Genomic DNA, 55,932 nt, shown 5'->3' with positions numbered 1-55,932 from the left:
TTCGTGGATGTTGCGACCGATCGCCATCACCTCGCCGACCGACTTCATCGCCGTGCCGAGCGTGTTTGACGCACCCTTGAACTTCTCGAACGCGAACCGCGGGATCTTGGTGACGACATAATCGATCGTCGGCTCGAACGACGCGGGCGTGGCGCCCGTGATGTCGTTGGTGATTTCGTCGAGCGTATAGCCGACCGCCAGTTTCGCCGCGACCTTCGCGATCGGGAAGCCGGTCGCCTTCGACGCCAGCGCGGACGACCGCGAAACGCGCGGGTTCATCTCGATGACGACCAGCCGGCCGTCCTTCGGATTCACTGCGAACTGGACGTTCGAACCGCCTGTTTCGACACCGATTTCCCGCAGCACCGCGATCGATGCGTTGCGCATGATCTGGTATTCCTTGTCGGTCAGCGTCAGCGCCGGCGCGACCGTAATCGAGTCGCCGGTGTGGACGCCCATCGGATCGACATTCTCGATCGAGCAGATGATGATCGCGTTGTCGTTGCGATCGCGCACCACCTCCATCTCGTATTCTTTCCAGCCGAGCAGCGATTCCTCGATCAGCACCTCGGTGGTCGGCGACAGATCGAGCCCGTTGCGGACGATCGCGATGAACTCCTCGCGATTATACGCGATGCCGCCCCCTGAGCCGCCCATCGTGAAGCTCGGCCGGATGATCGACGGAAGCCCCGTCTTCTCAAGGCCTTCCAAGGCTTCTTCCACAGTATGTGCGATCGCCGAGCGCGCGCTTTCCAGCCCGATCCGGTCCATCGCGTCACGGAACTTCAGCCGGTCTTCCGCCATGTCGATCGCATCGGCATCCGCCCCGATCATCGTCACGCCGAACTTCTCCAGCGTACCGTCATGGAACAGCGCGAGCGCGGTGTTCAGCGCGGTCTGCCCGCCCATTGTCGGCAGGATCGCGTCTGGGCGCTCCTTCTCGATGATCTTGGCGACGATCGCGGGCGTGATCGGCTCGACATACGTCGCGTCGGCGAGCTCGGGATCGGTCATGATCGTGGCGGGGTTCGAATTGACGAGGACGATACGATAGCCCTCCTCCTTCAACGCCTTGATCGCCTGCGTGCCCGAATAATCGAACTCGCACGCCTGGCCGATGACGATGGGTCCTGCGCCGATGACGAGGATCGAGGAGATGTCGGTGCGTTTTGGCATGCTAATTCTTCTTCAGCGCGATGATGGCGACGATTAACGCGCCTATTGAAACAACCAGCGAAGCAATGGAAATTCGATCAGGCCGAGAGATCATCTTCAAACGACCTAGGATACTACGTTCATTAGCGACACGTCGCCCCCATTCAACGCAAGCACCTTTTGGCTCAACGCCTGCCTCTTCGGCGCTACTTATGTTTCTAGCAAGCCCAAGTTCATCCATGTCCTTAGCGATCTGATGAGCCCATCCCGATTTAAGTTCGATGTGAAATCGGGCACAAACGAGGGCGATACGCCATCGCCCGCCACCGGCAGCACTGAATTCACGCCCGATCACCTCGATGACCCGATCACGAGTATCAAGGTAGTCAGCCACGGCTTGCCTCAACTTCCCCCACAAACCGCTCGAACAAGTATAAGCTATCCTGCGGCCCCGGGCTCGCTTCCGGATGATATTGCACCGAGAACGCCGGCTTGTCGGTCAGTTCCAGCCCCGCATTCGATCCGTCGAACAGCGACACATGCGTCTCGCGGACGTTGGCCGGCAGGCTGTCGCGCTCGACCGCGAAGCCGTGGTTCATGCTGGTGATCTCCACGGCACCGTCGCTCAGGCGCTTGACCGGATGGTTGGCGCCGCGGTGGCCCTGGAACATCTTGGTCGTGGTCGCGCCGACTGCGAGGCCGAGCAACTGGTGGCCGAGGCAGATGCCGAACAGCGGCTTGCCCGTCTCCAGCAGCTGGCGGATCACCGGCACGGCGTAGTCGGCGGTCGCGGCGGGGTCGCCGGGGCCGTTCGACAGGAAGATGCCGTCGGGGTTTAGGGCCATCACGTCGTCGAAACTGGCGGTCGCGCTCACCACGGACACCTTCGCGCCGGCCGCGACGAGGTTGCGGAAGATGTTGCGCTTCGAACCGTAATCGATCGCGACGACGTGGGGGCGAGCCGCACTTGAGCCCCATCCCGCAAGCGGGAGGGGGTTGGGGGTGGGCTCGCGCTCACCTGCCGGGGGGACGGTGGAAGAGTGCTCGACCCCGCCGTCGTCCGTCGAGGAAGGCGCGAGCCCACCCCCGGCCCCTCCCGCCTGCGGGAGGGGGGAAGAAGAATATCCGAAGCCCAGCTTCCAAACCCCGCCGGGAGCATCCTCCCCCCAGCCATAATGCATGCTCGTCGACACGTCCTTGGCGAGGTCCATCCCCTCAAGCCCCGGCCAAGCCCGCGCCATCGCCAGCAACGCCGCCACGTCGAACTCGCCACTCGCCGAATGCGCGATCACCCCGTTAGGCGCGCCCGCCACCCGAATCCGCCGCGTCAGCGCGCGTGTGTCGACGCCCGACAACCCGATCCGCGCATGCCGCTTCATCCAGCCATCCAGCCCCTCGACCGCGCGAAAGCTCGACGGCTGCGTCACGTCCTCGCGGACGATGATACCGAGTGCATGCGGGTCGTCCGCCTCGACGTCGTCGGGGTTCGCGCCGACATTGCCGATGTGCGGAAACGTGAAGCAGATCATCTGGCCGGCGAACGACGGGTCGGTCAGCACCTCCTGATAGCCGGTCATCGCGGTGTGGAAGCACACTTCGCCGACCGCACTGCCCTCCGCGCCGAACCCGCGACCCCAGATCACGTCGCCATTGGCGAGGACGAGGACGCCGGTGGCGCCGGCTGGCTTTGCCACAGGCACGGGTGTTGGCAGGGCGTCGGCCATCAGGCTGGGCACTCTCTTTAGATTGTCGATGTCGCTAAGTGGTGTCCGCTAAGGCCGCCGCGCCGCAGCGTCAATCTGTTAAACATTCGGCGGACGCGCTATCTCGTCGGGCTATCCCGAACCGCCTGAAAGACCAGTACATGATTCGCGACGACATCAAGGCTGCGCAGCTGACCGCCATGAAGGCCGGCGACAAGCAGAGCCGCAACGCTATCTCGTTGATCCAGGCCGCGATCAAGAACCGCGACATCGAGGCGCGTGCCCCTCAGTCCAGAGATGGCAAGGCCCCCGAGAGCGACGACGCGCTGGTGATCGAAGTGCTCCAGAAGATGGTCAAGCAGCGCCGCGAGTCGATCGAGATGTTCTCGAAGGGCGGCCGCCAGGAGCTCGCCGATGCGGAGACGGCGGAGGTCGCGGTGATCGAACGCTTCCTGCCGCAGCAGATGAGCGAGGCGGAAACGAGCGCTGCGATCGAGGCGATCAAGGCGGAACTCGGCGCCACCGGCATGAAGGACATGGGCCGCGTGATGGCGGAGCTGAAAGCGCGCCACGCCAGCGAACTGGACATGAGCAAGGCAAGCGGCCTGGTGAAGGCAGCGCTGTCGTAAATGGATAAAGGCGGCCCCTTACTTCCTCCCCTCCCGCAAGCGGGAGGGGACCGAGGGGTGGGCCCGCGCCATCGACTGGACCGACCAACAGAGAGGGCGCGAGACCTCCGCAACGACACGACGAATGCCGAGCAGATGCTGTGGCGGCAACTAAAGGGCTCCAGGTTGCAGGATCTCAAGTTCAGCCGCCAGATGCCGATCGCCGGGTACTTCGCCGACTTCGTATGCCGATCGCACAAGCTGATCATCGAACTCGACGGCAGCCAGCACGTCGAAGCGGCAACCTATGACGACGCCCGCACGAAGCACCTCGAAGCCGCCGGCTACCACGTCATCCGTTTCTGGAACAACGACCTGACGTCCAACATGCCGGGCGTATTGGAGACCATTCTGACCGCTGCGATCGGTACCGAGCGCGTGCTCACCCCCCAGCCCCCTCCCGCAAGCGGGCGGGGGGGCTCTGTCGTGGGCGGGGCGAGTTAAGTGGCCCTAACCCCACAATTCCTCGACGAACTCCGCGCCCGCACCTCGCTCTCCGCGCTCGTCGGAAAAACCACCAAGCTCACCAAGGCCGGTCGCGAGCATAAGGGCTGCTGCCCGTTCCACAACGAGAAGACACCGTCGTTCTACGTCAACGACGACAAGGGCTTCTACCACTGCTTCGGCTGCTCCGCGCACGGCGACGCGATCAAGTGGATGACCGACCAGCGCGGCCTGCCCTTCATGGACGCGGTCAAGGAACTCGCCCAGGCCGCCGGGATGGACATGCCCGCGATGGACCGCCAGTCCGCCGCCAAGGCTGAGCGCGCCAAGGGCCTGCACGAGGTCATGGCCGACGCCGCCGACTGGTTCGTCGAGCAACTCAACGGCCTCCCCGGCACCGAAGCTCGCGCACTCCTCGACCGCCGCGGGATCAGGCCCGAAACGGCACGCGCGTTCGGCATGGGGTTCGCCCCCGACAGCCGCGGCAAGCTCAAGGCCGCGCTGAAGGACTACGGCGACCCGATGCTGGTGGAATCCGGCATGCTGATATCGGTCGAGGGCAAGGACCCCTACGACCGGTTCCGCGGCCGCCTGATGATCCCGATCCGCGACCCCCGCGGCCGGACGATCGCGTTCGGTGGCCGCGTGCTCGACGGCGGCGAGCCGAAGTACCTCAACTCCCCCGACACGCCGCTCTTCGACAAGGGCCGCACGCTCTACAATCTCGACAAGGCCGCCCCCGCCTCGCGCAAATCGGGCCGCGTGCTGGTCGTCGAGGGTTATATGGACGTCATCGCGCTCGCTCAGGCCGGCTTCGGCGAAGCGGTCGCCCCGCTCGGCACGGCACTCACCGAAGCGCAACTCGAACGACTGTGGCGAATGGTCGACGTGCCGTTGCTCTGCTTCGACGGCGACGGCGCCGGCCAGAAGGCGTCGCTCAGAGCCGCCCACCGCGCGCTCCCGATGCTCGCCCCCGGCCGCAGCCTCGCCTTCGTCACGCTCCCGCAAGGCCAGGACCCCGACGACCTCGTCCGCGCCGGCGGTCCCGGTGCGTTCGAGGCGTTGCTCAAAACCCCCGAACAGCTCGTCGACCGGCTCTGGGCATCCGAAGTCGCCGCCGAGGCACTCGACACCCCCGAACAGCGCGCCGGTCTCAAGCGCCGCCTCCACGAACTCGCAGAGGGCATCGCCGACCCGTCGGTGAAGCAGCAATATCATGCCGAGTTCAAGAACCGCTTCTACGAGCACTTCAAACCGGTGCGCGCGCCCTTCGTGCCCAGAGGCGAGCGACCGAAAGGCGGCTGGAAGCCGCCCGCCGCGCCCGTCACCGAAGACGCGAAGGCCTTCCTCGCCACCGGCATCGACCGCGTGCTCGCCAAGGCGGTGCTCGCCGGCCTGATCCGTCACCCGGTCGAGATCGCGCGCCACATGGAGGTGCTCGGCTCCCTCCAAATGATCGACGGCGCGCTCGGTCGTTTGTTCGAGGCCGTCGTAGATGTTGCACTTGAGGACCAGAAGCTTGATAGCGGGCGCTTGCTCACCATATTGGCGAGGTCCGGTTTCAATTCAGTCGCGAGTGACCTGTTGAGAGCCGATACGATGCCCTACTCGTTCACGCAGACCACGGCCGATCCAGCCCGCGTCCGTGCCGACCTCGACGAGGCGATCGCGATCATGGTCGCGCGGCCTGAGGTAGACGCGGCATTGAAGCAGGCGACCGCGGCGATGCAGACGCACTTCACCGAAGAGGCGTTCGAACGACAAGTGGCTATGGTAAGAGAGAAACAGGCGTTGGAAGTCCGACTTGCAAATCTTGTACAGTCGAACGAAGACGCCCGAGCGTTGGGTACCGAGGGCGATTGATGGCTAAGGCGAACATGGCGGAACCCGCCGAGACGAACGAAACCGGCGATGCGCCGCTGATCGACATGAACGATGCGTCGATCAAGAAGGTCATCGCGCGCGCCAAGAAGCGCGGCTACATCACCTATGAGCAGCTCAACGAAGCGCTGCCGCAGGGCGAGATGTCGTCCGACCAGATCGAGGACATCAGCGCCGCGTTGAGCGAGATGGGCATCAACATCGTCGAGAACGACGAAGCCGGCGAGGACGGCGAGACCGAGCGCCCGCCAAGGACGACGAGGACGAGCCGGAGGCCGCCGACGCGGATGCCGACACAGGCCCCGCGATCGAGAAGAAGAAAGAGACGATCGATCGCACCGACGATCCGGTCCGCATGTACCTGCGCGAGATGGGCGCGGTCGAGCTGCTCAGCCGCGAGGGCGAGATCGCGATCGCCAAGCGGATCGAGGCGGGTCGCGACACGATGATCCTGGGTCTCTGCGAATCGCCGATCACCTTCAACGCGATCATCGACTGGTCGACCGCGCTGAACGAGGGCACGATGCAGCTGCGCGAGATCATGGATCTCGACGCGATGCTGTCGAAGGACCCTGCCCCCGAAGCGATGGCCGAGGACGGCGAAGCCGACGACGGCGAGATCAGCGAAAAGAACGCCGGCCCTTCGTTCAAGGAAGAGGCCGAACCCGAAGAGCCGTCCGCCGACGAGGACGAGGACGGCGAGCGCCGCACCCCGCGCGCCTCGGACGACGAGGAGGAGGACAACACCCTCAGCCTCGCGCAGATGGAAGAGCAGCTCAAGCCGATCGCGCTTGAGCGGTTCGCCAGCATCACCGCGCTCTACAAGAAGTTCAGCAAGATCCAGCAGAGCCGCGTCGACGCGATGGGCATCGGCGGCGATTTCTCCGCGGCCGACGAGCGCAAATACCAGAAGCTGCGCGAGGAACTCACGGCCGAGGTCGAGAGCGTCCAGTTCCACAACGCCAAGATCGAATATCTGGTCGATCAGCTCTATGCCTATAACCGTCGCCTGACCGCGCTGGGCGGCCAGATGCTGCGCCTCGCCGAGCGCCACAAGGTGCCGCGCAAGGACTTCCTCGATCGCTATATCGGTCACGAGATCGACGAGAACTGGCTGGCGACGGTCAACAAGGTCGACAAGAAGTGGACTGCGTTCGTCGCCAACGAGGGCGAGGCAGTCGAGCGCATCCGCGCCGAGATCGCCGACATCACGCAGCAGACCGGCATGGCGCTCACCGAGTTTCGCCGGATCGTCAACATGGTCCAGAAGGGCGAGCGCGAGGCGCGCATCGCCAAGAAGGAGATGGTCGAGGCGAACCTGCGGCTGGTGATCTCGATCGCCAAGAAATACACGAACCGCGGCCTTCAGTTCCTGGATCTCATCCAGGAGGGCAATATCGGCCTGATGAAGGCGGTCGACAAGTTCGAGTATCGCCGCGGCTACAAGTTCAGCACCTATGCGACGTGGTGGATCCGCCAGGCGATCACCCGCTCGATCGCGGACCAGGCGCGGACCATCCGCATCCCGGTCCACATGATCGAGACGATCAACAAGCTGGTCCGCACCAGCCGCCAGTTCCTCCACGAGCAGGGCCGCGAGCCGACTCCGGAGGAGATGGCCGAGCGCCTCTCCATGCCGCTGGAGAAGGTGCGCAAGGTGATGAAGATCGCCAAGGAGCCGATCAGCCTCGAAACGCCGATCGGCGACGAAGAGGATTCGCATCTCGGCGACTTCATCGAGGACAAGAACGCGATCATCCCAGTGGACGCCGCGATCCAGGCGAACCTCAAGGAGACGGTCACGCGGGTGCTCGCCTCGCTGACGCCGCGTGAGGAACGCGTGCTGCGCATGCGCTTCGGCATCGGCATGAACACCGATCACACGCTGGAGGAAGTCGGCCAGCAGTTCTCGGTCACCCGCGAGCGCATCCGCCAGATCGAGGCAAAGGCGCTGCGGAAGCTGAAGCATCCGTCGCGGTCGCGGAAGATGCGAAGCTTCCTCGACCAGTAGGGGTTTGAGGTTACTAGTTTAACGAACGGGCCGCGGTGGAAACATCGCGGCCTTTTTGATGCCTTATGTCCGTTACCTGACTTTATGGCAGAGAAAGGTGAAAAGACTGACTCGCCAAGGTTAAGTACCGTCGCTAGCATCGATGAATGGAATTGCCCGATCTGGTCGCGGCCAGAAAAGACATCGAAGGATTTCCCGGGTGGTCCGAGCCGGAACCAGACACTGGGGGTATGTGGTTTATTGCCCCACTCTCTATTGCTGGAGTTATCCAAGAAGCGTTTACGCTTCACGGATTAGCATTGAAGCACATACCCGATCGCAACGTTGTGTTTGAGCTGAAGGTATCCGGGCCAAAGGGCCGAAAGATATCAATTGCACGGTTCGAATGGCGCTCAGCACGTGAGGGGCACACTAACTCACGACGAAAGGGCTCGCCGGTATCTGGGATGCGAGTCAACGCTACGCACTACCACTCATTTGATCTTAATTGGCTAAGTTCAAAGCACCGCATGAGAAGCGGAAATTTGCCCCAAGCTGCGAGTTTTGAACCAGAACCTGATAGTTTTGAGTCACTTACGACAGAAATTGGTAAACTGTTCAGAATCAATAACATGCATGTTGTCCCGCCTCCCAAGTGGGAGTACGATATGTTTCGTCATGGCTAGCATACCTGTTCTAGATTCCACCGTTCGAAAGGCGGTTGAGGAGGCGGTTTCGGACCTCGTCCGGGTTTCCGCATGGGGGGACTATGCTTACGTTTCTCTTCCGATTTTTATGCCTTCTGGGGCGCCCGCAACCGTCCGCATCCGACTCTCGCAAGGTGGCTTCCATGTCGACGATGGGGGGTATGCTTATCGGGAATTGGAATCCGCTGGCGCCGAACGCTCCTTCCCTAAAGCAGCCGCTTCGGCGGCAAAAGCGGAGGAACTCGAAACCGATCGGCGGCGGATATTCGTTGAGACGGGCGAGACGGAACTGATGCGCGCGATTTGCGATGTTGCGTTGGCTTCAAGAAATGTCGTTGCAGACGTTTATAGCCGCCTCGTCGACGACGACATCGCAGTGATTGAAGATTATCTTCAAGCCCGGCTGACTAGCATCTTCGGAACCGCGATCGTTGAGTCCGGCGAGGGAATTACGGGCGCATCTTCGAAAAAGTGGGATATGTCGGCCGCCGTACATCTATCTTCGGGCTTGGTAATTTTCCAAGCCGTCTCGAACAACGCCAATTCGGTCAATAAGGCTAGCACAGCGTTCCACGATTTCCGCGAGCTGCCCAACCCGCCCGTTCGGGTTGCAGTGGTAAAAGACAAGGCAGAGATGGGGCTAGGCCTTAATATTTTGTCACAGGCCGGTCGCGTAATTCAAGGCGACCAAAGCGACGAAACCTATGTAAGGGCCGCATCGTAAAGCGGTGCCACTGACAGATAAATGACAGAACTGCGCGTTGGCTGGGCTGCGTCGGTGGTTGTACGATAGCGAGTAAGTTAAGTCGCTCGACCTCTCTATCGGCATCCGTCTAAAGCCCCGCCATGCCCCGCATTATCCTGTTCAACAAACCGTACGACGTGCTCAGCCAGTTCACCAACGTGAACAGTCCGACCCCCCGCGCGACGCTGTCGCAGTTCATCGATGTGCCGGACGTCTATCCGGCGGGGCGGCTCGACCGGGATAGCGAAGGGCTGTTGCTGCTGACCGACGACGGCCGCCTCCAGGCGCGGATCGCGGACCCGAAGTTCAAGCTGCCGAAAACCTATCTCGTGCAGGTCGAGGGCGATGCCGATCCCGCCGCGCTCGACCGGTTGCGACAGGGCGTCGTGCTGAAGGACGGCCCTGCCCGCGCCGACGTCGAGCGGATCGACGCGCCCGACCTCTGGCCGCGCGTGCCGCCGATCCGGGTCCGCGCGAGCATCCCCGATTGCTGGCTGAAGATAACGATCCGCGAAGGCCGCAACCGGCAAGTCCGCCGCATGACCGCCGCGATCGACCACCCGACGCTGCGACTGGTCCGGTGGAGCATCGGCGACTGGACGCTGGCGGATCTGGCGCCGGGGACATGGCGCGACGCCTGACGGGCGGTTGAGGCGGCGTACCGCGTACTTCAACGCGCACAGTCGGTGTCCATTTACGGATACCGCCCCGCCCCAAACCGTCATTCCCGCGGAGATGGGAGCCAATATCGGCTGTCCTCGCGATACGCATCGCGACGCGTCGGGTCGGAAGACAGAAGGGATTGTTCACGCAAAGGCGCAAAGGCGCGAAGAGAAGGCAGGGCAGGCCGAGCCAAGAGGCCACTTCTCTTCGCGCCTTTGCGCCTTCGCGTGATCCAATCTTCTCCCGCGCCGCTTCACGAGCCCCCGAGGATATGGATCCCCGCCTGCGCGGGGATGACGACGCATTGCAGGACGCGGAATGCGTTTGGGTGAAAGGCATAACTCCCTCCCCTTCAGGGGAGGGTCGGGGCGGGGCAGTGCCCCAAACGGCGCTCAGCGTGGCAAGCTCCCGCCCTCCAACGAACGGCCACCCCAATCGCCAAGCAAAGCGTGTTCCCCCGCGAAGGCGGGGACCCAGACTGGACTCCCGCCTTCGCGGGAGAACAAGGACGCGGAGGTCGACCTGTGCAGGAACGCGCGTCCCTGTCCGACCGGACAACCACCTCCCACGCCTCGAAGAACGGAAGAGCGCCCACACCACGGCCACCGCTGGCCAAAATGCTAATCAACTGTCCTACAAGCCACGAGAAGCGCACCATCGCCGGATGCCTACGAACGCCCCTTTCACCGCGACACCGCCCCCACACCCCTACGCCACCGCCGCGACGAAAATGCTTCCCAGCGTCTATACTTCCTATACTTCCGCACTGCAGCATAAACGCACGTTGAGCAGAAACCACAGCACTTCCAGCCACTTGCCGCCCCAACCAGCCCCCACCCCACGCACAACGAAAAAGGGCGCGGGGACCATCGCCCCCGCGCCCTTCTCCAACTCTAGCAGGAACCGATTACTCAGCGGCTGCGGTGCCCTTGGCAGGGCGCATGTCGCGACGCTCGGCGATACGTGCTGCCTTGCCGGTGCGGCCACGCAGGTAATACAGCTTGGCGCGACGCACGGCGCCCTTGCGGACGACTTCGATCGAATCGACGTTCGGCGAGTAGAGCGGGAAGACGCGCTCGACGCCCTCGCCGAAGCTCATCTTACGCACGGTGAAGTTCGAGCCCATGCCCTTGTTCGAGCGCGCGATGCACACGCCCTCATAGTTCTGAATACGCGTGCGCTCGCCTTCGACGACCTTCACGCCGACCTTCAGCGTATCGCCAGGGCGGAAATCGGGGATCGTCTTGTTGGCCAGGAACTTCGCGATGTTCTCGGCTTCGATCGTCTGCAACAGGTTCATGTCTCGTCCTCGTGTCGCTGCGCGCCAGAGGGCGACTGGACCCGAGCACCCTCATGGCGCTCCCAAAGGTCCGGTCGCCGTGACCGTGTATCGATCTCCGCACGGCGTTTGCGCCATGCCGCGATCTTCGCATGATCCCCCGATCGCAGCACCTGCGGGATCGTGCGCCCTTCCCATATCTGAGGTCGGGTATAGTGCGGATATTCGAGCAGCCCCGTTTCGAAGCTCTCGTCATCCCCACTAGAAGCCGCGCCCATTACGCCGGGCAGCAGCCGAATGCAAGCATCGAGCAGCACCAGCGCCCCCATCTCGCCGCCCGAAAGGATGTAGTCGCCGATCGAGACTTCCTCGATCTCCCGCGCCTCGAACAGCCGCTCGTCGAAGCCCTCGAACCGCCCGCAGAGAATGGTGACGCCGGGGCCCTTGGCCAGCTCGCGGACCCGCTCCTGGGTCAGCGGCCTGCCCCGAGGAGTCATCGCCAGCACCGGACGCCCGTCCGCCACGCTGTCGACAGCCGCGGCGACGACATCGGCGCGCAGCACCATCCCGGCACCGCCCCCCGCCGGCGTATGATCAACCGAACGATGCTTGTCGGTAGCGAAGTCCCGGATCTGCACCGGCTCGCAAGACCACCGCCCCTCGCCTAGCGCACGCCCGGCGAGCGACGTCCCCAGCGGGCCGGGAAACATCTCCGGATACAGCGTCAATATCGTGGCAGCGAAAGTCACAGCGTCTCGATCCGAAGGCAGGGTTTGCGCCGTCACCTATACGGATCGGCGTGGCGGAACAATTACGCTCGCGAAACGCTCGCGGCCAATGGACGATTGCATCATCATCGGCGCGGGGCCGGCAGGGCTGACCGCGGCGATCTATCTCGCACGGTTTCACCTCTCGATCCGGCTGTTCGATTGCGGCAGCAGCCGCGCGGCGCTGATCCCCTGCACGCACAACCACGCCGGCTATCCCGAAGGTATCCGCGGCACCGATCTGCTCGCCTTGATGCTCGCTCAAGCGGAGAAATATGGTGCGGTGCGTGAGGGTGTCCGGGTCGATGCGATCGAGGTCGACGACGACGGCTTCACCGTGCGGCTCGGCGATCGGCGGGCCCGCGCGCGGAGCGTCCTGCTCGCCACCGGGGTCGTCAACAACCGCCCGAACATCCCCGATGCCGTTCATGACGAGGCGTTGGAGGCGGGACTGTTCCGCTACTGCCCGATCTGCGACGGCTACGAAGTCACCGACAAGCGCGTCGGCGTCATCGGCACCGGCGACCACGGCATGCGCGAAGCCCTGTTCCTCCGCGGCTACACGAAGGACGTGACGCTCATCGCTCCCAAGGGTGGCCACGACCTCGACCCAAAATGCGAGGCTGCCCTAGACGAAGCCGGGATCGTGCGCGTCGGCGGCCCCTGCGGCAACTACGCGATCGAAGAGGGCAAGCTCGCCCTCGATACGGTCGAGGGGAGGATGGCGTTCGACAGCGTCTACCCTGCGCTAGGCTCGGTGATCCGCTCGGAACTCGCCGTAGCTGCCGGTGCAAGCGCGTCCGAGGACGGGTGCCTGGAGGTCGACTCGCACCAACGCACCTCGATCCCCGGCCTGTTCGCAGCTGGCGATGTAGTGAAAGGCCTCGACCAGATCAGCCACGCAATGGGCGAAGCCGGCGTCGCCGCCACCACTATCCGCAACATGCTCGCCGAACAGCGGCCTTTGCGGAGATAGACAGATTGTTTCCCCGCGAAGGCGGGGACCCAGACTGGACTCCCGCCTTCGCGGGAGAACAAGACTTATTCGGCCGCGAACGAGGCCTCTACGACGAGCCGTTCCGCATCCCACTCCGGTACAGCTTCGACCCGCATCGGGACCATGAAGCGTTTGCCGGGCTTGCCGTCCACCGGAAGGCGTTCGATCTCGATCACATCGCCCGCACCGAAATTGTCGATCGCGACGACACGGCCAATTGCCTCGCCATCCGTCGACACGACGTCGAGCCCGATCACATCGGTGTGATAATATTCGCCGTCTTCGAGCGGCGGCAGCGAAGCCCGAGGCACGGTCAATTCGGTCCCGCGCATCGCCTCGGCAGCATTGCGATCGGCGACCTCCGCGAACCGCGCGATCATGCCGTTGTTGCCGCTGCGCGCAGACTTCAGCGACAGCGCGCCATCATTGAAGCTCTTATAGCTTCCAAAATTATCGGCGAAGACCTTCAGCCGCACTTCGCCACCGATGCCGTGGGCACCAATGACGACGGCAAGCGTCACCTCATCCTTGCGCGGAGCCGCCTTCTCAGCCTTCTGCAGAACCGGGGTCGCGACCGGGGGTGTCGTCGGAACCTTCGGCGGGGTCGTGGGCGGAGACGCCTTGGTTGGTGGCATCTTCGATGTCCTCGGGTGCGGGGGCTGTGCGGGGGTCGGATTCGGGGGCCATAATGCGCTCCTGTTCGGGGTTGCCGATGAAGAACGCACGAACGGCCGATCGGGTGCGAAGCGCGTCCGCTACCCAATCCGTCATCCTGGGCTCGACCCAGGATCCAGGGTCACGAACGCTGCCGTCCCTGGCTCTGGATCCCAGCTTTCACTGGGATGACGGGGTTGGAGAAATAACAAAACAAGGGCGGCCGAGGTTTCCCGGCCGCCCCCAAATCTTACGAAGCGCTCGTAGCGTCTTCGACTTCGGCAGCGACGACCTGCTCGGTCTCTTCGTTGCTGCCAGTCGCAGGTGCAGCCTTTGCAGCCGCTTCGGCCTCCGCAGCTTCAGCCGCCTTGGTCGCACGCTCTTCAGCGCGCTCGGTGGCCTTCTCGCCGGGCTTGCCCTTGTTCGGGTTGTTGCGCGCCGAACGCTCGAGCACACCAGCCTGGTCGAGGAAGCGCGCGACGCGGTCGGTCGGCTGCGCGCCTACGCTCAGCCAATGCTTCGCACGATCGGCGTCGAGCTGCACGCGCTGCTCGTTGTCCTTGGCGAGGAGCGGGTTGTAGTTGCCGATCTTCTCGATGAAGCGGCCATCACGCGGGCTACGCGCGTCGGCAACGACGATCTTGTAATAGGGACGCTTCTTGGAGCCACCGCGCGCGAGGCGAATGTTGATTGCCATGATATTTTCCTTCGTTTTCTAGATACATTCCCCAGCGCGAGCCGAGGTGTCGTGGTTGGATAAGGAGGTTATTTCTTCTTCAGAAAATCGTCGAAACCGGCCGGCATCTGCGGCATCTTGGGGCCACCAAGCCCCGGCAGACCGCCGCCACCGCCCGGCAGGCCACCAGCGCCGGCTTTGTTGAGCATGTCGCCCATCTGCGGTCCGCCGATCGCATTGCCGATCCCACCGAGACCGCCACCCATGCCGCCCTTGCCGAGCATCGCCATCATGCCCTTCATGCCGCCCATCTTCTTGATCTTCTTCATGGCGGTCGACATTTCGAGGTGCATCTTGAGCAGCTTGTTGACCTCCTGAACGGTCGTCCCGGAGCCCTTGGCGATGCGGATCTTGCGCTTGGCGTTGATCAGTTCGGGCTTGTTGCGCTCCTTGATCGTCATCGATCCGATCATCGCGTCCATGTGCACGAGCACCTTTTCGCCACCGACCGACGCGACCGCGCCCTGCGCCTTCTTCATGCCGGGGATCATCCCCGCCAGTGCGCCGAGCCCGCCCATCCGCTGCATCTGCGCCAGCTGGGCGCGCAGGTCGTTCATGTCGAACTGACCCTTGGCCATCTTGGCAGCCATCCGCTCGGCGTCTTCCTGCTGGATAGACTCCGCGGCGCGCTCGACCAGGCTGACGACGTCGCCCATGCCGAGGATACGGCCGGCGACGCGCTCCGGGTGGAACGCCTCGAGCGCATCGAGCTTCTCGCCGGTGCCAGCAAACTTGATCGGCTTGCCGGTGACCGCGCGCATCGACAGCGCCGCGCCGCCGCGCGCATCGCCGTCCATGCGGGTCAGCACGATACCCGTCAGCGGCACCTGGTCGGAGAAGTTCTGCGCCACGTTGACCGCGTCCTGGCCGGTCAGGGAGTCGACGACGAGCAGGATCTCGGCAGGCTTCGCGACGTCGGCGACCGCCTTCATCTCGTCCATCAACGCCTGGTCGACATGGAGTCGACCCGCGGTGTCGAGCATCAGGACGTCATAGCCCTGCAGCTTGGCCGCCTGCATCGCGCGACGGGCGATATCGACCGGCTGCTGACCCTGCACGATCGGCAGCGTCGCGACGTCGATCTGCGTGCCGAGCGTCGCCAGCTGCTCCTGCGCGTTCGGGCGATTGACGTCGAGCGACGCCATCAGCACCTTTTTCCGCTCGCGAGCGCCCTGGCCGAAATTGGCCTGCCCCGCCGCCAGCCGCTTGGCGATCTTGGCGGTGGTGGTCGTCTTGCCGGAGCCCTGGAGGCCGACCATCATGATGACGGCCGGCGGGGTAACGCCCAGCTCCAGCTCGGAAGCCTCGGAACCGAGCATCTCGACCAGCGCATCGCTGACGATCTTGACGACCTGCTGCCCCGGCGTGACCGAGCGCAGGACATTCTGACCGATCGCCTTCTCGGTCGCCTTGTCGACGAACTCACGCGCGACGGGCAACGCTACGTCGGCTTCGAGCAACGCGACGCGCACCTCGCGCATCGCCGAACGCACGTCCGCTTCGGTCAGCGCACCCCGGCCGCGAAGGCGGTCGAAGACGCCGCCAAGTCGATCGCTCAGGCTTTCGAACATCGAAATACTCCCTATCACCGTCACCAAACGCAAAAGCGCCGGCGGGCGAAACCTCGCCGGCCAGCGTGCATCCTTGGATGCTCGTCATATGCGCTCCGTAACGGAACGTGATGGGCCACCTACTGGAACGCCGCGGCGGATGCAAGATATGTCGCGGATTGGACGATCAGGCGACACCCACTCGTCGCTCCTTTGTCAGCTACCGTAACCCGGTACTCTGCAACCAATCGCACCTGCGCCTCGCCCCGTCTCGCTTATACAGCTTCTTAAGATATCTTACACGGATCGCGGGGCACACTGCCGGCCAATCAGAAGACCGAACAGGCCAACCCCATGACCGTGAAGTCGGTAGCGACGCGTTCGCTCCGTAACATCAGTCGGGAATTCATGACCGGTGCCGTCACGGGCGCCGCACTGCTTCTGTTCGTCGGCACCGCGGGCACCGCTATCGTCAAGGCGCTGGCACAGTGGCACGGTAGCGATGAGGTGATCGATCACGCCTTGATCGCGGCACTGCTATTGAACGCGGCGCTGATCCTGTTCGGCTGGTTCCGATACCGGGCGTTATCGGAAGAGTTGAGCGACCTGACCGACGCCGGCCGCCATGCCCACGCGCTTGCGCAGCGTGATCCGCTCACCGGCTTCCTCAATCGCCGCAGCCTTTCCGACGACGGCGCGCCCCTGTTTTCCAGCGCCCGCCGTCGCGGCAAGGTGATGGCCATGCTGACGATCGACATCGATCACTTCAAGAGTGTCAACGATCTGCACGGCTATGCAGTCGGCGACCTGTTGCTCGCTCACGTCGCGGAGACGATCGCGGCGATCGCGCCCGGCACCAGCCTTCTCGCGCGCCTGGGAGCCGATGAATTCGCCTGCACCTTCGTCTTCGACTCTCCGCGCAAGAACGTCGCCGACCGGATCGCCGAGCGCATGGTCGCAGGCCTTGCGTTGCCGTTCCGCACCAACGGCGTCGACATCCACACCAGCGTCTCGATCGGCATCGCCCTGTCCGATCGCGATTGCACCTCGATCGACGCACTGCTGCGCAACGCCGACATCGCGCTCCACGCTGCCAAGACCGCCGGACGCAGCCGTCACGCGTGGTTCGACACGTCGATGGAGCGATCGCTGCAACTGCGCGGCGAACTCGAAGCAGGTCTCCGCAGTGCGATCCCAGCGCAGGAGGTCGTTCCGTATTTCGAGCAGCAGGTCGACCTGACCACCGGCCTCATCACCGGTTTCGAGGTGCTGGCGCGCTGGGAACACCCGACGCGCGGCACGATCGCGCCCGACGTCTTCATTCCCATCGCCGAGCAAACCGGACTGATCGGAGAGCTCTCGCTGTCGATCATGCGCCAGGCATTCGCCGCGGCGCGGGACTGGGACGCGGCACTCAGCCTGTCGGTCAATGTCTCGCCGCTGCAACTGCGCGACGCGTGGCTCGCGCAGAAAATCATCAAGACGCTAGTCGAGACGGGCTTCCCCGCCAGCCGGCTTGAAATCGAGATTACCGAAAGTGCGCTGCTCGACAACCTCCCGCTCGCGCAGTCGATCGTCGGCAGCCTGAAGAACCAGGGCATACGCATCGCCCTGGACGACTTTGGCACCGGCTATTCGAGTTTAGCGCATCTGAGGGCACTGCCGTTTGACCGGATCAAGATCGACAAGAGCTTCGTCTCATCGATCCTCGACAATCCGGAGAGCATGGCGATCGTGAATACGATCGTGCGGCTGGGGGACAGCCTCAACCTGCCGACGACCGCGGAAGGAATCGAGGACGCCGCGATCGAGGAACGCCTGCGTGCGATCGGATGCGCGAAAGGCCAGGGGTATCTGTACGGGCGACCGCTCGGCACGGCACAGGTCCGGCGCTTGCTGGCGGAAAAGCGACTGCTGGCACAGCGCCCCGACCGCGATGCGCCGCCACCGCGAGGGATTGCGCCTCGATTGGCGAGCTAAGGTCCACCAAACGCGCATCCCCTAAATTCCTGTTCTCCCGCGAAGGCGGGAGCTCAGGACCAAGCAGCGCTCCGTTTGATACCCTGGGCTCCTGCGTTCGCAGGAGAACGGCGGTGGACAGCCGGGCATTTCCCACAGACCACAAACCGCAAAGCGTGGACTTCCCCCCCCGCCCCTCCTAAATCGCGCCCCATGTCACCCGCCCCCGCGCCAGAGGTCATCAGCCTCGGCTGCCGCCTCAACATCGCCGAAAGCGAGACCATCCGCGCGCTCGTCGCCGGGCGGGACATGGTCGTGGTCAACAGCTGCGCCGTCACCAACGCCGCCGTGAAAGCCACACGGGTTGCCATCCGCCGGGCCAGGCGCGACCGCCCCGAGGCACAGATCGTCGTCACCGGATGCGCCGCACAGATCGACCCCGCCAGCTTCGCCGCCATGCCCGAAGTCGACCGCGTCGTCGGCAACGCGGACAAGCTGACCGCACAAGCGTGGCAGACCGAGGCCCCGGTCGTCGTCTCCGACATCATGCAGGTCCGCGAGACCGCGCCGCATCTCGCCGCCAGCTTCTCCGCCCACGCCCGCGCCTTCGTCGAGGTCCAGAACGGCTGCGACCATCGCTGCACCTTCTGCGCGATCCCGTTCGGCCGCGGCCCGAGCCGCTCGGTTCCCGCCGGCGCGATCGTCGACCGGATCGCCGGGCTGGTCGATTCAGGCCACCGCGAGATCGTCCTCACCGGCGTCGACCTCACCAGTTACGGTCCCGACCTTCCCGGTACGCCAACGCTAGGCCAGCTCGTCGAGCGCATCCTGCACCACGTGCCAAAGCTCGAACGCCTGCGCCTATCCTCGCTCGATGGCATAGAGATCGACGACCGGCTGTTCGCCCTGCTGACCGGCGAGCCGCGGATCATGCCGCACGTCCACCTCTCGCTTCAGGCCGGCGACGACATGATCCTCAAGCGCATGAAGCGCCGCCATTCGCGCGACGAAAGCGTCACGCTGGTCGAACGCCTGAAGACCGCCCGGCCCGACATCGCGATCGGCGCGGACCTGATCGCCGGCTTCCCGACCGAAGACGCGGCGATGTTCGCCAACACGCTCGCGCTGATCGACGACTGCCACATCGTCCACCCGCACATCTTCCCCTATTCGCCCCGCGCCGGCACCCCCGCCGCGCGCATGCCGCAAGTCGAGCCGGAAGTCCGCCGTCACAGGGCCGCGCTCCTACGCGAGGCTGGCGAGGCAGCGCGCGCGCGGTGGCTGCAAACCTTGGTCGGCACGTCACAGGACTTACTCGTCGAACGCCCCGGCGACCGCGGCCATATCGGCAATTTCGCCGAAGTGGCACTGGACGAACCCGCGATACCCGGCGACATCGTCCGCATCACGATCACCGGCGTCACGAGCGACCGCCTTAGCGCAACACGAGAACCATCATGAGCACCACCCCAACCTGGCACGACAAGCTGATCGGCGGCTTCAAGCGCACCTCCGACCGGCTCGTCGGCAACCTCGCCGGCCTCGGCGGCGCGCGGCTCGACAACGCGACGCTCGACGACATCGAGGAAGCTCTGATCGCCTCCGATCTCGGACCCGAGACCGCCGGCCGCATCCGCCACCGCCTCGCCGAAGGCAGCTTCGAGCGCAACATGGAGGAGCTCGGCATCCGCGTTATCGTCGCCGAGGAGGTCGAGAAGGTCCTCGCCACTGTCGCCAAGCCGATCGAGATCGACGCCTTCCCGCGCCCGCAGGTGATCCTCGTCATCGGCGTCAACGGCTCGGGCAAGACCACCACCATCGCCAAGCTCGCGCATCTGCTGATGGAGCAGGATTACGGCGTGATGCTGGCGGCGGGCGACACCTTCCGCGCCGCCGCGATCGGCCAGCTCCGCACCTGGGCCGAGCGCGTCGGCGTGCCCATCGTGACCGGCCCCGAAGGCGGGGACGCGGCGGGCGTGGTGTGGGACGCGGTCAAGAAGGCGACCGAGACCGGCATCGACGTGCTGATCGTCGACACCGCCGGCCGCCTCCAGAACAAGCGCGAACTGATGGACGAACTGGCGAAAATTCGCCGCGTCCTCGGCCGCATCAATCCCGAGAGCCCGCACGACATCGTCCTGGTGCTCGACGCCACCACCGGCCAGAACGCGCTCCAGCAGATCGAGGTCTTCAAGGAAGTCGCGGGCGTCACCGGCCTGGTGATGACCAAGCTCGACGGTACCGCACGCGGCGGCGTTCTCGTGGCCGCTGCAGAGAAATACGGCCTGCCGATCCACGCGATCGGGATCGGCGAGGGCATGACCGACCTGCGGCCCTTCGATGCTAACGAGGTCAGCCGGATCATCGCGGGCGTTGAGAGCGTTCGGAAGTAACGCCACTCCATTGGCCCTGCCCCTCTTTTTCCGTTCGTCCTGAGCGTAGTCGAAGGACCGGCCCGTTTGTGGCATGTCCTTCGACTACGCTCAGGACGAACGGTATTCTGGATTGATCTCGTGACCCCCACCAAGCCCCCCCTATCCCCCGGCCTCCGCATGGCGGTCGACTATGGCCCGCTCGCGATTTTCTTCGCGGTGAATTTCCTCACGCCTGGGCTGCCGATCGTCCGCGTCGTCGCCGCCACCACCGCGTTCATCATCGCCACGGTCGCGGCGATGATCGTGTCGAAGGTTAAAACCGGCCACATCTCGCCGATGCTGTGGCTGTCGGGCGCGCTGATCGTGGTGTTCGGCGGGCTGACGATCTACTTCCACGACCAGCGCTTCATCCAGATGAAGCCGACGATCATCTACGCGATGTTCGCCGCCATCCTGACCTTCGGCCTCGTCACCGGCCGCCCGCTGCTCCAGTCGCTGCTCGGCACTGCCTATCCCGGCCTGTCCGCCGATGGCTGGCGCAAGCTGACGCGCAACTGGGCGGTGTTCTTCGTGTTCATGGCGGTGCTGAACGAAGCGGTGTGGCGCAACACGACCTGGGATTTCTGGGTCGGTTTCAAGCTCTGGGGTGCGATCCCGCTGACGTTGCTGTTCGCATTCGCCAACATCCCGATGCTGCTGAAGCACGGATTGCAAACGGGCGACAAAGCCGTGACCGACCTGCCGCCCGAAGGGTAATCTCTGCTCCCCTCCCGCCTGCGGGAGGGGTTGGGGGAGGGGCGTACCGCACTAACCGGACGCCAGTACGTACGTCGCGCCCTCCCCTAGCCCCTCCCGCAAGCGGGAGGGGAATGCGGCCTCAGCCAACAACCTTCGCGTAGCGCTCGCCGACGACGTCCCAGTTCACGATGTCCCACCAGGCCTTCAGATACCCCGGACGATCGTTCTTGTACGTCAGGTAATAGGCGTGCTCCCACACGTCGTTACCGAGCAGCGGCGTGCCGGGCTCCTTGGCGTCGTCCATCAGCGGGTTGTCCTGGTTCGGCGTGCTAGTGACCTTCAGCTTGCCGCTGTCATCGGCGATCAGCCATGCCCAGCCCGAGCCGAACTGCCCCGCACCCTTGGTGTTGAACTCTTCCTTCAGCTTGTCGAGGCTGCCGAAATCGCGATCGATCGCCTCGGCCAGCTTGCCCGACGGTGCCTGGCCGCTCTTCGCCGCCATCGTCTTCCAGAAGAAGTCGTGGTTCCAGAATCCACCACCATTGTTGCGGACCAGCGGCGGCTGCGACGAGATCATGCCGAGGATATCCTCGATCGACTTGCCCTGCAGCGCCGAATCCTTCTCGACGCCTTCGTTCAGCTTCGCCGTGTACGCCGCGTGATGCTTGTCGTGATGAAACTTCATCGTCTCCTGGTCGATCACCGGCTCGAGCGCATCATAGGCGTAAGGCAGCGGTGGGAGTTCGAAAGCCATGGGGTTTCTCCTTTATGGGGTCGGACGTGAAACGCCCGCGCGCCTCAAATGGTCCCCAGAAACTCGTTACGCAAGCGTGCCTGTCGTCGTTGAGCCAGTCCGTCAGGCGGCGGTCTTGCCGTATTCCTGCCGCGTCACCGGGTGGCTCGACGAGAGCCCCCCATCGACCGCGATCGCCTGGCCGTTGACATAACTCGCGTCGTCGGAGGCGAGGAACAGCGCGACCTTCGCCAATTCGTCAGGCTGCGCGCCGCGGTGGAGCGGGTTGAGGCGGCCGACGCGGTCCATCTTGTTCGCCTCGCGCGCATAGTCGAAGACAGGCTTGGTCATGCCGGTCTCGGTCAGGCCGGGGCAGATCGCGTTGACGCGGACGTTCGAGCCGGTGAGCTGTTGCGCGGAGACAGCGGCGAGGTTGATGACGCCGGCCTTCGACGCGGAATACGCGGGCGAGCCGGCGCCCGAGCGGATGCCGGCGACGCTCGCGGTGAGGACGATCGCGCCCTTGCCGCGTTCGGCGATCCGCGGCGCGGCGTGCTTGATCGCGAGGAACGGGCCGATCAGGTTGACGCGCAGCACCTCGGTGATGAGCGCGACGTCGGTGTCGAACAGGTTCGCCATGCCGCCCGAGATACCCGCATTGGCGAACATCACGTCGAGCCCGCCGAAACTCTCGCACGCCAGCGCGACCATGCGGATCACGTCCTCCTCCAGCCCCGCGTCGATACGGACCGCCTTGGCGGTGCCGCCTGCCTCGGCGATCAAGTGGGCGGTTTCGTCCGCGCCTTCGGTCTTGTCAGCGACGATGACCTTGCCCCCTTCGCTCGCGAACAGGAGCGCGGCGGCGCGGCCGATGCCGGAGCCTGCGCCGGTGACGATGATCGACTTGTTCTCGAAACGCATGGGGTTCCCTTCCGGTTAGATCGTGACGCCGCCGTCGATGACCATCGTCTGGCCGGTCATGAACGCGCTGGCCTGAGAGGCGAGGAAGACGACCGCGCCGGCAATCTCCTCGGGCTCGCCGATCCGACGAAGCGGGACGCGCGTGTTCGCCGCCTCGATACGGTCGGGATCCTCCCACAGCGCCCGCGCGAAGTCGGTCTTGATCAGGCCCGGCGCGATGCAGTTCACGCGGACGTTGGACGGCCCGAACTCGACCGCGAGATTGCGCGCGAGCTGCATGTCGGCGGCCTTGCTGATGCAGTAGGCGCCGATGACGGGCGAGCCGCGCAGGCCGCCGATCGACGAGATGATGATTATGCTGCCGCTGCGGCGCTCCAGCATCTCGGGCGCGACCATCTGGATCAGCCAGTGGTTGGAGACGATGTTGTTGTCGAGGATCTTCCGGAACTGGTCGTCGGCGATGCCGGCCTGCGGGCCATAATAGGGGTTCGAAGCGGCGTTGCAGACAAGGACGTCGATCCGGCCGAACTCGGCGCGGGTCTGGTCGACGAGGTGTTGCAGGGCTGCCTTGTCGGAAATGCTTGCGGCGATCGCGATCGCGGTACCGTCGCCATGCCTGGCGTTGAGTTCCGCCGCCACGGTGTCGCAAGCGTCCTGCTTGCGGCTGGAGATCACGATCTTCGCGCCGTGCTCGGCGAGTTCGCGCGCGGAGGCCAGGCCAATCCCTCGCGAGGATCCGGTGACGATGGCGACTTGTCCCGTCAGGTCGAACTGCGACATCTTTTTCTGCTCCCCTCCCGCTTGCGGGAGGGGTCGGGGGAGGGCCCGATCTTTCCGCAACGTTTCAAACGGAGGCCAGGTCAGCCCCTCCCCTAACCCCTCCCGCAAGCGGGAGGGGAATCAGGCCCCCGCTTTCACCGCGAACCCCCAGGCCGCGTCCGCGAGCCCGTGGATCTTCGCCACCGCCTTCTCCGCCTGCGCACTCGATGCAGTGCCATCGACGATCCGCTTCTTGATACCCTGGACGATGCCGGTCAGGCGGAAGAGGTTGTAGGCGAAATACCAATTGAGATCGGGGACGCCGTCGCGGCCGGTCGCAGCGCAATAGCGATCTACAACCTGCTCGATCGTCGGAATGCCCGTCTCCGGCCCGGTCATACCGAGCACGCCCGACCGGCCTTCGGGTTCGGTCACCCAGCTCATCAGCAGATACGAGAAGTCCGCCAGCGGATCGCCCAGCGTCGATAATTCCCAATCGAGGACGGCGATAACCTTCGGCTCGGACGGCGCGAAGATCATGTTGTCGATACGATAGTCGCCGTGAACGATCGACGTCCGCGTCTGCTCGGGGAGCGTTCTCGGCAACCACTCGATGAGGCGTTCGACCGACTCCATGTGCTCGGTCTCGGCGGCGCGGTATTGCTTGGTCCAGCGGCCGACCTGGCGCTCGAAATAATTGCCGGGCTTGCCGTACTCCCCGAGCCCTCCCGCCGCATAATCGGTGTTGTGGAGCGCGGCGAGCGTGTCGACCATCGCCTCGTAATGCGCAGTCCGCTCGGCCGGTGTCGCGCCGGGCATCGCGCCGTCCCAGATCGTCCGGCCCTCGACCATCTCCATGACGTAGAATGCCGAGCCGATCACCGTCGCGTCTTCGCAAAGACCGTAGGGTTGCGGCACCGGGAAGCCCGTCGGGTGCAGCCCGGCGATGACGCGATATTCGCGATCGACTGCGTGTGCGCTCGGCAGGATCGGGCCGAACGGTTTCCGCCGCAGGACGTAGGCGCGGTTCGGGGTGTCCAGACGGTAGGTAGGATTCGACTGACCGCCAGCGAACTTCGCGTAGGTTAGCTGCCCGGCATAGCCCGGCACGTTGGCGGTCATCCAAGTCCCAAGCGCGCCAAGGTCGAGCTTGTCGCGCTCGCCGACTTCGATCGTGCCGACCATGCTGGTGGCTGCGTCGCTCGTCACGAGAAGGTGATCACGCTGCGGGTGGTGTCACCGCGACGAAGTTCGTCGAACGCGTCGTTGATGCGCTCCAGCGGCATCCGGTCGGCGATGATCGTGTCGAGATCGAGCAGCCCGCGCATGTAGAAATCGACCAGCCGCGGGATGTCGACCGGGAAGCGGTTCGATCCCATGAAGCCGCCCTGCAACCGCTTGCCCGACAGCAGGTCCATCGCCGACAGCCCGACCTTCTCGCCGAGCGGCATCATGCCGAGGATAGTCGCGGTGCCGCCGCGCCGCAGGACCTTCACCGCGGTGGCCGCCGACTGCGTACGCCCGACCGCCTCGATCGCGTGATGCACGCCGCCCTTGGTAATCGCGACGACCTCGTCGGCGGCGGTGTCGGACAGCGCATCGATGCTGTGCGTCGCGCCGAGCTTCTCCGCCATCGCGCGCTTTGCAGGTACCGGATCGAGCGCGATGATCTTCCCCGCGCCCGCGATTTTCGCTGCGTTCACCGCCGCCAGCCCGATCCCCCCGCAACCGACAACGCAGACCGTCTCGCCCGGCGTCACGTCGGTGGTGTTGAACACCGCCCCCGCCCCCGTCGTGATCGCGCAGCCGAGCAGAGCCGCGCGGTCCATCGGCATGTCGCGGTCGATCGCGACGCAGGCGTGTTCATGGACCAGCATCATCTCGGCATAGGCGCTGAGGTTCAGCATCTGCGCGATCGGCCGGTCACCGAGCATGAGACGTGGTGCGGCGCCTTTGGGACGGCGCACGCTGGCGTCGATGCACAGCGACATCCGCCCGGTGACGCAGAACTCGCATTGGCCGCAGAAGGCCGAGAGACACGTGACGACATGGTCGCCGACCTTCACACCGCGTACTTCGTCACCGATCGCCTCGACCACGCCGCAGGCCTCGTGCCCCGGGATCGTCGGCATCGCATGCGGATAGGCGCCGTCGACGAAATGCAGGTCGGAGCGGCACACGCCGACCGCCATTGTGCGGATCAGAACCTCGTGGGCCGTCGGCTTCGAGACGGTCACGTCCTCGATGCTGAGCGGGGTGTTGGCTTCGAAAAGGACTGCGGCTTTCATATTTAGTCAGGCTCCGAAAATGGCGGACGCACAATCAAAATTTCGTTCGTCCTGAGCGCAGTCGAAGGACATTGCCCCGAGCGAGCCGGTCCTTCGACTTCGCTCAGGACGAACGGGGGGACGGGTTTAAACGGGTGGATTTACCGGCTCACCCCGACGTCCCCGCTCGACACGCCACCCTTGCGGAAGTCCCCGTATTTCCCGAACTCGTTACGCGCGATAGAGCGGTTGTGGACCTCGTCCGGGCCATCCGCGAAGCGCAACGTCCGCATCGCCGCCCAGTCATGCGCCAACCGGAAATCGCCAGAGACGCCACCGCCGCCATGCGCCTGAATCGCATCGTCCAGGATGCGCAACGCCATGTTCGGCGCGGCGACCTTGATCATCGAGATCTCGATCTGCGCGGACTTGTTGCCGGCCTTGTCCATCATGTCCGCAGCCTTGAGGCAGAGCAATCGCGTCATCTCGATGTCGATCCGCGCGGTCGCGATCCGCTCCTCCCAGACCGAGAAGTCGGCGATCCGCTTGCCGAACGCGACGCGGTCGAGCAGCCGCCGCGCCATCGCCTCGATCGCGGTCTCGGCCACACCGATGGTGCGCATGCAGTGATGGATACGGCCCGGCCCGAGCCGCCCCTGCGCGATCTCGAACCCGCGCCCCTCGCCGAGCAGCACGTTCTCGACCGGCACGCGAACATTCTCGAGCACCACCTCGCCATGCCCGTGCGGTGCGTGATCATAGCCGTACACCGAGAGCATCCGCTTGATCGTCACGCCAGGCGTATCCATCGGCACGAGGATCTGGCTCTGCTGCTGGTGCCGCGAGCCTTCAAACGACGTCTTGCCCATCACGATAGCGATCTTGCAGCGCGGATCGCCCACGCCGCTCGACCACCATTTGGTGCCGTTGATGACGTAGTGGTCGCCATCGCGGACCATCGACGTCTCGATGTTGGTCGCATCCGACGACGCCACCGCGGGCTCGGTCATCAGGAACGCCGAGCGGATCTCGCCGCGCATCAACGGCCCGAGCCACCGGTCCTTCTGGTCGCGAGTGCCATAGCGGTGAAACACCTCCATGTTGCCGGTATCGGGCGCCGAGCAGTTGAAACACTCGCTCGCCCAGCTGACCTTGCCCATCTCCTCCGCGCATAACGCATATTCGAGATTGGTGAGCTGGGTGCCTTCGAACTCGAACGAATCGTCGACATGCGTCTGGCCCGAATGCGGCGGCATGAAGAAATTCCAGAGGCCCGCGGCCTTGGCCTTCTCCTTCATCTCCTCGATCACCGGAATCACCTTCCAGCGCTCACCCTCATGTGCCTGCTGGTCGTAATCGGCCTGTCGCGGGCGGATATTCTGGTCGATGAAATCGCGGACCCGATCCCGGAAATACGTCTCTCGTTCGCTCAGCGTAAAATCCATGCGGGCTCTCCGTTCGTCATCGCTTTTGTGGCGGGTTAGACCATACCGCGTATTCGGTAAAGCGTGCGCGGGGCCCCGGAAAGCATGTTTTCAAGTCCGCCCTGAAAGCGCCTAAAAAGCACTGTATCTTCAAATCGAAGCTGTTAGGGTGTTTCGATGAAGGTTCCGGCAGAGGTGAGCGACGAGAGCGAACAGGGGACCAAGCGCTTCCGTGCGAAGCGTGACGCGATCCTCGCCGCGGCGGCAGAAGCGATCAACGAACAGAGTGCCAAGGGCATGACGTTCGCGGACGTGGCGCGGCGCGTCGGGCTCAATACGACCAGCGTTACCTATTATTTCAAGCGCAAGGAAGACCTCGCCGCCGCCGCGTTCGAGAACACGCTCGAATCCCTGATCGCGATGCTCGACGTAGCGGCGGAAGAAGCGACGCCAGAGGAACGCGTGCGGCGTTATCTCGCGCTCAACATGGACCGGCTCGGGCGGATTCAGCGCGGCGAGGAGAAGGCGTTCGCGGTCCTCTCCGATCTGCGTGCGACCGAGGAGCCGATGCGTGGCCGGCTGATGGCGGGCTGGCGCGAGGTGTTCCGCCGGACGCGCCTGTTGTGGGGGCCGACCTCGTCGCGTGCGCAGACCGATCTCAACGGTGCACGCGCACACGTGTTGCTCGAGAACACGTTCTGGCTGCCGATCTGGCTCACCCGCTACGAGCCCGATCAATACGGTCGCGTCGAGGAACGGCTGATGGACGTGTTCGCGCACGGCATCGCGGGCAAGGACACCAGATGGTCGCCTACCCTGCTCGATCTGAGCCATGACGAGGCGGAGCCGGGCCGCGAGGCGTTCCTGCTGGCGGCGACGCGCCTGATCAACGAACTCGGCTACCGCGGCGCATCTGTGCAGAAGATCGCATCCGAACTGAACGTCACCAAGGGCAGTTTCTACCACCATCTCGATGCGAAGGACGATCTCGTCATCGCGTGCTATCGTCGCAGCTTCGACACCATCGCCGATGCGCAGAGCCGCGGCGAGGCCGAGGGCGGGAGCTATTGGCACAAGCTGTCGAGCACCGTCGCGACCTTGCTCGACGTGCAGTTCGCCGAGCGTGGCCCGCTGCTGCGTACCACCGCACTCAGCGGCCTGCCGGTCGGCGTGCGCAACGCGATGGTCGATCGCTCAAACGGCATCGCGCGACGCTATGCCGGCATGATGATGGACGGGATCGGCGAAGGCTCCATCCGCGCGGTCGACGCGCTGATCGCGGCGCAGGCGCTGATGGCGCTCCAGAACGCGGCGTTCGACATGCGGAAATGGGCGTCGACGATGCCGCGCGAACGGGCGATCGCGATGTACGCCTCGACGTTGATGTACGGGCTGTTCGACGATCGGATGGCGAAGGCCTGACCGTTCTGCCCGGACTGGTCGACGTTCGCAGCCGGAACGGTTTGGTTACGCCGCGTTAACCGCTGACGGCTGATGCCCGGCTTCCACGGAGGCGGCACGCAGACCATCCCGACCGATCTTGCGACGGGTATCATCGAGGTCGGTGCGCCCGGCTTCTGGATGATGCGGTGTTCGACGATCGAGCGACGGCGCTGGCATGGATGATGGAAGATGGGCCTAACGGATAGCCTAGCTAAACCGTACCTCGTCAATCATCCCGCGGCCACGTAGTGATCGTCAACACCTCCCCCCACCCCGTCATCCTGACGAAAGTCAGGACCCAGGATTGCAAGGGGCGGCGTTCGTAACTCTGGGTCCTGACTTTCGTCAGGATGACGGAGGAAGGCGTAAGTCACCTGGCCAAATCTTCGTCCCGCTTCAGCAGAACCCCCGCGCGCCAATAATGGAACAGCGCCCACGGCGTCATCAGCACGATGATCACCAGCGCATAGCGCAACGAATCCTCGCCGAATCCCGGCTTCAACAGATCGCTCAGCCACCCCACCAGCGTCGGCCCGAGCCCGAGCCCGACCAGGTTGATCACCAGCAGCGTGATCGCCGCCCACATCGCGCGGATCTGCAACGGCGCGAGATGCTGGATCAGCGCAAAGCTCGGCCCGAGATACGAATTGGCGAAGATCAGCGAGACGAAATAGCTGCCGATCGCGAGTCCCGGCGCGTCGATCAGGTAGAAGGCGAGCGCGAACGGCAGCGATAGCCCCTTCATCCCCAGCACGACCCAAGCCTGCACATGCAGCCCGTGGCGCTTCGCCAGGACGTCCGCGATCTTGCCGCCCGCAAGCGCCGAGACCGCACCGAACAACGCCCCCGGCAACGCGACATAACGCGAGATATCGAGCATCGACACGCCCAGCGAGCGCTGCATGTAGCTCGGCCCCCAGCCGGTCAGCGCATAGCCGATCATCGAGGTGAGCGTGACGCCGACCACCAGATGCCGCGCCGGCGCGCTCGCCCACATCGATGCGAAGCCTTGCGCGACGCTCGGCATCGGCTTCACCTCGGTCGCGCGGGCGGCATCGGACAGGCCGCGGCGAGGCTCGACCATGAACAAGCGGACGAGGACCGCGAGCGCGATCCCCGGCAGGCCCACCGTCATCATCGCGATCCGCCAGCCGTACGAATGCGCGACGACGCCGCCGATCAGCGTACCGAAGCCCGCGCCCAGCACCACGCCGAGCGAATACACCGCCATCGCACTTGCGCGCTTCTCGGGCGGGTACAGGTCGGCGATGATCGAATGGCTGGGCGGGCTCGACCCCGCCTCGCCGATGCCGACGCCGATCCGGAAGAGCATCAGCTGCGTGAAATTCTGCGCGAGCCCGCACAGCGCGGTCATCGCACTCCAGATCGTCAGGCTGGCGGCGATGATGTTGCGGCGGCTGGTGCGATCCGCCAGTCGCGCGACCGGAATGCCGAGCGTCGCATAGAAGATCGCGAACACGAGTCCCGACAGCAGCCCAAGCTGCGTATCGGTCAACAACAGGTCCGCCTTGATCCGCTCGAGCAGGATCGCGAGGATCTGGCGGTCCATGTAGCTGAAGAAATAGGTGAACGTGAGCAGCGCGAGCGTCAGGCCCCGTCGCTTCATCGCCAAGGCATCGGCGATCTCGGGATGGGACTGATACGCGACGGCCATCGGCAATACCTCGAAGTCGAAACAGACCTTACGCTAAGGCAATCGAGGCGTACCAGACAAGCTAAAGCTGAGCTTTGCGCCGACTTGCGACAAACCGAGCACCCAAGCGCGACAAGCTGAATTAGCGCGGAGAGGCAAAGTATTGGGTTTTGCAGGTAGCCGTGGGTTTCGTGAGAAGGACGGCGGAAGATGCGTCCTCATTCGGGCCGCTCTTCCGCCTTATCCCCTCTCCAACGTCGTAGCCGGGCTCGTCCCCACATCGTCGAGGGAGCGGAGCATCCGGGCAATCTGAATACCGGGTATGCGGCTCCCCTCGCATAGATTCCCGCTGTTGCAAAGCGACTTTTTCTTACTAGTTTCCATCAGGCAAGAATCCTGGCTCTGCGCGTTGCTTGTGGTCGACGGCCCCCTGCCCCATTTGCGAAGCGACGCAATCGCTGGAGCATTCCGATGATCGACCTGTTTTACTGGCCCACGCCGAACGGCCACAAGATCACGCTGTTCCTGGAAGAAGCGGGGCTGGACTACACGATCAAGCCCATCAACATCGGCAAGGGCGAACAGTTCGCTCCCGAGTTTCTGAAGATCGCGCCGAACAACCGGATGCCCGCGATCGTCGATCACGCACCCACCGATGGCGGCGAGCCGATCTCGATCTTCGAATCGGGCGCGATCCTCTTGTATCTGGCAGAAAAGACCGGGCAGTTTGGTGGTAGCGATTTGCGCGGTCGGACGGACGTGACGCAGTGGCTGATGTGGCAGATGGGCGGGCTTGGCCCGATGCTCGGGCAGAACCACCATTTCAACCGCTATGCGCCCGAGAAGATTCCGTACGCGATCGACCGGTACGTGAAGGAAACCAACCGGTTGTACGGCGTGCTCGATCGCCGGCTCGAGGGGCGGGACTTCATCGCGGGCGACTATTCGATCGCGGACATGGCAGCCTATCCCTGGATCGTGCCGTACGAGGCACAGGGCCAGCGCCTCGAAGATTTTCCCAATTTGAAGCGCTGGTTCGAAACGATCGCGGCGCGGCCGGCGACGATCGCTGCGTATGAGAAGGGCAAGGCGGTCAACGATAGCAGCGTACCGATGACGGACGAGGCGAAGAAGATGCTGTTCGGGCAGTCTGCGGCTGCCCGATAAGGGCGCGGCAAATCGCCCCCTCCGTTCGGCGTGACGGCAACGTGAACGCAAGTTTGCCCTCTTAAACACTACCCCGGCGAAGGCCGGGGCCCAGTTGGGGGCCGCTGCTTAACTTAAGGCAGCGCTTCGTCACGAGAGCCATTCCCTCTAAGCCCCAGCCTCCGCCGGGGTGGCACTTTCACTGTCCACATGGATCGGTTTAGCTCGTGGCATCGGTTTGAAAATTCGACGTTCGCGGACGCGGCGGCATCGACCCAGATCTTGGACACGAGGACACGCGCCAAGCTCTTCGTCCTCGTCACCAGCGACCCCTTCGATGCGATGTGGACGGCCGACGATCCCATGCCGAAAACGCCCGCGACACTCGCCACCTTTATGGCCGCCCCCATCGGGCTCGCGCGCAACGCCGGGGCGCAGGCGCGGACCATCTGGAACGGGCGATCGTGTTGAGCCGGTAGATGTCGATAAAGTCCTCGACGTCGAGCGCATCGCGATCCTCGTGCGCGCTAATCCCTGGGCGGCCCCCGTCACACGGCGCGGCACCTCGCAAGGCATCGCTCATGCCTGCGCACTCGGGCGAGCCGACGCGCGAGCGTGCCAAGCCTTCAGGTGCGTCAGATCGTCCGGCACCGCGATGCCGACGAACTTCGCGAAGTCGATCGTCGTCAGCAGGACGATGTCGGCGATCGTGTGGCGCTCGCCGTCGAGCCAGTCGCGACCGTCGAGCGCATGATCGAACTCCGTCATCGCCGCCAGCACGCGCGGGCGCTGGCTTGCGCCGAATTCGGTATATTGCGGCTGGACGATCCGCGCGGTCCAGGGATGCGTGTGCAGCCAGACCATAGAGAGGGGCGTCATCAGCCGCAGTTCGATCCGCCGGGTCCACATGTCGATCTCGGCGATGTTGTGCGCGCCGTGGCCGAACAGCGGGGGCTCGGGATGCAGCACCTCGAAATAGCGACAGATCGCGACGCTTTCGGTCAGCACGCGACCGTCGTCGAACGCGAGCGCGGGAGTCTGGCCGAGCGCATTGACCGACAGGAACGAGGCCGACTTGTGTTCGGCCTTGGGGATCGAGATCTGCGCCATCGGCACGCGGACATGCTTTTCGGCGAGGAAGATACGGACGCGACGCGGGTTGGGCGCTGGCAGCGCGCTATCGTAGAACAGCAAATCCGCTTCTCCTCGATTTCGGTTTTCGAATATACCGTATGGCATCGCCGGACGCATTCGCCTAGCGATGCCCGGATGACGACTGCCGCAGACATGCTCACCACGGGCTTCGCCACGCTGCCCGATCTGATCCACGCGCATGCGCTCGAACGGGGGGATCGCGCCGCGGTTGCCGATGCGCAGGGCAGCATCGACTATCGGACGCTCGATGGAATGATGGACCGGATCGCTGCGGCGTTGCAGCGCGACGGGGTGACACCACGGACTGCGGTGGCCATCGTTGCGGCGCCGACGACCGACTATGCTGCCGCTTTCCTTGGTGCGGTACGTGCGGGGTGTGTCGCGACCCCGATCGCGCCATCCGCTACGCCGGCGGCGATCGCAGCTATGATTGCGGATAGCGGCGCGCCGATCGTGTTCCTCGATGCGGAGAATGCTCGGGCGCTGGAGGGGCAAACGCTTTCAGCCCGTCCCATCTTGTTCTCCCGCGAAGGTGGGAGCCCCCACTGGGCCCCCGCCTTCGCGGAGGAACAAGCTTATCAGGCTTTCGAGGACTGGCTCGCTCCAGAAGGCTCAAGGCCAGCCGCCGTCGCGATCGCTCCCCAAGACCCGTTCAACATCATCTACTCATCGGGCACGACCGGCACGCCCAAGGGCATCGTCCAGAGCCATGCGATGCGCTGGGCCCACATTTCGCGCAACACCGCCGCCGGGTTCGACACCGCCGTCACGATGATCGCCACCCCGCTATATTCGAACACCACATTGGTCAGCTTCCTGCCGACGCTCGGCTGGGGTGGCACCGTCGTACTGATGGGGAAGTTCGAGGCGCGCGCGTATCTCGAACTCGCCGAGCGGTACCGCGCAACGCACACGATGCTGGTACCGGTCCAGTATCAGCGGATCATGGCGCTGCCCGATTTCGATGACTTCGACCTGTCGGCTTTCCGCTTCAAGACGAGTACCAGCGCGCCCTTCTCCGCCGCGCTGAAGGCCGACGTGGTCGCGCGCTGGCCGGGTGTGCTGGTCGAATTCTACGGCATGACCGAGGGCGGCGCGAGTTGCGCGTTGAACGCGACAGCCAACCCGACCAAGCTCCACACCGTCGGCCAGCCGATGCCGGGCCACGAAATCCGCCTGATCGACGATGACGGTGTCGAGGTCGCGCCAGGGGAAATGGGCGAAGTCGTCGGTCGCAGCCCGGCGATGATGAACGGCTATCACGGCCGCGCGGATGCGACGCGCGATGCCGAATGGTATGACGCGGACGGCAATCGCTACATCCGCCACGGCGACGTCGGGCGGTTCGACGAGGACGGGTTCCTCACGCTGATGGACCGGAAGAAGGACCTGATCATCTCGGGCGGGTTCAACATCTATCCGTCCGACCTGGAGTCGGTGTTGGCGCAGCATCCGGCGGTGGCGGACTGCGCGGTGATCGGCGTACCGTCGGAGGCCTGGGGCGAGACGCCGGTCGGCTTCTACGTCCCGCGTAATGGCACGACCGAAGATGCGCCTTCGATCCTGGCGTGGGCGAACGCGCAACTTGGCAAGACGCAGCGACTATCGGCGCTCAACGTCGCCGAGGAACTGCCACGCAGCGCGATTGGCAAAGTCCTGAAGCGCGAACTCCGTGATCGGCTCAGCGCATCCCCGCCATCCCCACCCGCTCCGTCATCCTGACGAAAGTCAGGATCCAGAGCCACGAATGAACCGGCGCTTGGCTCTGGATCCTGGGTCGAGCCCAGGATGACGAGACATGAAAGGACCCCAAATGACCAGCCTCAAACAGGCGATAGATGCGCTTGTACGGACCGAAGATAGCTTACGCGGGACGGTGCCGGAGAACTGGCTGCAGGGCCGAACGGCGTATGGCGGGTTCTCCGCCGCACTCGCGCTACATGCCGCGCAGCAGTCCGACATCGACCTGCCGCCCCTGCGGTCCGCGCAGGTGTCGTTCATCGGGCCGCTGTCGGGCGACATCACGATCCGCGCGAGCCGGTTGCGGCGCGGGCGCAACGCCGCGTTCGTCCAGGCGGATGTCGAAAGCGAGGCCGGGCTCGGCCTACGCGCGACCTTCGTATTCATGAGCGCGGTTGCGTCGCGGGTCGATCACCAGACCGGCGGCGGCGCGCCGGACTTTCCGATGCCGCAGCCCGATACGCAGACGTTCCGCGGCCATAGCGCGGTCGCGTTCTCGCGCAATTTCGACCTGCTCGACCGCCGCGACGACAGCGTCGGGCCGGCGGAATGGCTCCGCTGGGCCCGGCTGGTCGACCGTGACGGGCTCGATCCGATGGTCGAACTGATGGCCGTCGCGGATTGCCTGCCGCCTGCCGCGCTGAAGCTGCTCGGCGGGCCGGCGCCGCTCAGTTCGATGACGTGGCTGCTCAACATTCTCGGCCCGCAGCCGGTAACGCGCGACGGCTGGTGGCTGCTTCGTGCAACGACCGACTATACGAAGGACGGCAGTTCGAGCCAGCAGATGGCGATCTGGAACGCCGACGGCACGCCGATCGCCGAACAGATGCAGAGCGTCGCGATCTTCGCCTGACGCCGACGAGGGGGCGTCCGCGCCCGACATATCTTGCGACACATTGGCGACACGGCGGCAAAAGCCTGCGACAACCAGGGTTTAGACCGGCGTCATTCGTTGGGAATTCGTCCCACACAGCCGGAGTCCGACATGCGCAAGACCGTCCTCACCCTGTTGCTCGCCGCCAGCGCGATCACGTCCGCTGCCAGCGCGCAGACCGCCCCCGCCCCCGGCCCCGCAATGCCCCGTCCGCCGATGCGGCAGGACGCGAACCGCGACGGCGTCATCACGCGCGCCGAAGCGATCGCGCAGGCCGACGCCCGGTTCGCGCAGATGGATACCGATCGCGACGGCCGGGTGACGGGCGGCGAGATGCGCGCCTATCGTGCCGCGCTGCACGACCGGATGGTCGCGAGCGGTCGCGATGGTCCCGTGCCGTCGCCGGGCAGGCGCAAGCATGATGGCATGGGTCGTGGAATGGCCTCCAACGGCGACGGCAGCGTGACGCGCGAGGCGTTCACGGCTCGCGCGCTCAAGCGGTTCGACCGGATGGACGCCAATCACGACGGCACGATCGACGCAACCGAGCGCGCTAATGCCGCCGAGATGCGCCACGTCGACCGGCGCGAACGCCGCGACGGCGTGACCGCGCCCGCACCTACGCCTGCTCGATAACTAGGAAACGGGGAGGCAGCGGGTGAACCCCGGTGCTTCCCCTGGACAGCCGCCATGCTAGACACTGCCCCGATGGGAGATATGCCGCATTTGCTGCTCGTCGACGACGAGCGCTCGATCCGCGAGCCGTTGGCCGTGTACCTCACCAAGCAGGGGTTCCGCGTCACGCAGGCGGGCGATGCCGAGGCGGCGAGGACGCGGCTGACGGCGTATGCGATCGATCTCGTCATCCTCGACATCATGATGCCGGGCGAGGACGGCCTGTCGCTCTGCCGCCACATCGCCGCGACGAGCGACGTGCCGGTGATCCTGCTGACCGCGCGCGCGGAGGAGACGGACCGGATCGTCGGGCTGGAGATGGGGGCGGACGATTACGTCGTGAAGCCGTTCTCGCCGCGCGAACTGGCAACGCGGGTCAAGGTGGTTCTGCGGCGCGCGACTGCGGGTGGTTCACGGCAACATGCGCCGGAGAGCAGTTCGTACGGGTTCGCCGGTTGGGTGCTGAAATCTGGCGAGCGTGCGCTGATCGACCGCGAGGGTGTGTCGGTGCCGCTGTCGACCGGCGAGTATAATCTGCTGCTCGCGCTCGTGACGCGTCCGCGCCAGGTGCTGACGCGCGACCAGTTGCTCGACCTGACGCAGGGGCGCGAGGCGGCGGCGTTCGACCGTGCGATCGACAACCAGATCAGCCGGCTGCGACGGAAGATTGAGGCGGATGCGAAGACACCCGAACTGATCAAGACGGTGTGGGGCGGCGGCTATACACTGGCGGCGGAAGTCACGCGGTTGTGACGCGGTTCCGGCCGTGGCCGCGCAGTCTCGCCGGCCAGATGGCGCTGCTGATCGCGCTCGCGCTGTTGGTGGCGCAGGTCATCAATTTCGGGCTAGTCCTGCGCGATCGTGTCGAGTTCCGCCTGTCCCAGGCGACCCGGCCCGTCGCGATCCGGATCGCCGACGCGCTCGACCGGGAAGCGCATGCCGGCCGACCACTCACAGCGGATCGCGGGAGGGTCCGCCGTCTCGCGCAGAATCCCATTCCGCCGGGCGCGTATGAACGCCACCCCGAGGTCGCCGAGGAATTGCGACGGCAACTCGCCGATCAGGGCGTGACGGTGGGTGTGATCGATACCGGGCTTAGACCGTCCTCGGACCAGGATGCGGAAGCGGAACATGACGACCGCCGCCGCGCCGGTATCCACCGCCGCGACCCCGACGGCGCCACGCTGTTGATCGCCGTCCAACAACCGGGTCGTGGCTGGCTGACGGTGACGGCGCCCTGGCCGCAACCGGGATGGCGCTTGCTGATCGCGCTGCTCACCCAGACCGCGATCCTCTACATCATCGTGCTGCTTCCCGTGCTGTGGATCGTCCGCCGGCTGTCGCGACCGCTCCGCGATCTCCGCGTCGCAGCAGAGTCCTTTCGTCCAGGCGAGCCCGGTACGCCGATGCGCGCGGACGGGCCCGACGACGTCGCGGCGCTGATCACCGCGTTCAACGCGCTGCGGCTGCGCGTGACGGGCATGCTCGACGAGAAGGACCGGATGCTGGGCGCGATCGGCCATGATCTGCGCACGCCGCTGGCGGCTTTGCGCGTGCGGATCGAGTCGGTCGAGGACGATACCGACCGCGCGAAGATGATCGACACGGTGGCGGAGATGAACCGCACGCTCGACGACATCCTGTCGCTGGCGAGGCTCGGGCGACCGAGCGAGCCGCTGACCGATGTCGATCTGGCGGCGCTGGTTGACGCGGTGGTCGAGGATTTTCGCGATATCGGCAGCGACGTCAGCTTCGTCGAGACGGAGCGGCTGCGGATGCATCTGCGCCCGTCGCTGATCCGCCGCGCGGTCCGCAACCTGATCGAGAACGCGATCAAATACGGCGTGTCGGCGGAGGTACGCGTCGAAGCGGACCCGCGCTGCGTCGCGATCGTCGTGGCGGATCAGGGGCCAGGAATTCCGGAGGACCGGATGGGCGACGTGTTCGACGCGTTCACCCGGCTGGAGAGTTCGCGCAACCGCGAGACCGGCGGCATCGGCCTTGGTCTCGCCCTCGCGCGCGCGATCGTGCGTGAAGCCGGCGGCGAAATCCGCCTGATCAACCGAGCGGCCGGCGGCCTCGACGCGATCATAGAGTTGCCGCGGTAGTTCTTCCTGCTCCCTCTCCCCTCCGGGGAGAGGGTCGGGGTGAGGGGCAGCCAAGCAGCGCATCGCCTGGAACAGCCCCTCACCCCAGCCACTCCCCGCGGGGGGAAAGGGAGCAGCGCGCGCCTAGTCCTCCAGGATCTGGCTGTGCGTCCGCGTGTCCTTCATGCGGAGGTACACAATCAGCGACACGCCGATCATCGCGGTCACATACCAATAGAACCCACGCTCCATGCCCTCGTTCTTCAGCCACAGTGCGACATACTCCGCGGTCCCGCCGAACATCGTGTTCGCCAGTGCGTAGGGCAAAGCCACGCCCAGCGCGCGGACATGCGCGGGGAACAGCTCAGCCTTCACCACCGCGTTGATCGCGGTGTAGCCGGTCACGATGAACAGCGATCCGACCACCAGACCGAACGCCAGATAGGGGTTGGTCGCGGTTTCGAGCACGGTGAAGATCGGCACCGTGAAGAGGACGCCGGCGATGCCGAAGCCGACCATCAGCGGTTTCCGCCCGATCCGATCCGACAATGCCCCGGCCGCCGGCTGGAACGCTGCGTACAACGCCAGCGCCGCGGTCATGATCAGCGTCGCGGATTCACGGCTGAACCCGCTCGTGTTGACCAAGAACTTCTGCATGTACGTGGTGTACGCATAGAAGGCGAGCGTACCGCCCGCGGTCAGCAGCAGCACGGTGAACGCCTCGCGCGGGTATTTGCTGAACAACAGCCACCCGCTCGATTTCGGCGCGCCGTCCGACTTGGCGTTCTGATAGCTCTCGGTCTCGAGCAGCCCACGACGGATGCGGAACACGACCAGCGCCAGCACGCCGCCGATCGCGAACGGAATGCGCCAGCCCCACGCGTCGAGCTGTGCCGTATCCAGCGTCGACTGCAACAGCAGCAGCACGCCGAGCGCCAGCAATTGCCCCGCGATCAGCGTGACGTACTGGAAGCTGGAAAAGAAGCCGCGTCGCGACTTGCCTGCCATCTCCGACAGATACACCGCGCTAGCGCCGTACTCGCCGCCGACGCTGAGCCCCTGCATCAGTCGTGCGAGGATCAACAACGCCGGCGCGATCCAGCCGATCGTCGCAAAGCCCGGCGTGATCGCGATCAGGAACGAGCCTGCGCACATCAGCGTCACCGACAGCGTCAGGCCCGATTTGCGCCCGTGGCGATCGGCATAGATGCCCATCACCCACGCGCCGATCGGCCGCATCAGGAAGCCGACCGCGAACACCGCGGCGACGCTCATCAACTGCGCGGTCGAGTTGCCCTTCGGGAAGAACACCGGCGCGAAATACAGCCCGAATGCCGAATAGACGTACCAGTCGAACCACTCGACGAGGTTGCCTGCCGACCCGCCAAGGATCGATTTGAGGCGGTGGTTCTTCTCCGGCGCGATTGTGCTGCTCGCCATCACTTGGTCCCCTGCGTTGCAAAGCCGCGCTTCTTCAGCAGCGCGTTCACATCGGGATCGCGGCCGCGGAATGCGCGATACGCCTCGGCGCGATCGGTCTCGTTACCCGTCGACAACAGGACCTTGGCGAACTTGTCCGCGGTCGCCTTGTCCCACGGACTGCCCGCCTCTTCGAATGCCGCGAACGTGTCCGCGTCCATCGTTTCGGACCAGAGGTAGCTGTAATAGCCCGCCGAATAGCTGTCCGACGCGAACAGATGCTGGAACTGCGGCACGCGGTGACGCATCACGAGCTGCTTCGGCATCCCGATCTCGGCGAGCGTCGCGGCCTCGAACTTGTCGGGATCGATCACGCCGTCGGGCACGGTGTGAATCTTCATGTCGACGATCGCCGACGACAGATACTCCGTGGTCGCAAAGCCCTGGTTGAAGGTGCGCGACTTCTCGATCTTGTCGAGCAGGTCCTGCGGCATCGCCGCCTTGGTCTGGTAATGCCGCGCATATTTGTCGAGCACGTCGCGGGTGAGTAGCCAATGCTCGTTCACCTGGCTCGGATATTCCACGAAGTCGCGCGGCGTGCCGGCGAGCCCCGGATAATAGACGTTCTGGAGCATCGCATGGATCGCATGGCCGAACTCGTGGAACAGCGTCTGCGCATCGTCGAGGCTGATCAGGATCGGCTCACCGGGCGCGCCCTTGGCAAAATTATTGTTGTTCGACGACAGCACGAGCTGCGCCGGGGCAAGGCCCCGCTGACCACGATACGTGTTCGCCCACGCGCCCGAACGCTTGCCGGTCCGCGCGAAATCGTCGCGATAGAACAGCCCGACATCCTTGCCGGTCTTGTCCGTCACGCTCCACACGCGCATGTTCGGCTCGAACACGGGAACGGTGCCGGTGATCTCCTTGAAGTTCAGCCCGTAAAGCCGGTTGGCGGCGTACAGCGAACCCTGGATGATGTTGCCAAGCTCGAAATACGGCTTCAGCTGCGCCTGATCGAGGTCGTACCGCGCCTTGCGGACCTTCTCCTGGTAGAAGCGATAATCCCACGGCTCGATCGTCAGCGAGGTGCCGGCGACCTTCTGCATGTCCGCGACTTCCTCGGCGACACGCCCCTTCGCAGCGGGCCAGACGCGCATCATCAGGTCCATCGCCGCGGCGGGCGTCTTCGCCATCGTGTCCTGCATCCGCCAGTCGGCATGCGTCTTGAACCCGAGCAGATGCGCACGGTCGGCGCGCAGCTTGACGATCTGCGCGATCGTCGCGTTCGTGTCGTTCGCATCGCCGTTATCGCCGCGGTTGACGAACGCACGCCACACCTTCTCGCGCAGCGCACGGTCGGTGGCGTAGGTCAGCACCGGATCGACCGCCGACCGCGTGTTGACGATCGCGAAGCCAGCCAGCTTCCGCTCGGCCGCCGCGGCCTTGGCGACCGCCTTCACGCTGTCGGGAAGCCCGGCGAGTTGCGCCTCGTCAGTGACCGAGATCGCCTTGCTCTCGTCCGCGAGCAGCTTCTCACCGAACGTCGAGAACGCGGTCGCGAGCTGCTGATTATACTGCGAAAGCTGCGTCTTCTGCGCATCGTTCAGCTTGGCACCCTGCCGCACATAGCTGTCATAGATCCGCGTCACGAGCCGGATCTGCTGCGCGTTCAGCCCGCTCGAATTGCGCGTATCGTAGATCGCCTGGATCCGCGCAAACAGCGGCTCGTCGAACGTGATCGCGTCCGATGCCGCGGAGAATTTCGGCGACCATTCGCGGTCGAGCTTCTGGTACGCGGGCGTGTTCATGTTGCCGGTCATCACGCCGAACAGCGTCATCACCTGGCCGTAACGCTTGCCGGCCAGTTGCATCGGCACGATCGTGTTGGCGAATGTCGGCTTGGCCGGATTGTCGGCGATCTTGCGATAGTCGGCGGTCCGCTCGGCCAGCGTCGTCTCGAACGCCTGCGGGAACAGCTCGGGGCGAACCTTGTCCCAGGGCGGCACGCCGCCCATCGGGCCAGTCCAGTCGGCGAGCAAAGGGTTACTGGCAGGCGTCGTAGCCGGACTGGTCCGAGCGCCCGTCTGCGCGATGACGGAGGTAGACGCCATCAGCGCGACGGCACTGGCAGCGAGGTATAGAAATTGCACATGGATCTCCCGGTCGACGTTCCGGGTAGCATAGAGATAAAGTTACGTAGCGGAACCCGTATGGCTCATTTGGCCCCGGCCCTTCGCCGTGGAATTCCCGTCGAATTCCGTTTCCGGTCAATCCAAAGGCAATTCGTCGGTCGCTTGCGTAGCCGCCAGTGCCGCCGCCGCGATCAGCCGGCGACCCGTTTCCGCAGCCGCCTCCGGCGTCATCGCGATGGCCAGGCCGTCGGCCCCGTCCAGCGTCACGACGCCATTCTCCGCTGCTGCAACGCCCGGTATCGTTTCCGGCTTCAACATCATCGCACTCCAGACCCGGTCCGGTCGGCGACCCGCAGCAGTCAGTCGCCCCTGTAACCGTACAGATATTGTGGTTCGAACTCCGCAACGGCTGCCAGCGCTTTATGATCCAGAATATTTACCTCGCCGGCCTTGAACGTCAGGAGATTTTTCTCGCGGAGCGCCCTCAGCACGCGGTTGACGTGGACCCCGGTCAGCCCGCTCGCCTCGGCCAGGTCGGGCTGTGTCATCGGCAGCATATAGCGCCCATCGGCCGCCATCCCGACCATCTCCAGCCGCGCATTCAGTTCGCAGAACAGATGCGCGATGCGGCCTTCCGCGCCTAGACGCCCCAGCCGGAATATCCATTCGCGGTGCATTGCCGCGTCGAGCAGCGTGCTGAACCACAGTTTCTGCGTGAGGTGCGGATAACGCTCGGTGATCGACTGCAGCGTGCGGTGTTCGAAGCAGGCGATCTTCACGGGTCCGAGCGTCGCAATATCGTGATCGAGCCGCTTCATCGGAAACGCGTGCAGGTCGACGAAATCGCCGGGCACGTGCACCGCGACCAGCTGACGCTGGCCCTCGCGGTCGTCCATGTAGCGGCACACGAAACCTTCGAGCAACAGCGTGCTCGTATCGATCAGGTCGCCCGCACGGACGATCTGCTTGCGCGCAGGCACCTGACGAACGGATTCGATACCGTCCTCCAGAACCTGCTTTTCTTCGCTGCTGAGCTCATGGCGGCCTCGCCCCATGAGGAATTTTTCCGAGATCATCGACGCCCCTTCTTCGGCTGCTCCCGTACCGCCACGCCGGCAAAAAGAACAGATCGGGATTCGTACTGATACGTATCAAAGGTTGTACCATGAGCGAAACATTGCTGCGGTTCGCGGGTTCCCCCCCGACCATGTATCAGCCAGTTTTCCAAAATGATCATCCCTTGGCGCGCAAGTTCATCGAGAACGTGCAGGCTCCACAGTTCCCCTGCGTCGGCGCAAAATCCGCGCTTGCCAAGGGACAGATGGATATCCTCGTCGCGCGCGACGTGCGATCCGCTTGGGATGACATGCGAATTTCTCCGGCACTCGGCGAGACAGTCCGGAAATACCGCGAGGATCGTGCGATCTTTCGGACGCTTATCATTCTCTTCGAAGCGCCTGCTTTGCTGTCGGAGGAAGAGTTCGAAGCCCATCTTTGGGCGCGTGCTCAATCACTTAGCGACAAGGACGAGTGGCTCGGCTACCGTCCCGATCCGTCGGTGAGCAGTGATCCCGACGATCCGCATTTCTCGCTGAGCTTTGCGGGCGAGGCGTTTTTCGTGGTTGGCCTGCATCCAAACGCTAGCCGTCCCGCGCGAAAATTTGAATCGCCGGCAATGGTGTTCAACCTACATGACCAGTTCGAGGTGCTGCGCGACCAACAACGCTACGACAAGCTGCGCTCGTCGATCCTGGCGCGGGATCTTGAATATGCCGGCTCGATGAACCCGATGCTGGCGCGTCACGGCGAATCGAGCGAAGCGCGACAATATAGCGGGCGCGTCGTCGACGAGTCCTGGAAATGCCCTTTCAAGCGAGGCGAAGCCCGTGGCTGACATCAAGACGATCCCGCCGCGTTCGGGTGCTGGGTTCACGCTCGACAAGGGGCAGACGCTGACCGTGATCGATCCCGAGGGGCGGCAGGTTTCGGATCTCCTCGCCTACAACCGGGCGGACGTGCGGGAGGCGATTTCGTCGGGGCGGACACTCGATTACGCAAGCCGGTTGTATCTCACGACTGGCGACCTGCTCTATTCGAACCGCAGCAACGTGATGCTGGAGATCGTTTCGGACGATGTCGGCCGGCACGACTTTCTGCTGACGCCGTGCTCGAAGGAAACCTTCGCGATCATCTATGGCGACACCGATCCGCATCGCGGCTGCTTCGGCAACCTCGCGGAGGCGCTCGAGCCTTGGGGCGTGGAGCCGGACCAGATTCCGGTCGCGTTCAACTGCTTCATGAACGTGCCGATCAACGGCGAGACCGGGACGTTCACGGTCGAGCCTCCGCTGAGCAAGGCTGGCGATACGATCGTGTTCCGCGCGGCGATGGACCTGGTGATCGGCATGACTGCATGCTCGGCGCTCCAATCGAACGGGGGCTCGTTCAAGCCGATCCAGTACCGGATCGACTGAACCGCTCAACGGCGCTGGTAGAAGATGTGCGACTCCACGGTCGCAACCTTGACGAGCGAGCCGCGCCAGTACGGCACCAGCCAGTCGGTATGGTAATGGGTCGCGCGCCCCACTGGCGTATAGACGTAGCCGTTCATCGCTCGGCGCGCGGCGCGTCTTGCTTGGTCCCATCCGTCGTGTTCGGGACGGCGGGTCTGTGATCCGTCGCAGGTGAACGAGAATTGACATCCCGTCTTGCGGTTTGAACCTTGGTAGACGACTCCGCACACGGTCTTGGGGAAGCCGCGGGCACTGACCCGATTGAGCACCACTTGAATGACGGCGCGCTGCGCGTCGCGGTCGCTGCCGGCCTCGTAGAGCGCGGCAGTCGCGAGGCACTCGGTCGCCTGGAGGCGCGAGGCAGGCCCGCCACGAAAGCGGAACGGTGCCGCCCGTTTGCGTTTGTCCGTTACGATCGGAACCAGCGCGTTGGAGACCCGAGCCTGAGCCATAGTCAACCGCGGCTTGCGATCAGTTGTAGTAGTTTCGGTTGGCCAAGGCAGATCGGTCAGCGATCCGAAGATCGCGGCAAACGCTACCACGGCGCCGAGCAGGAGAAGCCAATGCTCGGACGATGGCCTCAGCCCGGATCCGTTGCGCCGTCGCGATGAAGCATATCGGGCCGGTCGCTTCGCCATCCCGCGTCCTTACCGGCGAAATTTTCGCAAGGAAACGATCCACGTGCCCCTCCCCCGGAGGGTCGAAGCGTGATCGTCGTAAAGAGATGGTGCCCCTGGCCGGAATCGAACCAGCATGCCTTGCGGCAACCGATTTTGAGTCGGTCGCGTCTACCAATTTCGCCACAGGGGCAGCGGCGGGTTGGCTAGACGAAGCTTTCGTCCGCCGCAAGCGGGTTTAGTTGCGCCTTTAGTTGCGGGGCGGCTGGCGGCGGTAACTTAGCGCCTCGGCGATGTGAATGCGGGTGACGGTATCGCTGCCGGCGAGATCGGCGATGGTACGGGCCACGCGCAGGATGCGGGTGTAGCCGCGCGCGGTCAGCCGCATCGCTTCGGCAGCTTGGGCGAGCAGTTTACGGCCAGCTTCGTCAGGCGTGGCTACCGCGTCGAGCAATGCCCCATCCGCCTCCGCATTCGTGCGCACCGGGTGGTCGCGGTATCGGTCGGTCTGGATCGCGCGGGCGATGGCGACGCGCGCGGAAACCTCTGCCGAGCCTTCGGTCGGCGGCGGGAGGATCAGGTCGGCGGCGCTGACCGCCTGAACGTCGATATGCAGGTCGATCCGATCGAGTAGCGGACCGGATACCTTGGCCTGATAGTCTGCTGCACATTTCGGGGCGCGCGCGCAGGCGAGGCTCGCGTCACCGAGATGCCCGCACCGACATGGGTTCATCGCTGCAATCAACTGTACGCGAGCAGGAAAGGTGACGTGTGCGTTTGCTCGCGCGACGCTGACCGTGCCGGTTTCAAGCGGTTGGCGGAGCGAATCGAGGACGGCACGCTGGAACTCCGGGAGTTCGTCGAGGAACAGCACGCCGAGATGCGCAAGGCTGACCTCCCCCGGCTTGACCTTCAAACCACCGCCGGTGAGCGCCGCCATCGATGCGGAGTGATGCGGCGCCCGAAAAGGCCGCGTGCGGGTCAGGCGACCGCCGGAGAGCGTGCCGGCGACCGACTGGACCATCGAGACCTCAAGCGCCTCGGCCGGGTCGAGCGGCGGCAGGATGCCGGGCAGGCACGACGCCATCAGCGACTTGCCCGAGCCGGGCGGGCCTACCATCAGCAGGTTGTGCGATCCGGCGGCGGCGATCTCCAGCGCGCGTTTCGCCGTTTCCTGCCCTTTGACCTGTCGCAGGTCAGGACCGTGATCGGCCGTATCGGCGATTCCCGGCTTAGGTGGGCTGAGCAGGCCGTGTCCCTTGAAGTGGTTCAGCAACGACAGCAGGTCCGGCGCGGCGATCACCTCGATCTCGCCGGCCCACGCCGCTTCGGACCCTTGCGCGGCGGGGCAGACGAGCCCCTTCCCCGCTTCCGATGCGTGCAATGCCGCGAGCAACACACCCGGCGACGCGGTAATCCGTGCGTCGAGCCCGAGTTCGCCGACGATCACGTAATCCGCCAGTGCCTCGGCATCGACCACGCCCATCGCCGCCAGCAGCGCCAGCGCGATGGGTAGATCGAAATGCGATCCTTCTTTCGGGAGATCGGCGGGCGACAGGTTCACCGCGATGCGTTTCGGCGGCAGCGACAGCCCCATGCCCGCGATAGCACCGCGCACCCGTTCGCGACTTTCGCCGACCGCCTTGTCCGCCAGCCCGACGACGTTGAACGCGGGAAGTCCTGGAATCAGTTGGACTTGCACCTCGACGGCGCGCGCTTCCAGCCCGAGATACGCCACCGTCGCCACGATCGCCGCCATGCCCGCTCCCCCGCGACACGACGTCACGCCTTATTCATACCCGAATTGCCATGTCTGCAAGTGTGGGCGGCAGCTCGCCGTCTTGCGAACCTAATACACCGGACCCACATGCCTTCCGTGAATCCAGTCCGCTCCCCCGTTCTCCGCTTCGGCCAGTTGGTGCTCGGGATGCTGTTGATTCTCAGTGCACCGCTGCTTGCCCCTCTGCCGGGGCCGGCAGGCATCTTCCTGTTCGCCGGCGGGATGGTACTCGTGTTGCGCAATTCGCGGTGGGCGCGGCTGAAATGGGCGCGGCTGAAGCGGCGCTGGCCGCGGACCGGGCATTTCGTCGATCGGATGATGCGGCGGCAGAGCGCGATGCGGCGGCACGAGCGGGCAAAGGCGTCGAAAAGCGCGGCTGCCGAGGCCGGTGCGAATTGACTTACCGCCGCCCTTTCCGTAAGCGCCCAGCCATCAAGGCCGTCCCCGTGGCGGCCGTTTTCTATTTGATGACCTAGGGAATGACCAATGAAGCGGACCTTTCAGCCGAGCAACCTGGTACGCGCACGCCGTCACGGCTTCCGCGCACGGATGGCGACGGTCGGCGGCCGGGCAGTGATCCACGCACGCCGCGCCCGCGGTCGCAAGAAGCTGTCGGCCTAACCGTATTAAGTAAGCGCCGCGATTTTCTCGCGGCGAATGCGGGGAAGCGCGCACCGATGCCGGGATTCGTCCTGCTCATGCGCGCCCGCGATGACGGTGATGACACGATGCGAATCGGCTTCACCGTCACCAAGAAGATCGGCAACGCCGTCGTCCGGAACCGCATGAAACGGCGGTTGCGGGCGTTAGCGCGCGAGCTGCTGGCGGAACGCGGCGTTGCCGGGGCTGATCATGTGTTGATCGGGCGGAACGGCGGGGTCGAGCGGGACTACGCCTTGTTGCGGACCGAGCTTGGCAAGGCGTTCCGAAAGGTTACGCCGCAGGCTGCTGACACGCCAGCAGGTAAGGTTGCCACTCCCGCGAACACCACCACCCCGGCGAAGGCCGGGGCCCAGGTGGGAAAGCGCCCGTGATGCAGCACCGCCCTTCGTTAGCTACGTCCCCCAACTGGGCTCCGGCCTCCGCCGGGGTGGTACCTAGGTTTGGGTGGCGCTGTGCCGAATGGGCGATCGCCCCCCGCTCCTTGTTCTCCCGCGAAGGCGGGAGCCCAGTCTGGATCCCCGCCTTCGCGGGGAGACAATATTGGGGCGTGCTGGCCTCGGCTGCATCATGCTAGCCCGCCTCCTCATCCTCATCGCCCGCGCATGGCAACTCGGCCCTTCCCTCGTCCTGCCGTCGAGCTGCCGCTACGATCCTTCGTGTTCAGCCTATGCAATAGAGGCCGTTGGGCGCTATGGCGCGCTCAAGGGGGGCTGGTTGGCGGCGAAGCGTATCGCGCGTTGCCATCCGTGGGGCGGGTACGGACCTGACCCGGTCCCCGACCACGACCCAGACATCGACAAGAAATTGAAAGACGCCGCCCTGTGAAAGACGACAAGCAGAATTTCGTGCTGTTCGCGGTGATCGCGGCGCTGATCCTGTTCGGCTGGCCGCTGATCCAGGGCAAGTTCTTCCCGACCGCGAATCCACCGGTCACGAAGATCGAAGGCGGCAAGACCAAGCCGGTCGCGAACCCCGCTGCCGATCCGGCCGCGGACGGCGCCGCCGCCATTGGCGACCGCAACGCGGTGATCGCCAGCACCCCTCGCATCCGTATCGAGACGCCCCGCGTGTCCGGTTCGATCAACCTCAAGGGCGCGCGGATCGACGATCTCGTACTCAAGGGCTATGACGAGACCGTCGCGAAGAACTCGCCGCCGATCCGCCTGCTCTCGCCCGCCGGTGCGCCCGACGCCTATTTCGCAAGCTTCGGCTGGCGCGCGCAGGGCCTCGCACCGCCTGCTGCCGACGCCGTCTGGACCCCGTCGGGCGCGACCACGCTGACGCCGACCACGCCGGTCACGCTCGACGCGGCCAACGCCACCGGGCAGCGTTTCCGCATCCAGATAGCGGTCGACCAGGATTACATGTTCACGGTCCGCCAGACCGTCCTCAACGCCGGCACCGCGCCCGTCCCCGTCGCCACCTATGGCCTCGTCAACCGGGTCGGCATCTCGAAGGATCCGTCGTCGATGACGATCCATGTCGGGCCGATGTCGGTCGACAATGGCGGCGCGCATTACCGCCCCGATTACAAGGACATCGACGAGGCCACGCAGAAGTTCACCACGACCGGCGGCTGGCTCGGCTTTACCGACAAATACTGGCTGACCGCGCTCGTCCCCGATCAGGGCCAGGCGTTCGACGGCCAGTTCCGCGCTGGTGCCAACAAGGCGTACCAGGCCGACTACGCGCTCCAGCCCAAGCAGGTCGCGCCCGGCCAGTCGATCACGCAGGTCTCGCGCTTCTTCGCCGGTGCGAAGGAAGTCCGCCTGCTCGATCGCTACACCGATCAGGCTGGCGGCGTCGCCAAGCTGGATTACGCGATCGACTGGGGCTGGTTCCGCATCGTCGAGAAGCCGATCTTCTATTATCTCGACTGGCTGTTCCGCATGGTCGGCAACTTCGGCGTCGCGATCATCCTGCTGACGGTGACGATCCGCGGCCTGCTGTTCCCGATCGCGCAGCGCCAGTTCAAGTCGATGGCCGCGATGCGCGCCGTCCAGCCGAAGATGAAGCTGCTGCAGGAGAAGTATAAGGACGACAAGGTCCGCATGCAGCAGGAGGTGATGGCGCTGTACAAGGCGGAGAAGGTCAATCCGCTCGCCGGTTGCGCCCCTACGCTGCTCCAGATCCCGATCATGTACGCGCTCTACAAGGTGCTGATGCTGACGATCGAAATGCGTCACCAGCCGTTCGTGGCGTGGATCAAGGATCTGTCCGCGCCCGATCCGCTGACGCCGCTCAACCTGTTCGGCCTGCTGCCGTTCACGCCGCCGCACATGATCGCGATCGGTGTCGTGCCTATCATCCTGGGCATCAGCATGTACTTCCAGTTCAAGCTGAACCCGACGCCGATGGACGACACGCAGAAGCAGGTCTTCAAGCTGCTGCCATGGGTCCTGATGTTCGTGATGGCGCCGTTCGCGGTCGGCCTCCAGGTGTACTGGATCACGTCGAACGTCCTGACGATCATCCAGCAGAAGCTGCTCTACGCCCGCCATCCGGGCCTGAAAGTGCCGGTGACCAAGTGAACGACGTTCCCAACTTAGGTCCGGACCTCGAGCAGACGGACGCGCCGTTCACGCCCGAGATGCTGGAGCATGCGCGAAAGCTGTTCGCCGGGCATGTCGGCTTCCTGAAGTCCGCGCCGACGCTCGAATTCCTGCCCGATGCGTCGGTGCCGGAAGTGGCGTTTGCGGGCCGCTCGAACGTCGGCAAGTCGTCGTTGTTGAACGCGCTGACCGGGCGCAACTCGATGGCACGCACGTCGAACACGCCGGGCCGTACGCAGGAGCTGAACTTTTTCGACGTCGGCGCGCCGCTCGCGTTCCGCCTCGTCGACATGCCCGGCTACGGGTTCGCCAAGGCGCCCAAGGACGTCGTCAAGAAATGGCGCTTCCTGATCAACGACTTCCTGCGCGGCCGTGACGTGCTGAAGCGCGCGCTCGTGCTGATCGATTCGCGCCACGGCATCAAGGACGTCGACCGCGAGATCCTCGAGATGCTCGACAAGGCCGCCGTTAGCTACCGCATGGTCCTGACCAAGGCGGATAAGATCAAGGCGTCCGAACTGGTCGAAGTCACCGAGCGCACCGCGATCGAGGCACGCAAGCGTCCGGCGGCACATCCGGATATCCTCGTCACATCGAGCGAATACGGCATGGGCATTCCCGAACTCCGCGCGGCCGTGGTCGAAGCGGTCAGCTAGCCAAAACGACGGTCGGTTGGCGGGGTAGCTGGAGATCTACCGGACCCGCCTCTGCCGTGGGCATGCGTTTGATATGACCGCGGAAATCGCAGCGCTCCACTAAATTTGTCGACATTCGATCGATCGGTGATTTGCCGCTGGCATAGTCCGGCGAATTTCGTAGCCTCCGGTAAACGGGGGAGATTACGCGATGCGGACACGGTTCGGGGCGATGCTGGCGATAGTTGCGATGGTGTCGGGCTGCGGCGGCGGCGATGGCGGCTCGAATTCGACGGGGGGCAGCACCGCGGCGGCACCGACGCCCACCCCGACCCCGACCGCGACGGCAGGCTGTTCGTTGCGCGAGCGCCAGGACTGGGCTGCTGCGCAGCTTCGCGAATGGTATCTGTTCCCCGATACGTTGCCCGCGACCCTCAATGCGGCGAGCTATACCACTGTCGACGATTACATCGACGCGCTCACCGCGACCGCGCGGTCTCAGCGCAAGGATCGGTATTTCACGTATCTGACGTCGATCAAGGAAGAGAACGCGTATTACACGTCGGGATCGAGTGCCGGCTTCGGCATCCGGTTCGCGCTCGACCAGACCGGCCAGCGGCTGTTCGCGGCCGAATCGTTCGAAAACGCTCCTGCCCTCGCCGCAGGTATCGATCGCGGTACGGAGATCGTCGCGATCGGCACGACGTCGGGCAACCTCCGCACGGTGAGCGCGATCATCAGTGCCGAGGGCGCGGCCGGGCTGACCACCGCATTCGGGCCCGACACGGCGGGCACGTCGCGCGTATTCCGGATCTCGGACGCCGCCGGTACGCGTGACGTGACGGTCGCCAAGGCGGACTTCAACCTGCTGCCGGTCTCGACACGATACGGCGCGAAGATCATCGACGATAGCGGCCAGCGCGTCGGCTATATCAACCTGCGGACCTTCATTTCCACGGCCGAACCCGCGTTGAAGGCCGCGTTCGCCGATTTCCGCGCGAACGGCGTGACCAAGGTCGTCATCGATCTGCGCTACAATGGCGGCGGGCTCGTCGCGACGGCGGAGTATCTCGGCGACCTGCTCGGCGGAGCGCGATCCACGTCGGAGGTGTTCGACTACACGACCTTCCGCACGGAGAAGGCATCCAACAACGAAACCCGGTTCTTCGCGCCGCAACCCGAATCGATCGCGCCGACCCGGATCGCGTTCATCGGCAGCGGCGGCACGGCCTCCGCAAGCGAACTCGTGATCAACGCGTTCACGCCGTATCTGCATAGCAATTCCGCGCTGATCGGGACCAACACCTACGGCAAGCCCGTCGGCCAGATCGCGCTCGACAAGCCGGCCTGCGACGATCGCCTCCGCGTGGTTGCCTTCACGACGCAGAACGCGGCGCGCAACGGCAATTACTTCGACGGCCTGGCATCGACTGTCGAAGCAACGTGTCGCGCGACCGATGACATCAGCTTCCCGCTCGGCGACCCGCGCGAAGCCTCTACCCGCCGCGCGCTCGATTTCCTCGCGGGTCGTAGTTGCTCCGCGATCACCGGCGATGTCGGTGCGTCGTCGGCACGGACCACCGCGAGCACACGTCAGGACCTGCTGATCCCCGCGGCACCGAGCGCCGCGCAACGGATGGTGCCCGGTTCGTTCTGATTGCGGGGGTGCGTCGCGGCGATCGTGACGCCCCCCCGGATCACGCCGAGACGCATTACCGGCGTTGCGGCGGCGCACCTGCGCCGCTAGTCCACGCAGCATGAAACTGATCATCGGCAACAAGGCCTATTCCTCCTGGTCGCTGCGCGGCTGGCTCGCGTGCAAGCAGTCGGGGCTGCCGTTCGAGGAGGTGGTCGTGCCGATGTACGACGCCGATTGGGAAAAGCGCCGCTCGGGCGACGAGTTCGCGCCGTCGTCGGGCAAGGTGCCGATCCTGTGGGACGGCGACGCGGTCGTGTGGGACAGCCTGGCGATCGTCGAGTACCTTGCGGACAAGGTCGGACGCGAGCGGTTCTGGCCCGAGGACAATGCCGCGCGCGCGATGGCCAGGTCGATGGCGGCCGAGATGCATTCGAGCTTTGCCGCGTTGCGTCGCAAGCACAGCATGAACGTGCGACAGGTATTCCCGGCGCAGACGCCCGACGACGACGTGCTGGCCGAGTTGCAGCGGGTCATGGAAATCTGGGCGCAAGCCAGAGCACGCTTCGGCGGCGGCGGGGACTTCTTGTTCGGCCAGTTCGGCGCGGCGGACATCATGTTCGCGCCGCTCGTCACGCGAATCGTGACGTATCAGCTGCCGATCGCACGTTTTGCCGCCGGCTACATGCAGGCGATGTTCGAACATCCCTTCATGCAGGACTGGATCGCCGCGGCGCAGGAAGAGGAATGGGTTCTCGAACAATTCGAGCAGCCGGTACCGACGCCTGCATGAACGTACCGATCGATCCGGTCGCACTGACGCAGGCGTTGATCGCTGCCGATAGCGTTACGCCCGCACGCGGCACCGTCTTCGATGTGCTGGAAGCCGCGCTGCTGCCGATCGGGTTCGCGGTCGACCGGTTCGTCGTCGGCGAAGCACCAGACGGGCCGGTCGAAAATTTGCTCGCCGTGCGCGGCGATGGCCCGCGTCATCTCGCGTTCGCAGGGCATGTCGATGTCGTTCCTGCGGGTGAAGGCTGGAGCGGCTCACCCTGGTCCGGCGAAGTTCGCGGCGGACTGCTGTACGGACGCGGCGCGGTCGACATGAAGGGTGCGGTCGCTGCGTTCGTTGCCGCCGCGAGCAGGAGCAATGCCCAGCGAGACGGGGGCACGCTGTCGCTGATCATCACCGGCGACGAGGAAGGCCCCGCGACCTACGGCACCGTCGCGTTGATGGAGCGGATGGCCGCGCGGGGTATCGTGCCGGACCTGTGCCTGGTCGGTGAACCGACGTCGACCACGCGGCTCGGTGACATGGTCAAGATCGGGCGGCGTGGTTCGGTGAACATCTGGATCGATGTGCCGGGGCGTCAGGGGCATGTCGCCTACCCCCATCTGGCCGACAACCCGATTCCCCGGCTCGTCGAGATCCTTGCGGAGATCGAGGCCGTCATTCTCGATAAGGGCACCGACTGGTTCCAGCCTTCGAACATCGAAGTGACCGACATCGCCGTCGGCAATCCGGCGCACAACGTCATCCCCGCCAAGGCCTCAGCGCGGTTGAGCATCCGGTTCAACGATCGCCACCGCGGGGCGGACCTGATCGAGCGTCTCCGCGCGATCGCGGCGAAGCACGACCCCCGCGCGATCGTGACGGGCAAGGTTTCGGGCGAAGCGTTTCTCACCGAGCCCGGCGCGTTCTCGACGCTGTTGTCAGAGGCGATCCTCTCATCGACGGGCATCACCCCGGAACTGTCGACCACCGGCGGCACCTCCGACGCGCGCTTCCTGTCGAAGCTTTGCCCTGTGGTCGAGTTCGGCCTGATCAACGCGACGATGCACAAGGTCGACGAGGCCGTTGCGGTCGAGGACCTGTTGGCGCTGACGGATATCTATGAAGACGTGATCGTGCGCGCGCTCAACTAGCGCCCCTCCCTGGAAGGGAGGGGTTGGGGGTGGGTAGGCCCGCTCGAGCCGCATCGTACGCATTCGCGGAAGGCGACCCACCCCCTACCCCTCCCTTCCAGGGAAGGGGGAAGTAAACGTGCTAGGAAGCGCTCAAACCTGCAGGCTTGCGATCAACATACGTTTCCCAAACTGACGAAACGATCGTGAGTGCCGGACTCGCAAATCTAATCCCGCCCGCGCCTCAGGACGATGTACAGCGCACCCTGCCCGCCATGTCGCGGATGTGCGCCACGTACCGCGGCGATCGAGTCCGCATGCCGCGAGCTCGCCAGCCAGTCGGTGACTGCAGACCGGATGGCGCCCCTTGCGTGCGGGCGTTCGCTTTCGGGGCGGGGCGGCTTGCCCGTCACCAGCAGGAGCACGCGGTCGCCACGCGCGATCGCGCGCCCCAGACCGACATCGAGCATCGCATGCGCCGACGCCAGCGTGTGGCCGTGCAGGTCGATCGAGCTGTCGGGACTCACTACACCTCGCGTGAGCCTCTTGTCCCATCCGCCATCGAGCGTGTTGGCCGTGATCGGTTTGACGACCGGCCGTGCTACCACCGGCTTCGCCCCCGGCCGCGCGGCGTAAGGCGTCACGACGGTACGAACGAGCGGCTTCACCCGCCCCATCGGTGCCGGTGGTGCGGGCACGATCTTGCCGTTGGGACCGATGATCGGCTTGGGTGGCGGCGGCAGCGGTGGCGCGCGCTCGGGGATAAGCACGGCGACCGCACGCATCGGACGCACGCTCGCCATAACCCGCGCCCAGAGTTGCGCCTCATCAGGGTTGAGCGGACGGCCCGCCATATCGCGCCCCATTCGCCTGATTGAGCCGCGCGACGGTACCGATCGGCAGCAACAGATACGCGGTGCCCCGTCCGGCCATGCCGCCGGCCGTAGCCTCCGCCGCGGCGCCAGCACCCCAGAACGTGTCGAAACGGTTGCTGCCCTTGATCGCGCCGCCGGTATCCTGCGCGACCCAAAGCCCGCTGGCGTCTTGCCGGTCGAGCGACAGGAACACCGGCGCGCCGAGCGGCACGAACTTGACGTCGGCCGCAGCACTGACCTGGCCGGTGACAGGCAGTCCGAGCGCCCCCAGCGGCGCGCCCTCCAGCTCGCGGAAGAACACGAAGCTCTTGTTCTCGCGCATGATCGCCTGCCCCTCGGCGGGATGCGCGTGGAGCCATGCGACGATACCCTGCATCGAGGTCTGGCCCGGCTGTAGCAACCCGCGCGACTTCATCAGCGCGCCAATGCCGGTATAGTCGCGTCCGTTCTGCGTCGCATAGCCGATCCGCAAAATCTCCCCATCCGGCAGGCGAAGCCGCCCCGAGCCCTGGATCTGGAGAAAGAACAGTTCGACCGGATCACGTGCCCAGGCAAGGATCGGTGCCTTGCCCGACAGCGCACCCTGTTCGATCGCGGTGCGGTCGTAATAGGGCACCAGGTTGCTGCGATCGACGCGACCGCGGATCTTCTTGCCCTTGAGGCTGGTCGAGAACGCGCCGAGGTCGACGTCGATCAGGTCGGTCGGTCGGCCGTAGATCGGCGCATAGCCGTCACGCCGCTCCAGCGACCCGGCGATCTCCGGCTCGTAATAGCCCGTCGCGAACGCCTTGCCGTCGCCGATCTGCGCCGTCTCGAACCATTGTGCGAAGAATGTGCGGGCATCGCGACGATTGGTGGAAACCGCTGCCGTACACGCTGGCTGCCAATCCGTTCCGCGCGTCAGACCCGATGTGTCGGTCCGGCGCACCAGCGACGGGCAACTCGTGACAAACGCCGCAAGCGCGGCTTGCGCTTGCGCATCGTCGATCGGAAGGCTTGCAAACGACGGCCCGGGCAACACGCCGGCCGCGGCGGCGTTCACCGGCGCGACCGCAGGCACCGTCGGAGCAGGCAGCAAGGGTACCGCGCCGACGATCCGGGCCGGCGACTGAATACCACGAATGTTGGGCGACGCGCCGGTATCGCGCGAAGGACGAACACGAACCGGTTCGGTCGGACGGGTATCCCGGTCGATCGGAGCCGGCACTGGTGAAACGCGTGGCGCCTCGACGCTGCCGACGCACGCGCTCAACAGCAGCGACAGTCCAACGCCACCAAGCCCTACCCCCCTGAACGTCCGCATCAGGCTTCGT

The 55,932-nt window shown here is 64.9% G+C and carries 56 protein-coding genes, 1 tRNA gene and 1 pseudogene (2 of these 58 only partly in view); 30 read left to right on the top strand and 28 right to left on the bottom strand.

The genetic code is table 11. From position 1 onward, the window contains the following. The 3 genes in view from carB to QFZ54_RS02085 are tightly spaced (at most 1 nt apart) and all read right to left on the bottom strand, a layout consistent with a single transcriptional unit that may run on beyond the window. Window positions 1-1,176, bottom strand: partial view of a carbamoyl-phosphate synthase large subunit gene (gene carB, locus QFZ54_RS02095; protein ID WP_307083975.1) — the beginning only. 2,157 nt of this gene lie to the left of the window's left edge; only the first 1,176 of its 3,333 coding nucleotides appear in the window; the start codon lies at window positions 1,174-1,176; the stop codon falls past the left edge of the window. A gap of 1 nt (window position 1,177) precedes the next feature. Continuing rightward, window positions 1,178-1,549: a hypothetical protein gene (locus QFZ54_RS02090; protein WP_307083972.1), complete on the bottom strand. Its 372-nt coding sequence runs from the start codon at window positions 1,547-1,549 to the stop codon at window positions 1,178-1,180. Next, window positions 1,542-2,879 (bottom strand): carbamoyl phosphate synthase small subunit, encoded by a 1,338-nt coding sequence (locus QFZ54_RS02085; protein ID WP_307083970.1) that lies wholly within the window; start codon window positions 2,877-2,879, stop codon window positions 1,542-1,544. The genes QFZ54_RS02090 and QFZ54_RS02085 overlap by 8 nt, the downstream gene beginning before the upstream one ends. A gap of 140 nt (window positions 2,880-3,019) precedes the next feature. On the opposite strand from QFZ54_RS02085, the gene QFZ54_RS02080 reads away from it, so the two are divergent. From QFZ54_RS02080 to QFZ54_RS02055, 6 genes and pseudogenes are all read left to right on the top strand, one after another. Next, on the top strand, window positions 3,020-3,487 hold the full coding sequence (locus QFZ54_RS02080) for a GatB/YqeY domain-containing protein (protein ID WP_307083968.1): 468 nt from the start codon (window positions 3,020-3,022) through the stop codon (window positions 3,485-3,487). Then, window positions 3,488-3,970, top strand: coding sequence for an endonuclease domain-containing protein (locus QFZ54_RS02075; RefSeq protein ID WP_307083966.1), 483 nt, complete (start codon window positions 3,488-3,490; stop codon window positions 3,968-3,970). Beyond that, window positions 3,971-5,833 (top strand): DNA primase, encoded by a 1,863-nt coding sequence (gene dnaG / locus QFZ54_RS02070; protein ID WP_307083965.1) that lies wholly within the window; start codon window positions 3,971-3,973, stop codon window positions 5,831-5,833. Continuing rightward, a pseudogene (gene rpoD, locus QFZ54_RS02065) lies at window positions 5,833-7,862 on the top strand (RNA polymerase sigma factor RpoD). The gene dnaG and the pseudogene rpoD overlap by 1 nt, the downstream one beginning before the upstream one ends. Window positions 7,863-8,519: 657 nt before the next feature. After that, the gene (locus tag QFZ54_RS02060; RefSeq protein ID WP_307083963.1) at window positions 8,520-9,272 is read left to right on the top strand and encodes a hypothetical protein; all 753 of its coding nucleotides are present in this window, start codon (window positions 8,520-8,522) and stop codon (window positions 9,270-9,272) included. 122 nt (window positions 9,273-9,394) lie between these two features. Further along, window positions 9,395-9,934 carry a pseudouridine synthase gene (locus QFZ54_RS02055; protein ID WP_307083961.1) on the top strand — a complete coding sequence of 180 codons (540 nt, stop codon included), beginning with the start codon at window positions 9,395-9,397 and terminating at the stop codon, window positions 9,932-9,934. 929 nt (window positions 9,935-10,863) lie between these two features. On the opposite strand, the gene rplS is transcribed toward QFZ54_RS02055, so the two are convergent. Further along, window positions 10,864-11,256 carry a 50S ribosomal protein L19 gene (rplS, locus tag QFZ54_RS02050; protein ID WP_031395442.1) on the bottom strand — a complete coding sequence of 131 codons (393 nt, stop codon included), beginning with the start codon at window positions 11,254-11,256 and terminating at the stop codon, window positions 10,864-10,866. Next, a complete protein-coding gene (trmD, locus tag QFZ54_RS02045; protein ID WP_307083951.1) occupies window positions 11,253-11,984 on the bottom strand; it encodes a tRNA (guanosine(37)-N1)-methyltransferase TrmD in 732 nt (243 codons plus the stop codon). Before trmD ends, rplS begins: the two co-directional genes overlap by 4 nt. An 88-nt stretch (window positions 11,985-12,072) precedes the next feature. Here trmD and QFZ54_RS02040 point away from each other — a divergent pair, with 88 nt between their 5' ends. Continuing rightward, window positions 12,073-12,978, top strand: a complete 906-nt coding sequence (locus tag QFZ54_RS02040) for an NAD(P)/FAD-dependent oxidoreductase (RefSeq protein WP_307083949.1) — start codon at window positions 12,073-12,075, stop codon at window positions 12,976-12,978. A 65-nt stretch (window positions 12,979-13,043) separates the two neighbouring features. Here the strand turns inward: QFZ54_RS02040 and rimM are convergent, their stop codons facing one another. From rimM to ffh, 4 genes are all read right to left on the bottom strand, one after another. Beyond that, window positions 13,044-13,520, bottom strand: a complete 477-nt coding sequence (rimM, locus tag QFZ54_RS02035) for a ribosome maturation factor RimM (protein WP_307083947.1) — start codon at window positions 13,518-13,520, stop codon at window positions 13,044-13,046. A gap of 25 nt (window positions 13,521-13,545) precedes the next feature. Next, window positions 13,546-13,770 (bottom strand): hypothetical protein, encoded by a 225-nt coding sequence (locus QFZ54_RS02030; protein WP_307083945.1) that lies wholly within the window; start codon window positions 13,768-13,770, stop codon window positions 13,546-13,548. Between the two features lie 133 nt (window positions 13,771-13,903). Continuing rightward, entirely contained in the window at window positions 13,904-14,350 is a 447-nt protein-coding gene (gene rpsP / locus QFZ54_RS02025) for a 30S ribosomal protein S16 (RefSeq protein WP_107961785.1), read from the bottom strand. 68 nt (window positions 14,351-14,418) lie between these two features. After that, a complete protein-coding gene (ffh, locus tag QFZ54_RS02020) occupies window positions 14,419-15,960 on the bottom strand; it encodes a signal recognition particle protein (protein ID WP_307083942.1) in 1,542 nt (513 codons plus the stop codon). A 333-nt stretch (window positions 15,961-16,293) separates the two neighbouring features. Here ffh and QFZ54_RS02015 point away from each other — a divergent pair, with 333 nt between their 5' ends. The 4 genes from QFZ54_RS02015 (at window position 16,294) to QFZ54_RS02000 (ending at window position 21,029) form a co-directional block, all read left to right on the top strand. Next, window positions 16,294-17,919, top strand: a complete 1,626-nt coding sequence (locus tag QFZ54_RS02015) for a putative bifunctional diguanylate cyclase/phosphodiesterase (protein ID WP_307083939.1) — start codon at window positions 16,294-16,296, stop codon at window positions 17,917-17,919. Between the two features lie 192 nt (window positions 17,920-18,111). Continuing rightward, on the top strand, window positions 18,112-19,359 hold the full coding sequence (gene mtaB, locus QFZ54_RS02010) for a tRNA (N(6)-L-threonylcarbamoyladenosine(37)-C(2))-methylthiotransferase MtaB (RefSeq protein WP_307083937.1): 1,248 nt from the start codon (window positions 18,112-18,114) through the stop codon (window positions 19,357-19,359). Then, window positions 19,356-20,291, top strand: coding sequence for a signal recognition particle-docking protein FtsY (ftsY, locus tag QFZ54_RS02005; RefSeq protein ID WP_132740487.1), 936 nt, complete (start codon window positions 19,356-19,358; stop codon window positions 20,289-20,291). Before mtaB ends, ftsY begins: the two co-directional genes overlap by 4 nt. 120 nt (window positions 20,292-20,411) lie before the next feature. Next, window positions 20,412-21,029 (top strand): septation protein A, encoded by a 618-nt coding sequence (locus QFZ54_RS02000; RefSeq protein WP_307083932.1) that lies wholly within the window; start codon window positions 20,412-20,414, stop codon window positions 21,027-21,029. Between the two features lie 121 nt (window positions 21,030-21,150). Here QFZ54_RS02000 and QFZ54_RS01995 read toward each other — a convergent pair whose 3' ends face one another. From QFZ54_RS01995 to QFZ54_RS01970, 6 genes are all read right to left on the bottom strand, one after another. After that, the gene (locus tag QFZ54_RS01995; protein WP_307083930.1) at window positions 21,151-21,765 is read right to left on the bottom strand and encodes a superoxide dismutase; all 615 of its coding nucleotides are present in this window, start codon (window positions 21,763-21,765) and stop codon (window positions 21,151-21,153) included. Window positions 21,766-21,867: 102 nt separating this feature from the next. Next, window positions 21,868-22,665 carry an SDR family NAD(P)-dependent oxidoreductase gene (locus QFZ54_RS01990; RefSeq protein WP_307083928.1) on the bottom strand — a complete coding sequence of 266 codons (798 nt, stop codon included), beginning with the start codon at window positions 22,663-22,665 and terminating at the stop codon, window positions 21,868-21,870. Window positions 22,666-22,680: 15 nt separating this feature from the next. Next, window positions 22,681-23,445: an SDR family oxidoreductase gene (locus QFZ54_RS01985; protein WP_307083926.1), complete on the bottom strand. Its 765-nt coding sequence runs from the start codon at window positions 23,443-23,445 to the stop codon at window positions 22,681-22,683. Window positions 23,446-23,565: 120 nt separating this feature from the next. Further along, window positions 23,566-24,609 (bottom strand): phosphotransferase family protein, encoded by a 1,044-nt coding sequence (locus tag QFZ54_RS01980; protein ID WP_307089218.1) that lies wholly within the window; start codon window positions 24,607-24,609, stop codon window positions 23,566-23,568. A gap of 20 nt (window positions 24,610-24,629) precedes the next feature. Further along, window positions 24,630-25,712 (bottom strand): Zn-dependent alcohol dehydrogenase, encoded by a 1,083-nt coding sequence (locus tag QFZ54_RS01975; protein WP_307083924.1) that lies wholly within the window; start codon window positions 25,710-25,712, stop codon window positions 24,630-24,632. 140 nt (window positions 25,713-25,852) lie between these two features. Then, entirely contained in the window at window positions 25,853-27,136 is a 1,284-nt protein-coding gene (locus QFZ54_RS01970; RefSeq protein ID WP_307083922.1) for an acyl-CoA dehydrogenase family protein, read from the bottom strand. A gap of 156 nt (window positions 27,137-27,292) precedes the next feature. On the opposite strand from QFZ54_RS01970, the gene QFZ54_RS01965 reads away from it, so the two are divergent. Then, complete coding sequence (locus QFZ54_RS01965) at window positions 27,293-28,537, top strand: TetR/AcrR family transcriptional regulator (RefSeq protein WP_307083920.1); 1,245 nt, start codon at window positions 27,293-27,295, stop codon at window positions 28,535-28,537. A 72-nt stretch (window positions 28,538-28,609) separates the two neighbouring features. After that, window positions 28,610-28,741 (top strand): hypothetical protein, encoded by a 132-nt coding sequence (locus QFZ54_RS01960; protein WP_307083917.1) that lies wholly within the window; start codon window positions 28,610-28,612, stop codon window positions 28,739-28,741. A gap of 187 nt (window positions 28,742-28,928) precedes the next feature. Here QFZ54_RS01960 and QFZ54_RS01955 read toward each other — a convergent pair whose 3' ends face one another. Further along, the gene (locus QFZ54_RS01955; RefSeq protein WP_307083915.1) at window positions 28,929-30,233 is read right to left on the bottom strand and encodes a spinster family MFS transporter; all 1,305 of its coding nucleotides are present in this window, start codon (window positions 30,231-30,233) and stop codon (window positions 28,929-28,931) included. A gap of 450 nt (window positions 30,234-30,683) precedes the next feature. On the opposite strand from QFZ54_RS01955, the gene QFZ54_RS01950 reads away from it, so the two are divergent. Beyond that, window positions 30,684-31,379, top strand: coding sequence for a glutathione binding-like protein (locus QFZ54_RS01950; protein ID WP_307083912.1), 696 nt, complete (start codon window positions 30,684-30,686; stop codon window positions 31,377-31,379). A gap of 113 nt (window positions 31,380-31,492) precedes the next feature. Here QFZ54_RS01950 and QFZ54_RS20320 read toward each other — a convergent pair whose 3' ends face one another. Together QFZ54_RS20320 and QFZ54_RS01940 are read right to left on the bottom strand one after the other, a co-directional pair. After that, window positions 31,493-31,768, bottom strand: coding sequence for a hypothetical protein (locus QFZ54_RS20320; RefSeq protein WP_373458419.1), 276 nt, complete (start codon window positions 31,766-31,768; stop codon window positions 31,493-31,495). A gap of 169 nt (window positions 31,769-31,937) precedes the next feature. Continuing rightward, a complete protein-coding gene (locus tag QFZ54_RS01940; RefSeq protein WP_307083909.1) occupies window positions 31,938-32,552 on the bottom strand; it encodes a glutathione S-transferase family protein in 615 nt (204 codons plus the stop codon). A gap of 75 nt (window positions 32,553-32,627) precedes the next feature. On the opposite strand from QFZ54_RS01940, the gene QFZ54_RS01935 reads away from it, so the two are divergent. The 5 genes from QFZ54_RS01935 (at window position 32,628) to QFZ54_RS01915 (ending at window position 37,910) form a co-directional block, all read left to right on the top strand. Next, on the top strand, window positions 32,628-34,235 hold the full coding sequence (locus QFZ54_RS01935; protein WP_307083908.1) for a class I adenylate-forming enzyme family protein: 1,608 nt from the start codon (window positions 32,628-32,630) through the stop codon (window positions 34,233-34,235). Between the two features lie 91 nt (window positions 34,236-34,326). Further along, entirely contained in the window at window positions 34,327-35,106 is a 780-nt protein-coding gene (locus QFZ54_RS01930) for a thioesterase family protein (RefSeq protein WP_307083906.1), read from the top strand. A gap of 132 nt (window positions 35,107-35,238) precedes the next feature. Next, entirely contained in the window at window positions 35,239-35,763 is a 525-nt protein-coding gene (locus QFZ54_RS01925) for an EF-hand domain-containing protein (RefSeq protein ID WP_307083904.1), read from the top strand. Between the two features lie 72 nt (window positions 35,764-35,835). After that, window positions 35,836-36,555, top strand: a complete 720-nt coding sequence (locus tag QFZ54_RS01920) for a response regulator (RefSeq protein WP_056062218.1) — start codon at window positions 35,836-35,838, stop codon at window positions 36,553-36,555. 38 nt (window positions 36,556-36,593) lie between these two features. Continuing rightward, on the top strand, window positions 36,594-37,910 hold the full coding sequence (locus QFZ54_RS01915; protein WP_307089214.1) for a sensor histidine kinase: 1,317 nt from the start codon (window positions 36,594-36,596) through the stop codon (window positions 37,908-37,910). Between the two features lie 123 nt (window positions 37,911-38,033). Here QFZ54_RS01915 and QFZ54_RS01910 read toward each other — a convergent pair whose 3' ends face one another. The 4 genes from QFZ54_RS01910 to QFZ54_RS01895 form a co-directional block, all read right to left on the bottom strand. Then, the gene (locus tag QFZ54_RS01910; RefSeq protein WP_307083902.1) at window positions 38,034-39,329 is read right to left on the bottom strand and encodes an MFS transporter; all 1,296 of its coding nucleotides are present in this window, start codon (window positions 39,327-39,329) and stop codon (window positions 38,034-38,036) included. After that, on the bottom strand, window positions 39,329-41,461 hold the full coding sequence (locus QFZ54_RS01905; RefSeq protein ID WP_307083900.1) for a M3 family metallopeptidase: 2,133 nt from the start codon (window positions 41,459-41,461) through the stop codon (window positions 39,329-39,331). Before QFZ54_RS01905 ends, QFZ54_RS01910 begins: the two co-directional genes overlap by 1 nt. A gap of 117 nt (window positions 41,462-41,578) precedes the next feature. Then, the gene (locus QFZ54_RS01900) at window positions 41,579-41,761 is read right to left on the bottom strand and encodes a hypothetical protein (RefSeq protein WP_307083898.1); all 183 of its coding nucleotides are present in this window, start codon (window positions 41,759-41,761) and stop codon (window positions 41,579-41,581) included. Between the two features lie 41 nt (window positions 41,762-41,802). Further along, the gene (locus QFZ54_RS01895; protein WP_307083895.1) at window positions 41,803-42,519 is read right to left on the bottom strand and encodes a Crp/Fnr family transcriptional regulator; all 717 of its coding nucleotides are present in this window, start codon (window positions 42,517-42,519) and stop codon (window positions 41,803-41,805) included. Between the two features lie 89 nt (window positions 42,520-42,608). On the opposite strand from QFZ54_RS01895, the gene gntA reads away from it, so the two are divergent. Both gntA and QFZ54_RS01885 read left to right on the top strand, forming a co-directional pair. Next, a complete protein-coding gene (gene gntA / locus QFZ54_RS01890) occupies window positions 42,609-43,337 on the top strand; it encodes a guanitoxin biosynthesis heme-dependent pre-guanitoxin N-hydroxylase GntA (RefSeq protein ID WP_307083893.1) in 729 nt (242 codons plus the stop codon). Then, window positions 43,330-43,917 carry an urea carboxylase-associated family protein gene (locus tag QFZ54_RS01885; RefSeq protein ID WP_307083891.1) on the top strand — a complete coding sequence of 196 codons (588 nt, stop codon included), beginning with the start codon at window positions 43,330-43,332 and terminating at the stop codon, window positions 43,915-43,917. Before gntA ends, QFZ54_RS01885 begins: the two co-directional genes overlap by 8 nt. A gap of 5 nt (window positions 43,918-43,922) precedes the next feature. Here the strand turns inward: QFZ54_RS01885 and QFZ54_RS01880 are convergent, their stop codons facing one another. The 3 genes from QFZ54_RS01880 to QFZ54_RS01870 form a co-directional block, all read right to left on the bottom strand. Continuing rightward, complete coding sequence (locus QFZ54_RS01880; RefSeq protein ID WP_307083889.1) at window positions 43,923-44,594, bottom strand: cell wall hydrolase; 672 nt, start codon at window positions 44,592-44,594, stop codon at window positions 43,923-43,925. Between the two features lie 87 nt (window positions 44,595-44,681). Continuing rightward, window positions 44,682-44,766 (bottom strand) — tRNA-Leu (locus QFZ54_RS01875). Between the two features lie 57 nt (window positions 44,767-44,823). Next, window positions 44,824-46,332 carry a YifB family Mg chelatase-like AAA ATPase gene (locus QFZ54_RS01870; protein ID WP_307083886.1) on the bottom strand — a complete coding sequence of 503 codons (1,509 nt, stop codon included), beginning with the start codon at window positions 46,330-46,332 and terminating at the stop codon, window positions 44,824-44,826. A gap of 168 nt (window positions 46,333-46,500) precedes the next feature. Between QFZ54_RS01870 and QFZ54_RS01865 the strand changes: the two genes are divergently transcribed. The 9 genes from QFZ54_RS01865 (at window position 46,501) to dapE (ending at window position 53,765) form a co-directional block, all read left to right on the top strand. Then, complete coding sequence (locus QFZ54_RS01865) at window positions 46,501-46,752, top strand: hypothetical protein (protein WP_307083885.1); 252 nt, start codon at window positions 46,501-46,503, stop codon at window positions 46,750-46,752. A gap of 87 nt (window positions 46,753-46,839) precedes the next feature. After that, window positions 46,840-46,974 (top strand): 50S ribosomal protein L34, encoded by a 135-nt coding sequence (gene rpmH / locus QFZ54_RS01860; RefSeq protein WP_031393806.1) that lies wholly within the window; start codon window positions 46,840-46,842, stop codon window positions 46,972-46,974. Between the two features lie 56 nt (window positions 46,975-47,030). Then, the gene (gene rnpA, locus QFZ54_RS01855) at window positions 47,031-47,387 is read left to right on the top strand and encodes a ribonuclease P protein component (protein WP_307083874.1); all 357 of its coding nucleotides are present in this window, start codon (window positions 47,031-47,033) and stop codon (window positions 47,385-47,387) included. Window positions 47,388-47,583: 196 nt separating this feature from the next. After that, window positions 47,584-47,841, top strand: a complete 258-nt coding sequence (yidD, locus tag QFZ54_RS01850; protein ID WP_307083871.1) for a membrane protein insertion efficiency factor YidD — start codon at window positions 47,584-47,586, stop codon at window positions 47,839-47,841. Continuing rightward, window positions 47,838-49,547, top strand: a complete 1,710-nt coding sequence (gene yidC / locus QFZ54_RS01845) for a membrane protein insertase YidC (protein WP_307083869.1) — start codon at window positions 47,838-47,840, stop codon at window positions 49,545-49,547. Before yidD ends, yidC begins: the two co-directional genes overlap by 4 nt. Before the next feature lie 59 nt (window positions 49,548-49,606). Next, complete coding sequence (yihA, locus tag QFZ54_RS01840) at window positions 49,607-50,224, top strand: ribosome biogenesis GTP-binding protein YihA/YsxC (protein ID WP_056052878.1); 618 nt, start codon at window positions 49,607-49,609, stop codon at window positions 50,222-50,224. 190 nt (window positions 50,225-50,414) lie between these two features. Next, window positions 50,415-51,860, top strand: coding sequence for a S41 family peptidase (locus QFZ54_RS01835; protein ID WP_307083867.1), 1,446 nt, complete (start codon window positions 50,415-50,417; stop codon window positions 51,858-51,860). Between the two features lie 100 nt (window positions 51,861-51,960). Then, on the top strand, window positions 51,961-52,632 hold the full coding sequence (locus QFZ54_RS01830) for a glutathione S-transferase (protein ID WP_307083865.1): 672 nt from the start codon (window positions 51,961-51,963) through the stop codon (window positions 52,630-52,632). Then, window positions 52,629-53,765 (top strand): succinyl-diaminopimelate desuccinylase, encoded by a 1,137-nt coding sequence (gene dapE / locus QFZ54_RS01825; protein ID WP_307083863.1) that lies wholly within the window; start codon window positions 52,629-52,631, stop codon window positions 53,763-53,765. Before QFZ54_RS01830 ends, dapE begins: the two co-directional genes overlap by 4 nt. A 206-nt stretch (window positions 53,766-53,971) precedes the next feature. Here the strand turns inward: dapE and QFZ54_RS01820 are convergent, their stop codons facing one another. The 3 genes in view from QFZ54_RS01820 to QFZ54_RS01810 are tightly spaced (each overlapping or abutting the next) and all read right to left on the bottom strand, a layout consistent with a single transcriptional unit that may run on beyond the window. Next, the gene (locus QFZ54_RS01820; RefSeq protein ID WP_307083861.1) at window positions 53,972-54,598 is read right to left on the bottom strand and encodes a Smr/MutS family protein; all 627 of its coding nucleotides are present in this window, start codon (window positions 54,596-54,598) and stop codon (window positions 53,972-53,974) included. After that, window positions 54,573-55,922 carry a murein transglycosylase A gene (gene mltA, locus QFZ54_RS01815; protein ID WP_307083859.1) on the bottom strand — a complete coding sequence of 450 codons (1,350 nt, stop codon included), beginning with the start codon at window positions 55,920-55,922 and terminating at the stop codon, window positions 54,573-54,575. Before mltA ends, QFZ54_RS01820 begins: the two co-directional genes overlap by 26 nt. Beyond that, a protein-coding gene (locus QFZ54_RS01810) for a Tim44/TimA family putative adaptor protein (RefSeq protein WP_307083857.1) crosses the window boundary here: on the bottom strand, window positions 55,922-55,932 show its 3' end. Its footprint extends 634 nt past the window's final position; only the last 11 of its 645 coding nucleotides appear in the window; the start codon falls outside the window, past its right edge; its stop codon occupies window positions 55,922-55,924. The genes mltA and QFZ54_RS01810 overlap by 1 nt, the downstream gene beginning before the upstream one ends.

Origin of the sequence: Sphingomonas faeni, assembly GCF_030817315.1 — a bacterium.
Lineage (GTDB): Bacteria > Pseudomonadota > Alphaproteobacteria > Sphingomonadales > Sphingomonadaceae > Sphingomonas > Sphingomonas faeni_C.
This window is presented reverse-complemented; position numbering and strand designations above follow the sequence as displayed.

Coding starts and splice junctions, on each gene's coding strand:
- QFZ54_RS02080 (WP_307083968.1), top strand. CDS start 3,020: ATGATTCGCGACGACATCAAGGCTGCGCAGCTGACCGCCATGAAGGCC.
- QFZ54_RS01980 (WP_307089218.1), bottom strand. CDS start 24,609: ATGGTCGGCACGATCGAAGTCGGCGAGCGCGACAAGCTCGACCTTGGC.
- QFZ54_RS02040 (WP_307083949.1), top strand. CDS start 12,073: ATGGACGATTGCATCATCATCGGCGCGGGGCCGGCAGGGCTGACCGCG.
- QFZ54_RS02015 (WP_307083939.1), top strand. CDS start 16,294: ATGACCGTGAAGTCGGTAGCGACGCGTTCGCTCCGTAACATCAGTCGG.
- QFZ54_RS01915 (WP_307089214.1), top strand. CDS start 36,594: ATGGCGCTGCTGATCGCGCTCGCGCTGTTGGTGGCGCAGGTCATCAAT.
- QFZ54_RS20320 (WP_373458419.1), bottom strand. CDS start 31,768: ATGGGGGCGGCCATAAAGGTGGCGAGTGTCGCGGGCGTTTTCGGCATG.
- QFZ54_RS01820 (WP_307083861.1), bottom strand. CDS start 54,598: ATGGCGGGCCGTCCGCTCAACCCTGATGAGGCGCAACTCTGGGCGCGG.
- QFZ54_RS01835 (WP_307083867.1), top strand. CDS start 50,415: ATGCGGACACGGTTCGGGGCGATGCTGGCGATAGTTGCGATGGTGTCG.
- QFZ54_RS02060 (WP_307083963.1), top strand. CDS start 8,520: ATGGCTAGCATACCTGTTCTAGATTCCACCGTTCGAAAGGCGGTTGAG.
- QFZ54_RS01935 (WP_307083908.1), top strand. CDS start 32,628: ATGACGACTGCCGCAGACATGCTCACCACGGGCTTCGCCACGCTGCCC.
- QFZ54_RS01920 (WP_056062218.1), top strand. CDS start 35,836: ATGGGAGATATGCCGCATTTGCTGCTCGTCGACGACGAGCGCTCGATC.
- ftsY (WP_132740487.1), top strand. CDS start 19,356: ATGAGCACCACCCCAACCTGGCACGACAAGCTGATCGGCGGCTTCAAG.
- QFZ54_RS02030 (WP_307083945.1), bottom strand. CDS start 13,770: ATGACGGATTGGGTAGCGGACGCGCTTCGCACCCGATCGGCCGTTCGT.
- QFZ54_RS01975 (WP_307083924.1), bottom strand. CDS start 25,712: ATGAAAGCCGCAGTCCTTTTCGAAGCCAACACCCCGCTCAGCATCGAG.
- QFZ54_RS01830 (WP_307083865.1), top strand. CDS start 51,961: ATGAAACTGATCATCGGCAACAAGGCCTATTCCTCCTGGTCGCTGCGC.
- QFZ54_RS01910 (WP_307083902.1), bottom strand. CDS start 39,329: ATGGCGAGCAGCACAATCGCGCCGGAGAAGAACCACCGCCTCAAATCG.
- mtaB (WP_307083937.1), top strand. CDS start 18,112: ATGTCACCCGCCCCCGCGCCAGAGGTCATCAGCCTCGGCTGCCGCCTC.
- QFZ54_RS01965 (WP_307083920.1), top strand. CDS start 27,293: ATGAAGGTTCCGGCAGAGGTGAGCGACGAGAGCGAACAGGGGACCAAG.
- QFZ54_RS01990 (WP_307083928.1), bottom strand. CDS start 22,665: ATGCGTTTCGAGAACAAGTCGATCATCGTCACCGGCGCAGGCTCCGGC.
- QFZ54_RS01955 (WP_307083915.1), bottom strand. CDS start 30,233: ATGGCCGTCGCGTATCAGTCCCATCCCGAGATCGCCGATGCCTTGGCG.
- QFZ54_RS01900 (WP_307083898.1), bottom strand. CDS start 41,761: ATGTTGAAGCCGGAAACGATACCGGGCGTTGCAGCAGCGGAGAATGGC.
- rpsP (WP_107961785.1), bottom strand. CDS start 14,350: ATGGCAATCAACATTCGCCTCGCGCGCGGTGGCTCCAAGAAGCGTCCC.
- rpmH (WP_031393806.1), top strand. CDS start 46,840: ATGAAGCGGACCTTTCAGCCGAGCAACCTGGTACGCGCACGCCGTCAC.
- mltA (WP_307083859.1), bottom strand. CDS start 55,922: ATGCGGACGTTCAGGGGGGTAGGGCTTGGTGGCGTTGGACTGTCGCTG.
- rnpA (WP_307083874.1), top strand. CDS start 47,031: ATGCCGGGATTCGTCCTGCTCATGCGCGCCCGCGATGACGGTGATGAC.
- QFZ54_RS01925 (WP_307083904.1), top strand. CDS start 35,239: ATGCGCAAGACCGTCCTCACCCTGTTGCTCGCCGCCAGCGCGATCACG.
- QFZ54_RS02055 (WP_307083961.1), top strand. CDS start 9,395: ATGCCCCGCATTATCCTGTTCAACAAACCGTACGACGTGCTCAGCCAG.
- QFZ54_RS01970 (WP_307083922.1), bottom strand. CDS start 27,136: ATGGATTTTACGCTGAGCGAACGAGAGACGTATTTCCGGGATCGGGTC.
- rplS (WP_031395442.1), bottom strand. CDS start 11,256: ATGAACCTGTTGCAGACGATCGAAGCCGAGAACATCGCGAAGTTCCTG.
- QFZ54_RS02085 (WP_307083970.1), bottom strand. CDS start 2,879: ATGGCCGACGCCCTGCCAACACCCGTGCCTGTGGCAAAGCCAGCCGGC.
- QFZ54_RS01865 (WP_307083885.1), top strand. CDS start 46,501: ATGCTGTTGATTCTCAGTGCACCGCTGCTTGCCCCTCTGCCGGGGCCG.
- QFZ54_RS02075 (WP_307083966.1), top strand. CDS start 3,488: ATGGATAAAGGCGGCCCCTTACTTCCTCCCCTCCCGCAAGCGGGAGGG.
- QFZ54_RS01950 (WP_307083912.1), top strand. CDS start 30,684: ATGATCGACCTGTTTTACTGGCCCACGCCGAACGGCCACAAGATCACG.
- QFZ54_RS01985 (WP_307083926.1), bottom strand. CDS start 23,445: ATGTCGCAGTTCGACCTGACGGGACAAGTCGCCATCGTCACCGGATCC.
- ffh (WP_307083942.1), bottom strand. CDS start 15,960: ATGTTCGAAAGCCTGAGCGATCGACTTGGCGGCGTCTTCGACCGCCTT.
- QFZ54_RS01880 (WP_307083889.1), bottom strand. CDS start 44,594: ATGGCGAAGCGACCGGCCCGATATGCTTCATCGCGACGGCGCAACGGA.
- gntA (WP_307083893.1), top strand. CDS start 42,609: ATGAGCGAAACATTGCTGCGGTTCGCGGGTTCCCCCCCGACCATGTAT.
- yihA (WP_056052878.1), top strand. CDS start 49,607: ATGCTGGAGCATGCGCGAAAGCTGTTCGCCGGGCATGTCGGCTTCCTG.
- QFZ54_RS01995 (WP_307083930.1), bottom strand. CDS start 21,765: ATGGCTTTCGAACTCCCACCGCTGCCTTACGCCTATGATGCGCTCGAG.
- QFZ54_RS01895 (WP_307083895.1), bottom strand. CDS start 42,519: ATGATCTCGGAAAAATTCCTCATGGGGCGAGGCCGCCATGAGCTCAGC.
- QFZ54_RS01960 (WP_307083917.1), top strand. CDS start 28,610: ATGCCCGGCTTCCACGGAGGCGGCACGCAGACCATCCCGACCGATCTT.
- dapE (WP_307083863.1), top strand. CDS start 52,629: ATGAACGTACCGATCGATCCGGTCGCACTGACGCAGGCGTTGATCGCT.
- QFZ54_RS01930 (WP_307083906.1), top strand. CDS start 34,327: ATGACCAGCCTCAAACAGGCGATAGATGCGCTTGTACGGACCGAAGAT.
- QFZ54_RS01870 (WP_307083886.1), bottom strand. CDS start 46,332: ATGGCGGCGATCGTGGCGACGGTGGCGTATCTCGGGCTGGAAGCGCGC.
- yidD (WP_307083871.1), top strand. CDS start 47,584: ATGCTAGCCCGCCTCCTCATCCTCATCGCCCGCGCATGGCAACTCGGC.